The 57,223-nt window shown below is 70.5% G+C and carries 52 protein-coding genes (1 of these 52 cut by a window edge); 30 read left to right on the top strand and 22 right to left on the bottom strand.

The genetic code is table 11. The annotated features are described in order from the left end of the window. Positions 1-4,665: the 5' portion of a DUF7507 domain-containing protein gene (locus AUC47_RS16480; protein WP_096716276.1), read on the bottom strand. 882 nt of this gene lie to the left of the window's left edge; only the first 4,665 of its 5,547 coding nucleotides appear in the window; its start codon is at positions 4,663-4,665; the stop codon falls past the left edge of the window. A 202-nt stretch (positions 4,666-4,867) separates the two neighbouring features. Between AUC47_RS16480 and AUC47_RS16475 the strand changes: the two genes are divergently transcribed. From AUC47_RS16475 to AUC47_RS16465, 3 genes are read left to right on the top strand one after another with little or no spacing between them, the layout of a single operon-like run. After that, the gene (locus AUC47_RS16475; protein WP_096716275.1) at positions 4,868-6,154 is read left to right on the top strand and encodes a M18 family aminopeptidase; all 1,287 of its coding nucleotides are present in this window, start codon (positions 4,868-4,870) and stop codon (positions 6,152-6,154) included. Positions 6,155-6,201: 47 nt separating this feature from the next. After that, a complete protein-coding gene (locus AUC47_RS16470) occupies positions 6,202-7,662 on the top strand; it encodes a purine-cytosine permease family protein (protein WP_096716274.1) in 1,461 nt (486 codons plus the stop codon). After that, a complete protein-coding gene (locus tag AUC47_RS16465) occupies positions 7,659-8,228 on the top strand; it encodes a cysteine hydrolase family protein (protein WP_256999650.1) in 570 nt (189 codons plus the stop codon). Before AUC47_RS16470 ends, AUC47_RS16465 begins: the two co-directional genes overlap by 4 nt. 98 nt (positions 8,229-8,326) lie before the next feature. Here AUC47_RS16465 and AUC47_RS16460 read toward each other — a convergent pair whose 3' ends face one another. Beyond that, positions 8,327-9,037, bottom strand: coding sequence for an MBL fold metallo-hydrolase (locus tag AUC47_RS16460; protein ID WP_096716273.1), 711 nt, complete (start codon positions 9,035-9,037; stop codon positions 8,327-8,329). An 86-nt stretch (positions 9,038-9,123) separates the two neighbouring features. Here AUC47_RS16460 and AUC47_RS16455 point away from each other — a divergent pair, with 86 nt between their 5' ends. Beyond that, on the top strand, positions 9,124-9,657 hold the full coding sequence (locus AUC47_RS16455) for a TetR/AcrR family transcriptional regulator (protein WP_096716272.1): 534 nt from the start codon (positions 9,124-9,126) through the stop codon (positions 9,655-9,657). 65 nt (positions 9,658-9,722) lie between these two features. Next, on the top strand, positions 9,723-10,793 hold the full coding sequence (locus AUC47_RS16450) for an alpha/beta hydrolase (RefSeq protein WP_256999649.1): 1,071 nt from the start codon (positions 9,723-9,725) through the stop codon (positions 10,791-10,793). A gap of 113 nt (positions 10,794-10,906) precedes the next feature. Here AUC47_RS16450 and AUC47_RS16445 read toward each other — a convergent pair whose 3' ends face one another. Both AUC47_RS16445 and AUC47_RS16440 read right to left on the bottom strand, forming a co-directional pair. Then, positions 10,907-12,280, bottom strand: coding sequence for a pyridoxal phosphate-dependent decarboxylase family protein (locus AUC47_RS16445; protein ID WP_096716271.1), 1,374 nt, complete (start codon positions 12,278-12,280; stop codon positions 10,907-10,909). An 11-nt stretch (positions 12,281-12,291) separates the two neighbouring features. Further along, positions 12,292-12,939: a TetR/AcrR family transcriptional regulator gene (locus tag AUC47_RS16440; protein WP_096716270.1), complete on the bottom strand. Its 648-nt coding sequence runs from the start codon at positions 12,937-12,939 to the stop codon at positions 12,292-12,294. A gap of 77 nt (positions 12,940-13,016) precedes the next feature. Here AUC47_RS16440 and AUC47_RS16435 point away from each other — a divergent pair, with 77 nt between their 5' ends. Both AUC47_RS16435 and AUC47_RS16430 read left to right on the top strand, forming a co-directional pair. Then, on the top strand, positions 13,017-14,060 hold the full coding sequence (locus AUC47_RS16435; RefSeq protein ID WP_096716269.1) for an agmatine deiminase family protein: 1,044 nt from the start codon (positions 13,017-13,019) through the stop codon (positions 14,058-14,060). After that, positions 14,057-15,766 (top strand): amidase, encoded by a 1,710-nt coding sequence (locus AUC47_RS16430; protein WP_096716268.1) that lies wholly within the window; start codon positions 14,057-14,059, stop codon positions 15,764-15,766. The genes AUC47_RS16435 and AUC47_RS16430 overlap by 4 nt, the downstream gene beginning before the upstream one ends. 162 nt (positions 15,767-15,928) lie before the next feature. Here AUC47_RS16430 and AUC47_RS16425 read toward each other — a convergent pair whose 3' ends face one another. After that, on the bottom strand, positions 15,929-17,434 hold the full coding sequence (locus AUC47_RS16425; protein ID WP_096716267.1) for a glutamate-cysteine ligase family protein: 1,506 nt from the start codon (positions 17,432-17,434) through the stop codon (positions 15,929-15,931). Positions 17,435-17,575: 141 nt separating this feature from the next. On the opposite strand from AUC47_RS16425, the gene AUC47_RS16420 reads away from it, so the two are divergent. From AUC47_RS16420 to AUC47_RS16405, 4 genes are read left to right on the top strand one after another with little or no spacing between them, the layout of a single operon-like run. Further along, positions 17,576-18,427, top strand: a complete 852-nt coding sequence (locus tag AUC47_RS16420) for a tryptophan 2,3-dioxygenase (protein ID WP_096716266.1) — start codon at positions 17,576-17,578, stop codon at positions 18,425-18,427. Beyond that, positions 18,427-19,464 (top strand): amidohydrolase family protein, encoded by a 1,038-nt coding sequence (locus AUC47_RS16415; protein ID WP_096716265.1) that lies wholly within the window; start codon positions 18,427-18,429, stop codon positions 19,462-19,464. Before AUC47_RS16420 ends, AUC47_RS16415 begins: the two co-directional genes overlap by 1 nt. Position 19,465: 1 nt before the next feature. Further along, a complete protein-coding gene (locus AUC47_RS16410; RefSeq protein ID WP_096716264.1) occupies positions 19,466-20,713 on the top strand; it encodes a kynureninase in 1,248 nt (415 codons plus the stop codon). Next, positions 20,706-21,527, top strand: coding sequence for a PaaX family transcriptional regulator (locus AUC47_RS16405; protein WP_096716263.1), 822 nt, complete (start codon positions 20,706-20,708; stop codon positions 21,525-21,527). Before AUC47_RS16410 ends, AUC47_RS16405 begins: the two co-directional genes overlap by 8 nt. Before the next feature lies 1 nt (position 21,528). Here the strand turns inward: AUC47_RS16405 and AUC47_RS16400 are convergent, their stop codons facing one another. After that, on the bottom strand, positions 21,529-22,548 hold the full coding sequence (locus tag AUC47_RS16400) for a LacI family DNA-binding transcriptional regulator (protein ID WP_096716262.1): 1,020 nt from the start codon (positions 22,546-22,548) through the stop codon (positions 21,529-21,531). A gap of 161 nt (positions 22,549-22,709) precedes the next feature. On the opposite strand from AUC47_RS16400, the gene AUC47_RS16395 reads away from it, so the two are divergent. Genes AUC47_RS16395 through AUC47_RS16380 form a run of 4 tightly spaced genes read left to right on the top strand, consistent with a single transcriptional unit; the run spans position 22,710 to position 28,144 of the window. Beyond that, positions 22,710-23,999, top strand: coding sequence for an extracellular solute-binding protein (locus AUC47_RS16395; RefSeq protein WP_096716261.1), 1,290 nt, complete (start codon positions 22,710-22,712; stop codon positions 23,997-23,999). Continuing rightward, positions 23,980-24,912, top strand: a complete 933-nt coding sequence (locus AUC47_RS16390) for a carbohydrate ABC transporter permease (RefSeq protein WP_096716260.1) — start codon at positions 23,980-23,982, stop codon at positions 24,910-24,912. Before AUC47_RS16395 ends, AUC47_RS16390 begins: the two co-directional genes overlap by 20 nt. Continuing rightward, entirely contained in the window at positions 24,909-25,787 is an 879-nt protein-coding gene (locus AUC47_RS16385; protein WP_096716259.1) for a carbohydrate ABC transporter permease, read from the top strand. Before AUC47_RS16390 ends, AUC47_RS16385 begins: the two co-directional genes overlap by 4 nt. Before the next feature lie 41 nt (positions 25,788-25,828). After that, positions 25,829-28,144 carry a beta-glucosidase family protein gene (locus AUC47_RS16380; RefSeq protein ID WP_256999651.1) on the top strand — a complete coding sequence of 772 codons (2,316 nt, stop codon included), beginning with the start codon at positions 25,829-25,831 and terminating at the stop codon, positions 28,142-28,144. Here AUC47_RS16380 and AUC47_RS16375 read toward each other — a convergent pair. Beyond that, entirely contained in the window at positions 28,141-28,635 is a 495-nt protein-coding gene (locus tag AUC47_RS16375; RefSeq protein ID WP_096716258.1) for an FBP domain-containing protein, read from the bottom strand. The two genes, AUC47_RS16380 and AUC47_RS16375, sit on opposite strands and share 4 nt — an antisense overlap. Positions 28,636-28,953: 318 nt before the next feature. Between AUC47_RS16375 and AUC47_RS16370 the strand changes: the two genes are divergently transcribed. Further along, a complete protein-coding gene (locus AUC47_RS16370) occupies positions 28,954-29,301 on the top strand; it encodes a hypothetical protein (RefSeq protein WP_096716257.1) in 348 nt (115 codons plus the stop codon). A 6-nt stretch (positions 29,302-29,307) separates the two neighbouring features. Here the strand turns inward: AUC47_RS16370 and AUC47_RS16365 are convergent, their stop codons facing one another. Then, positions 29,308-29,685, bottom strand: a complete 378-nt coding sequence (locus tag AUC47_RS16365) for a hypothetical protein (protein ID WP_256999647.1) — start codon at positions 29,683-29,685, stop codon at positions 29,308-29,310. Positions 29,686-29,925: 240 nt separating this feature from the next. Between AUC47_RS16365 and AUC47_RS16360 the strand changes: the two genes are divergently transcribed. Beyond that, positions 29,926-30,123: a CsbD family protein gene (locus AUC47_RS16360; RefSeq protein ID WP_096716281.1), complete on the top strand. Its 198-nt coding sequence runs from the start codon at positions 29,926-29,928 to the stop codon at positions 30,121-30,123. A gap of 42 nt (positions 30,124-30,165) precedes the next feature. Here the strand turns inward: AUC47_RS16360 and AUC47_RS16835 are convergent, their stop codons facing one another. Next, the gene (locus AUC47_RS16835) at positions 30,166-30,330 is read right to left on the bottom strand and encodes a hypothetical protein (protein ID WP_179297663.1); all 165 of its coding nucleotides are present in this window, start codon (positions 30,328-30,330) and stop codon (positions 30,166-30,168) included. A gap of 123 nt (positions 30,331-30,453) precedes the next feature. Here AUC47_RS16835 and AUC47_RS16355 point away from each other — a divergent pair, with 123 nt between their 5' ends. The 8 genes from AUC47_RS16355 (at position 30,454) to AUC47_RS16320 (ending at position 37,385) form a co-directional block, all read left to right on the top strand. After that, positions 30,454-30,720, top strand: a complete 267-nt coding sequence (locus AUC47_RS16355) for a DUF7218 family protein (RefSeq protein WP_096716255.1) — start codon at positions 30,454-30,456, stop codon at positions 30,718-30,720. An 8-nt stretch (positions 30,721-30,728) separates the two neighbouring features. Then, positions 30,729-31,817, top strand: coding sequence for a carboxylate-amine ligase (locus tag AUC47_RS16350; RefSeq protein WP_143740764.1), 1,089 nt, complete (start codon positions 30,729-30,731; stop codon positions 31,815-31,817). A gap of 9 nt (positions 31,818-31,826) precedes the next feature. After that, a complete protein-coding gene (locus AUC47_RS16345) occupies positions 31,827-33,254 on the top strand; it encodes an MFS transporter (protein ID WP_256999646.1) in 1,428 nt (475 codons plus the stop codon). 166 nt (positions 33,255-33,420) lie between these two features. Beyond that, on the top strand, positions 33,421-34,284 hold the full coding sequence (locus tag AUC47_RS16340) for a CPBP family intramembrane glutamic endopeptidase (protein ID WP_096716253.1): 864 nt from the start codon (positions 33,421-33,423) through the stop codon (positions 34,282-34,284). Next, positions 34,281-35,117: an endo alpha-1,4 polygalactosaminidase gene (locus AUC47_RS16335; RefSeq protein ID WP_096716252.1), complete on the top strand. Its 837-nt coding sequence runs from the start codon at positions 34,281-34,283 to the stop codon at positions 35,115-35,117. Before AUC47_RS16340 ends, AUC47_RS16335 begins: the two co-directional genes overlap by 4 nt. A gap of 53 nt (positions 35,118-35,170) precedes the next feature. After that, positions 35,171-35,785 (top strand): Ig domain-containing protein, encoded by a 615-nt coding sequence (locus AUC47_RS16330; protein WP_096716251.1) that lies wholly within the window; start codon positions 35,171-35,173, stop codon positions 35,783-35,785. 146 nt (positions 35,786-35,931) lie between these two features. Further along, the gene (locus AUC47_RS16325) at positions 35,932-36,405 is read left to right on the top strand and encodes a hypothetical protein (RefSeq protein ID WP_179297662.1); all 474 of its coding nucleotides are present in this window, start codon (positions 35,932-35,934) and stop codon (positions 36,403-36,405) included. Next, positions 36,402-37,385, top strand: a complete 984-nt coding sequence (locus AUC47_RS16320) for a cation diffusion facilitator family transporter (protein ID WP_256999645.1) — start codon at positions 36,402-36,404, stop codon at positions 37,383-37,385. Before AUC47_RS16325 ends, AUC47_RS16320 begins: the two co-directional genes overlap by 4 nt. A gap of 18 nt (positions 37,386-37,403) precedes the next feature. On the opposite strand, the gene AUC47_RS16610 is transcribed toward AUC47_RS16320, so the two are convergent. Both AUC47_RS16610 and AUC47_RS16315 read right to left on the bottom strand, forming a co-directional pair. Further along, positions 37,404-37,604: a hypothetical protein gene (locus AUC47_RS16610; RefSeq protein ID WP_143740762.1), complete on the bottom strand. Its 201-nt coding sequence runs from the start codon at positions 37,602-37,604 to the stop codon at positions 37,404-37,406. A gap of 105 nt (positions 37,605-37,709) precedes the next feature. Continuing rightward, complete coding sequence (locus AUC47_RS16315) at positions 37,710-39,047, bottom strand: cytochrome P450 (protein ID WP_096716250.1); 1,338 nt, start codon at positions 39,045-39,047, stop codon at positions 37,710-37,712. A gap of 198 nt (positions 39,048-39,245) precedes the next feature. Here AUC47_RS16315 and AUC47_RS16310 point away from each other — a divergent pair, with 198 nt between their 5' ends. Beyond that, on the top strand, positions 39,246-39,692 hold the full coding sequence (locus AUC47_RS16310) for an SRPBCC family protein (protein ID WP_096716249.1): 447 nt from the start codon (positions 39,246-39,248) through the stop codon (positions 39,690-39,692). An 83-nt stretch (positions 39,693-39,775) separates the two neighbouring features. Here the strand turns inward: AUC47_RS16310 and AUC47_RS16305 are convergent, their stop codons facing one another. Continuing rightward, positions 39,776-40,960, bottom strand: a complete 1,185-nt coding sequence (locus AUC47_RS16305; protein ID WP_096716248.1) for a zinc-dependent alcohol dehydrogenase — start codon at positions 40,958-40,960, stop codon at positions 39,776-39,778. Between the two features lie 374 nt (positions 40,961-41,334). On the opposite strand from AUC47_RS16305, the gene AUC47_RS16300 reads away from it, so the two are divergent. Together AUC47_RS16300 and AUC47_RS16295 are read left to right on the top strand one after the other, a co-directional pair. Next, positions 41,335-42,909, top strand: coding sequence for an HNH endonuclease signature motif containing protein (locus tag AUC47_RS16300; protein WP_096716247.1), 1,575 nt, complete (start codon positions 41,335-41,337; stop codon positions 42,907-42,909). Positions 42,910-43,205: 296 nt separating this feature from the next. Then, positions 43,206-44,414 (top strand): calcium:proton antiporter, encoded by a 1,209-nt coding sequence (locus tag AUC47_RS16295; protein WP_096716246.1) that lies wholly within the window; start codon positions 43,206-43,208, stop codon positions 44,412-44,414. Positions 44,415-44,446: 32 nt separating this feature from the next. Here AUC47_RS16295 and AUC47_RS16290 read toward each other — a convergent pair whose 3' ends face one another. The 7 genes from AUC47_RS16290 to AUC47_RS16260 all read right to left on the bottom strand — a co-directional run bounded on the left by AUC47_RS16290 (position 44,447) and on the right by AUC47_RS16260 (position 50,952). Beyond that, a complete protein-coding gene (locus tag AUC47_RS16290) occupies positions 44,447-45,535 on the bottom strand; it encodes an alkene reductase (RefSeq protein WP_179297661.1) in 1,089 nt (362 codons plus the stop codon). 38 nt (positions 45,536-45,573) lie between these two features. Continuing rightward, on the bottom strand, positions 45,574-46,077 hold the full coding sequence (locus tag AUC47_RS16285; RefSeq protein ID WP_096716244.1) for a MarR family winged helix-turn-helix transcriptional regulator: 504 nt from the start codon (positions 46,075-46,077) through the stop codon (positions 45,574-45,576). A gap of 53 nt (positions 46,078-46,130) precedes the next feature. After that, positions 46,131-46,586 carry a MarR family winged helix-turn-helix transcriptional regulator gene (locus AUC47_RS16280; protein ID WP_096716243.1) on the bottom strand — a complete coding sequence of 152 codons (456 nt, stop codon included), beginning with the start codon at positions 46,584-46,586 and terminating at the stop codon, positions 46,131-46,133. A 1-nt stretch (position 46,587) separates the two neighbouring features. Next, positions 46,588-48,276, bottom strand: coding sequence for a DHA2 family efflux MFS transporter permease subunit (locus AUC47_RS16275; protein ID WP_096716242.1), 1,689 nt, complete (start codon positions 48,274-48,276; stop codon positions 46,588-46,590). A 153-nt stretch (positions 48,277-48,429) separates the two neighbouring features. Then, entirely contained in the window at positions 48,430-48,996 is a 567-nt protein-coding gene (locus AUC47_RS16270) for a TetR/AcrR family transcriptional regulator (protein WP_096716241.1), read from the bottom strand. After that, positions 48,986-49,585 carry a sugar O-acetyltransferase gene (locus AUC47_RS16265; RefSeq protein ID WP_096716240.1) on the bottom strand — a complete coding sequence of 200 codons (600 nt, stop codon included), beginning with the start codon at positions 49,583-49,585 and terminating at the stop codon, positions 48,986-48,988. The genes AUC47_RS16270 and AUC47_RS16265 overlap by 11 nt, the downstream gene beginning before the upstream one ends. 44 nt (positions 49,586-49,629) lie before the next feature. Next, positions 49,630-50,952 carry an MFS transporter gene (locus AUC47_RS16260; RefSeq protein WP_143740761.1) on the bottom strand — a complete coding sequence of 441 codons (1,323 nt, stop codon included), beginning with the start codon at positions 50,950-50,952 and terminating at the stop codon, positions 49,630-49,632. A 117-nt stretch (positions 50,953-51,069) separates the two neighbouring features. Between AUC47_RS16260 and AUC47_RS16255 the strand changes: the two genes are divergently transcribed. After that, positions 51,070-51,273, top strand: a complete 204-nt coding sequence (locus tag AUC47_RS16255) for a hypothetical protein (RefSeq protein ID WP_096716238.1) — start codon at positions 51,070-51,072, stop codon at positions 51,271-51,273. Here AUC47_RS16255 and AUC47_RS16250 read toward each other — a convergent pair. Next, on the bottom strand, positions 51,237-52,199 hold the full coding sequence (locus AUC47_RS16250; RefSeq protein ID WP_256999643.1) for a DMT family transporter: 963 nt from the start codon (positions 52,197-52,199) through the stop codon (positions 51,237-51,239). The two genes, AUC47_RS16255 and AUC47_RS16250, sit on opposite strands and share 37 nt — an antisense overlap. A gap of 33 nt (positions 52,200-52,232) precedes the next feature. Between AUC47_RS16250 and AUC47_RS16245 the strand changes: the two genes are divergently transcribed. Then, positions 52,233-52,820: a TetR/AcrR family transcriptional regulator gene (locus AUC47_RS16245; RefSeq protein ID WP_096716236.1), complete on the top strand. Its 588-nt coding sequence runs from the start codon at positions 52,233-52,235 to the stop codon at positions 52,818-52,820. A gap of 30 nt (positions 52,821-52,850) precedes the next feature. Here AUC47_RS16245 and AUC47_RS16240 read toward each other — a convergent pair whose 3' ends face one another. Both AUC47_RS16240 and AUC47_RS16235 read right to left on the bottom strand, forming a co-directional pair. Then, complete coding sequence (locus AUC47_RS16240; protein WP_096716235.1) at positions 52,851-54,464, bottom strand: DHA2 family efflux MFS transporter permease subunit; 1,614 nt, start codon at positions 54,462-54,464, stop codon at positions 52,851-52,853. 53 nt (positions 54,465-54,517) lie between these two features. Next, a partial coding sequence (locus AUC47_RS16235) for an alpha-L-rhamnosidase (RefSeq protein ID WP_096716234.1) occupies positions 54,518-57,223 on the bottom strand: 2,706 nt, incomplete at its 5' end.

The raw sequence follows: 57,223 nt of genomic DNA, 5'->3' as shown, positions 1-57,223 counted from the left end.
CGCGGTGTTGCGCACGGTGCCGGCGTCGACGTCGACCTGCGTCAGCACGTAGTCGACGGGACCGCAGTCGACCGACGCCTGCGGTGCGAGCGCGAGGCCGTCGAGCGCCGCGCAGTCGACGGCTCCCCCGAGCAGCGGATCGTCGAGCACGACGCCGGTGAGCACGGTGGTCCCGGTGTTCCGGATCGTGAACGAGTACGCGACGGTGTCGCCGGCGCCGATCATGCCGTCGCCGTTCGCGTCGGCGGGCTGCGTCGGGGTCTTCGTGAGCTCGACGGCCGGGGTGCCGGCGAACACGACCTCGGCGGCGGCGGTGTCGCGCACCGCACCGAGCGGGCTCGTTCCGGCGGTCGTCGCCGTGTTGGGGCGCCGGCCGTCCTCGATGTCCTGCTGCGTGAGCACGTACGTGAACGGACCGCAGTCCGTCGAGTCGCCGACCCCGAGCAGCGGGATGGTGCAGAGTGCTCCCGCGCCGAGCAGCGGGTCCGCCACCGTGATGCCGGTGAGCGTCGTCGTGCCCGTGTTCCGCACTGTGAACGTGTACGACACCGTGTCGCCCGCGCCGATCGCGCCGTCGGCATCCGCATCCTGCACCTGACCCGGCGTCTTGACGAGGTCGACACCGGCCGTGCGGTCGATGTCGGCCGAGGCGGATGCCGAGTCCGACACCGTCCCGTCCGGGGCGCCGGCGGTGACCGTCGCGGTGTTGCGAACGACGCCGGCATCGATGTCGTCCTGAGTCAGCGTGTAGTCCACCGGTGCGCAGACGACCGACTGGCGGGGTGCGAGGGCCGTCCCGTCGAGCGCTGCGCAGACGACCGTGCCGCCGAGCATCGGGTCGGCGATCGTCGCGTCGACGAGCGTCGTCGTGCCGGTGTTCGTGACGGTGAAGGTATAGGCGATGGTGTCACCGGCGGTGACCTCCCCCGCCCCGTCGAGGTCGACCACCGTGCTCGGAGTCTTCGTCAGGACGATGCTGTTCACCGCGGGCACGACGACATCGGCGGACGCGTCGTCCGTCGCCTGACCCCGCGCCGAGTCGGCGACGACGGTCGCGTCGTTGTGCACCTCACCGCCGTCGACGTCCGCCTGGGTCAGCGTGTAGAGGATCGGGCCGCAGGTCGCCGATGCACCGGGCGCGAGGGGCGCGGTGAGCGTCGGGCAGGTCACGCCGCCGCCGAGGAGCGGGTCGGAGATGGCGGCGCTCGTGATCGTCACGTCGCCGGTGTTGCGCACCGTGAAGGTGTACGCGACCGTGTCGCCCGCGCCGATCCGACCGTCGCCCGTCGCGTCGACGGGAGCGGCGACGTTCTTGACGAGCTCGACCCGAGGCGTCCCCGCGATCGGGACCTCGACGGTCGAGGTGTTGTCCGAGGGGTCGGGGTCGGGCGTGGTCGAGGTGACCGTCGCGGTGTTGGCCAGGGTCGCGCCGGGCGCTGCGGGGTCGACCGTGCCGCTCAGGGTGGCGGTGAACGTCGCACCGACGGCGAGCGTGCCGACCGCGCAGCTCAGCGTTCCCGACGCGATCGAGCACCTCGCGGTGGGCGTCGTGGCGTTCAGCAGCTCGGCGGGCAGCGGGTCGGAGATCGCGACGGCGGATGGCCGGCTCGGCCCGTTGTTCGACACGACGATCGTGTACGCGATCGTCCCGTTCGACGGCGCCGGGTTCGCGGAGCTCGTCTTCACGATCGACAGATCGGCCGACGGCGTCACCTCGACCGTCGACGTGCCCGTGTTGTCCGACGGATCGGGGTCGGGCGTCGGCGAGGTCGCCGTGGTGGCGTTCGTGCGGGTGCCGACCACCGTGGCGGTCGCCGTGACCGCGAGCGTCGCGGACTGCCCCGGAAGCAGCGTGCCGACCGTCCACCGGTGGTCGGTGGGAGCCCAGGTGCCCTGCGACGGCGTGGCCGCGGTCACGGCGAGTCCGGGCGGAGCGAGCTCGGACACGACGACACCCGCTGCCGCCGAGGGCCCGGCGTTGCTCACCGTGATGGTGAACGACACGGTCCCGCCGAGCGGCACACTCGGGGTGGCCGTCGTCTTCACGACGCTGACGTCGGCGCTCGGAGTGAGAGCGACGTCGACCGTCGAGGAATTGTCGCCCGAGTCGGGGTCGGGAGTCGACGAGGTCGTCGCCGCGGTGTTCCGGATCGTCCCGGTCGCGGTCGCGCTCCAGGTGCCGTTCACGGTGACGGTCGCGGATGCACCGGGAGCGAGGTCGCCGAGCTCGCACGACACGGTGCCTGCGGCGATCGTGCAACCGGCGTCCGCGACCGCCGCCCCGAGGAGTTCGGCGGGCAGCGTGTCGGAGAGCGTGGCGCCGCGGGCGACCGACGGGCCGCCGTTCGTGACGGTGAGCGTGTACGCGAACGCCCCGCCGGGAACGCCCGTCGCGGGCGCCGACTTCACGATCGACAGATCGGCGCTCTGCACGACCTCGACCTCGGCGGAGTCGGAGTTGTTCGCCGGGTTCGGGTCGTCGGCCGGGGAGGCGGTGGATGCCGTGTTGACCACCGATCCGGCGGGGGCGTCGGCGGCCACGACCGTGCTCACGACGACCGTGGTCGGTCCGCCGACGGGGAGCACCTCCCACACGCAGCGAACGTCCGTCGCCGTGAAGGTGCAGCTCGCCCCGGACGGGGCCTGCACGCCGGTGACCGTGAACCCGGTCGGCACGGTGTCGACCAGCGCGGCGTTCACTGCATCCGATGTGCCGAGGTTGCTCACCGCGAGCGAGAAGTCGACCGTGCCGCCGGCCGCGACCTGGTCGGTCGATGCCGTCTTCACGACCGCGAGGTCGGCGATGATGTCGGGCTGGAAGCTCGTGGTGTCGACGTTGTTGCCCGGATCGGGGTCGGGAGTGCTGCTCGCGACGGCGACGGAGTTCTGCACGACCGCGGTCGCTCCGGCCGCGATCTGCACGACGACGGTGGTGACGACCGTGGCTCCCGGCGCGAGCGTGCCGAGCTCGCAGTCGAGGACGCCGTCGGCGACCGCGCAGGTGCCCTGCCCCGACGCGGCGCTCACGAAGGTCGTGTCGGGGTCGAGCGGGTCGCTCAGACGCACATCGCGAGCCTCCGAAGGGCCGGCGTTCTGGGTCGTGAGCGTGTACGTGACGTTCTGTCCGGCCACCGGGGCGGCGGGCGCGTGCGTCTTCGTCACCGACAGGTCGGCCAGTGCGGTGCTGGTCCCCGACGCGGTCGCGGTGTTGTTCGCGCGGACGGGGTCGAAGCGCGACCCGGCCACGGTCGCCGTGTTGGTGAGCGCGGCACCGGGCGTGAACGACGGCGACACGGTGCCGGTCACGGTGATGGTCGCGCTGGCGCCGACCGCGAGGTCGGGCAGTGCGCACGAGACGGTGCCCGTGACGGTGCAGGTGCCGGAGCTCGGGGTCGCCTGCACAGCGGCGAGACCCGCCGGCACCTGGTCGGTCACGGTGACGCCGGTGCCCGTCTGCGGCCCGTTGTTCGTGACGCCGATCGTGAAGGTCGCCGGTCGCCCTGCCACGAGCGGTGCCGTGTCGAGGGTCTTGGTGATCGCGAGATCGGCTGCCGGATTCACCGGGGTGACGGCCTCCTGGGTCACCGAGGTGCGGGCGAGGTTCGTGACGGGTTCGCGGAAGGCGACCCGCGCTTCGTTGACGATCGTGGTCGCCGCAGCATCCGCCCTCACTGTCGCGTCGAACGTGTAGGAGGTGACGGTACCGGCGCTGATCGAGCCGCCTGCCGCGGCCGTCCCTCCCTCGCCGAGGCGTACCCGCAGGGTGCGTGATCCCGAGGCGTATTCGCCGCGGTCGTCGCCGGTCGCGCCGGTGAGCGCGCCGGCTCCGGCGCCGCTCACGATGCGGATCGAACCGGGCACCAGATCGATCCCGGCCGGGAGCACGTCGGTCGAGACCGACTGCAGCGCCGGGTTGCCGCCGTCGTTGCGGGTCGTGACGGTGTAGCGCAGGGTGTCGCCGACCTCGGCGGTGGTGCCGCCGCGGGTCAGATTGGCGACGGTCTTCGTCGAGACGAGACACGGACCGGTGCCGAAGGAGATGTCGTCGAGCAGGTTGCCGACCGACGGGCTGCCTGTCGAGGTGGTCAGGGCCTGGAAGCCGAATCGCGTGGTCGTCTGCCCGGCGGGCACCGTGTACGACCCGGTGTGGGTGCCCCAGGCCGCGGTGCCGTCGGCGAGCGAGCCGCTCACGTTCGTCAATGCGGTGCCAGGCACGCCGATCATCACGCTCATGGTGTCCGTGCCCTCGCGCCCACGGTGCTTCAGCGACCAGTAGAGCGTCTGTCCCGGCGTCGTCGCGAGATCCTGATACAGCATGCTCGCCTGGAAGGCGTTGAGCTCGGCGAACTGCGAGCCCTGGGCCGCGGGATACCCGCGCGGGTTGCCCGGCGAGCGCCAGATCTCGATCTGCCTGTCCGTCGCGGTGGTGGTCCACCCCGGAATCGAGCTCTCGTCGACGATCGTGACGCCGCCGGTGAACGCCGGCTGCTCGAAGCTGCCGTTCGCGAGCGACAACGATCCGGCGCACTGCGTCGGATCCTGCGCGGCCGACGCGGGCAGCGGCGCGACCGCCTGCGTGACGACCGTCAGTCCCGCCGCGAGCAGCAGCGCCGCCGTGGCCCCCGCAACGACACGACGGATGCGTGAGTGCGCGTGTGCAGACACAGCTGCCCCCTGATTCCCCCGGAGTCTCCCCACGCCGTCCGCACGACGCAACTCCTTGCCAAGGGACGATAGCTGAGAGCGCGCTGAACGTCCAACATCGGTAGGCCGGCGCCCGGAGGAACGCTCGTTCGAGGGCCGCTCCCGAGTGCTCGTCGCCCAGCCCTCCGATTACGATCGAAGGACGCCATCAGGAAGGTCGACCATGCCCGTCACCCCCGACGCCCTCACGCACGCCGAGGATCTCGCCGACTTCGTCGCCACCTCTCCCTCGAGCTACCACGCCGCCGCCGAGACGGCCCGTCGCCTCGAGGCGGCCGGGTTCGAGCGACTGCACGAGGAGCAGGCGTGGGAGGTGCGCCCCGGCGGACGATACGTCGTGGTGCGCGACGGCGCGACCATCGGATGGAGCGTGCCGACGGATGCTGCGGCGACCACCCCGACCCACGTCTTCGGAGCGCACACCGACTCGCCCGGATTCAAGCTCAAGCCCCAGCCGACCACCGGCGGACGCGGCTGGCTCCAGGCGGCCGTCGAGGTCTACGGCGGCCCGCTGCTGAACTCCTGGCTCGACCGCGAGCTCACCCTCGCCGGTCGCCTCGCGCTCGCCGACGGCCGCGTCGTGCTGGCCGACACCGGCGCGCTGCTGCGCCTCCCGCAGCTCGCGGTGCACCTCGACCGCGGCGTCAACAACAACGGTCTCGCTCTCGACAAGCAGGCCGAGACGCAGCCCGTGTGGGGCCTGGGCGACGTCGCCGAGGCCGACATCCTCGCCGAGCTCGCCGGGTCCGCCGACGTGTCGGCATCCGACATCCGCGGCTACGACGTCGTGATCGCCGACGCTGCGCGCGGTGCGGTGTTCGGCAAGGATGACGCGTTCTTCGCCTCCGGCCGCCTCGACGACCTCGCCTCCGTGCACGCCGGCGTCGCCGCGCTCGAGCGGGCCGGTGTCGCAGACTCCGGTCCGATCGCCGTGCTCGCCGCCTTCGACCACGAGGAGCTCGGGTCGAACTCGCGCTCCGGCGCGGCCGGCCCGTTCCTCGAAGACGTCCTCGGCCGCGTGTACGACGCGCTGGGTGCCGACGCATCGCAGCGCAGGCAGGCGTTCGCCTCCTCGTGGTGCCTGTCGAGCGACGTGGGTCACTCGGTGCACCCCAACTACGCGCAGAAGCACGACCCCGTGGTGCAGCCGGTGCTCGGCTCGGGTCCGATCCTCAAGCTCAACGCGAACCAGCGCTACGCGACGGATGCCGTCGGCTCCGCCGCCTGGCGCGACTGGTGCGACGCCGCCGACGTCGCGACCCAGGAGTTCGTGTCGAACAACAATGTGCCGTGCGGGTCGACGATCGGTCCGATCACGGCGACGCGCCTCGGCATCCGCACCGTCGACGTCGGCATCCCGATCCTGTCGATGCACTCCGCGCGCGAGCTCGCCGGGGTCTCCGACCTGCACGACCTGACGCGCGTCGCAGGAGCCTTCTTCGCCGGCTGATCGTCACGCTCTGCCTCATCGCCCCACGGCGGTGCCATCATGAGCAGATGACGCAGATCCAGCCCGTCGAGACCCGCGGCGCCCTCATCGAGCGCGCGGGCATCGAGATCATCCCCGAGTCCGAGCGCACCGCGAAGCCGCGCGACCTGTTCTGGCCGTGGTTCGCGGCCAACGTGTCGGTGTTCGGCATGTCGTACGGCTCGTTCGTGCTCGGCTTCGGCATCTCGTTCTGGCAGGCCACGCTCGTGTCGGTGATCGGCATCGTCGTGTCGTTCCTGCTGTGCGGACTCATCGCGATCGCGGGCAAGCGCGGATCGGCGCCGACCATGGTGCTGTCGCGCGCCGCCTTCGGCGTGCAGGGGCAGAAGATCCCGGGCATCGTCTCGTGGCTGACCTCGATCGGCTGGGAGACGTTCCTCGCGATCATGGCGGTGCTCGCCACGGCCACCGTCATCTCGCAGCTCGGCGGCGACGGCGACAGCGTCGCCCTGAAGATCATCGCGACCGTGATCGTCGCGGCGCTCATCGTCGCGGCATCCGTCCTGGGCTATCACACGATCATGCGGCTGCAGTCGGTGCTCACCTGGATCACCGGCGTCGTGACGGTGGTGTACGTGATCCTCGCCGCGCCCACGATCGATCTCGCGGCCGTGTTGGCGCGGCCAGACGGCGGAATCGGGCAGGTGATCGGCGCCCTCGTCATGGTGATGACCGGCTTCGGACTCGGCTGGATCAACATCGCCGCCGACTGGTCGCGGTATCAGAAGCGCACGGCCTCCGACGGCGCGATCGTCGCGTGGAACACGATCGGGGGCTCGATCGCCCCCGTCATCCTCGTCGTGTTCGGTCTGCTGCTCGGCGGTTCCGACGACGATCTGCTGAACGCGATCGCGGGCGACCCGATCGGCGCGCTCGCGACGATCCTTCCCGTGTGGGTGCTCGTGCCGTTCCTGCTGACGGCCGTCCTGGCCCTCGTCTCCGGAGCGGTACTCGGCATCTACTCGTCCGGCCTCACCCTGCTGAGCCTCGGCATCCGCATCCCGCGCCCCTCGGCGGCCGCGATCGACGGCGTCATCCTCACCCTCGGCACGATCTACGTCGTGTTCGTCGCGACCGACTTCCTCGGACCGTTCCAGAGCTTCCTCATCACGCTGGGCGTGCCGTTGGCGTCCTGGGCCGGCATCCTCATCGCCGACATCCTGCGTCGCCGCAAGGACTACGACGAGGAGGCGCTGTTCGACAGCCGCGGGCGCTACGGCGCGTGGGACTGGACGTCGATCGGCACCATGATCATCGCGAGCGTCATCGGCTGGGGCTTCGTCGTGAACTCGTTCGCGGATGCCGCACCGTGGAACAACTGGCAGGGCTACCTCCTGTTCCTCATCGGCGGTCGAGACGGCGACTGGGCCTACGCGAACCTCGGGGTGTTCTTCGCGCTCGTGCTGTCGTTCGTCGTCACCTGGTTCGCGCGGGCGGCGACGATCCGTCGACAGGAGCAGACCGCGTGAGCCCCTCGACCGACTCGGAGACCCAGCCCTGGCTCGTGGTGATCGATCCGCAGACGATCTTCGCCTCTCCGGACTCGGCGTGGGGATCGCCGTTCTTCGGCGACGCGATCGTGCGCATCCGCGAACTGGCCGCGGCGTTCGGCGACCGCGTGCTGGTGACGCGATGGATGCCGACGGCCGACCGCTCCACGGCGTGGGGCGACTACTTCGCGGAGTGGCCGTTCGCCGACCGCCCTGCCGACGACCCGCTGTTCGAGCTCGTCTCCGAGGCGCGCGACCTCTCGCCGCATCCGACTCTCGACCTGCCGACGTTCGGCAAGTGGGGCGCCGAGATCGAGGCGATCGTGGGGCGCGGCGCGCGCGTGGTGCTGGCCGGGGTGTCGACCGACTGCTGCGTGCTCTCGACGGCGCTCGCGGCGGCGGATGCGGGGGCGCACGTGACGATCGCCGCCGACGCGTGCGCTGGTTCGACGGCCGAGAACCACGCCGCGGCGCTGCACGTCATGGGGCTGTATCCGCCGCAGCTCACGGTCGGCGACACGGCGACGGTGCTCGCCGCGCGTTGAGCGGATCTCGGACGCATCGCCGTTTCTCCGACGATGTCGCACGGCTCATCCGAGAAACGGACGGCTCTCCGAATTCCCGAGCCTGGGCGCGCGAGCTTTCACGCGGCCGCGCGCACGGCCTTCGCGATGTCGGCGGGCGTGCCGTGCCAGGGCGCGCCGTGGCCGGGCAGGACCCAGGATGCCGAAACCGCGGCGAGTCGGTCGAGCGACGCCAGCGCGCGCTCCGGCTCATCGGTGAAGGGCGCCGGCTGCGCGCCCTCGCGTCCCGTCAGCACGTGGCGCGTCGTCAAGGCGTCGCCGACGAACACCGCATCGACCGCCGGCACGTGGATCGCCACGCTGCCGGGCGAGTGCCCCGGCATCCCGATGACCACGGGCGCTCCGGGCAGATCCAGCACGTCGCCGTCGGCGACCTCCACGACCTCGGCCACGTGCGGCGTGCGCAGTGCGCGCTGACGGATGCCGTAGGCGAGGAAGCCGAGCATCGGTCCGAGGCGCGACAGCCCCATCGCGGTCTTGGGCTTCTCTCCTGTGCGGACGCGGTGCGCGTCGGCGGCGTGGATGAAGACAGGTATCCCGGCCTCGCGGCGCAGCCGCTCGGCGAACCCGATGTGGTCGCTGTCGCCGTGCGTGAGCACGACGCCGCGGACGTCGGAGAGCGGTCGGCCGATCTCCGCGAGCTCGCGCAGCAGGTCACGCCAGTGCCCCGGCATCCCGGCGTCGATGAGCGTGATGCCCTCGGGCAGGTCGATCAGATACGAGGCGACGATGTCGTTGCCCAAGCGGTGCAGGTGCGGTGCGAGCTTCATGGCGGTCCCTTCGGTTGCGATGGCTACGTTACGTAGCTATCATAGCTATTGTCAATAGCCATGGCTCTGAAAGACAGGAGAACCGGATGCCGACCCCGGAACGCACCACCACCGGAGCCGTCGTGCAGGCGGGCTGCGCCCTGCTCGAGGAGAGCGGCCCCGCCGGAGTGACGATGCAGGCGGTCGCCGCCCGCGTCGGCGTGCGAGCCCCGTCGCTCTACAAACGAGTGCGCGACCGGGAAGCGCTGTTGCAGGCGGTCGCCGCGGAGGCGGCGGACGACCTCGCGGCCAGGCTCGCGTCGAGCCAGGACGACCTGACCGCGCTGGTGGGCGTGTATCGACGATTCGCGCACGACCGACCGGAGGCGTTCCGGCTGCTGTTCACGCCCGTCGCCCCGGAGGATGCCCTGCACCGTGCGTCGGCTCCGGTCCTGCGCGCCTGTGAATCCCTGGTCGGCGCCGAGCACACTCTCGACGCCGCGCGCCTCTTCACCGCCTGGGCGACGGGCTTCCTGCAGATGGAGCTCGCCGGGGCGTTCCGCCTCGGCGGCGACGTCGACCAGGCGTTCGCCTATGGACTGCAGACCATCGTGCGCGGGCTCGGCGGCCCCGCCACCTGACACGACCCGGCAGATGCGGCAGCAACCGGAATACTGCCACACTGATGCGCGGAGAGGGGATTCCCATGACGATGAGCGCGCCCGCCGACGAGAGTGCACCGATCGAAACCACGACAGAGAGTCGTGCACGCCGCCCGTGGCACCGCACGAAAATCGTGCTGCTGATCGTCATCGTCGTCGTTGCTATCGCCGCGATCGTCAGCGCCGTCTCTCCGTGGCCCTCTGCCATGCTCATCCGCTCGGTGTTCGAGAGGGGCGGCGCCGAGACAGCGGCCGAGATGGACAGGCACGTGCCGGACACCGAGCTCACCGAGAAGCTCGACGTGTCGTACGGCGACGCGGGCGCTGAGACCACGATGGACGTCTTCGCCCCGGCATCCGCCACCGACCCCCTTCCCACGATCGTCTGGATCCATGGCGGCGCCTGGATCTCGGGCGAGAAGGAGAACGTCGATCCGTACCTGCGCATCCTCGCGGGCGAGGGATACACGACGATCGGCGTCAACTACACGATCGGGCCTGAGGGCGTGTACCCCCTCGCGGTGCACCAGCTCAACGAGGCGCTCGCCTACATCGACGAGCATGCCGACGAGCTCGGCGTCGACGCCGACCGGATCGTGCTCGCGGGCGACTCCGCGGGCGGACAGCTGGCCAGCCAGATGGCCACGCTCATCACCAGCCGCGACTACGCCGAGATCATGGACATCGAGCCGGCGCTGCAGGCCTCGCAGGTCGTCGCGACCGTCTTGAACTGCGGCGTGTACGACCTGGCCGCGCTCGCGGAGCTCGACGGCGTCGCGGGGTGGGGTCTGAAGTCGGCGATGTGGGCGTACTCCGGCACGAAGACCTGGGCGGAGGACTCCACCGGCGCGACGATGTCGACCATCGACTGGGTCACGGCGGACTTCCCCGCCACCTACATCTCGGGCGGCAACGGCGACGGCCTCACCTGGACCCAGTCGATCCCGCTGGCGAAGAGGCTCGACTCCCTCGGCGTGGAGGTCACGACACTGTTCTGGCCCGCGCCGCACAAGCCGGCGCTGCCGCACGAGTACCAGTTCCACCTAGACCTGCCCGACGCGCAGACGGCGCTGCAGCAGACGATCGACTTCCTCGCCGCGCACACGACGCGCTGACGCCATCCCTCATCCCTCCCCTGTCGAGCCACCCCTCTTCGACCGAACCACCCCTCTTGCGAGTGATCGCAAGGGGGCCGCTCGAGCACGAGGGGGTGGCTCGGCATCGGGAGTCACTTCATCGTGTCGAGGATCCCGACGAGGTCGTCGAAGGTCGTCAGCGGGTTCAGGATCGCGAACCGGGTGTTCGGGCGCCCCTGGTGCGAGCTCGGCACGACGAACGCGCGCTGCGAGTCGAGCAGCGCGTCGGACCAGCGGTCGTAGTCGGCGCGGTCCCAGCCTTCGCGCTCGAACACGACGACCGAGAGCTGGGGGTCACGGACGAGTCGCAGCTCGGGGCGCGCGGCGATCTCGTCCGCGATGCGCGTCGTGAGGGCGATCGTCGCCCCCACCGCCTCGCGGTACGCCTCGACCCCGTAGGTCGCGAGCGAGAACCACAGCGGCAGTCCGCGCGGCCGCCGGGTCAGCTGGATCGAGTAGTCCGAGGGGCTGTAGTCGCCGGCATCCGTCAGGGCGTCGAGGTACTCGGCGTGCTGCGTGTGCGCGCGTCGGCCGGTTTCGGGGTCGCGGTAGATGAGCGCGCAGCAGTCGAACGGCGCGAACAGCCACTTGTGCGGGTCGACGATCACCGAGTCGGCACGCTCCACCCCGGCGAAGATCGGGCGGGCCTCCGGCGAGAGCATCGCGGTGAGGCCGTAGGCGCCGTCGATGTGCAGCCAGAAGTCGAACTCGTCCTTGAGCGCCGCGATCCCGGCGATGTCGTCGACGATCCCGAAGTTCGTCGACCCCGCCGTGGCGACCACGGCGCAGATCTCGTCGCCGTGCTCGCGGAGCGCTTCGCGCACGGCGTCCGCTCGCAGCACCCCGTCCGGCCCCGCGGGCACGAGCAGCACATCGGCGTCCATGACCTTCGCGGCTGACTTGTTCGAGGAGTGCGCCTCGACGCTGCACACGATCTTCCAGCGTGCGGGGGGCTCGACGCCGCGCTCCGTTAAACGGACCCGAGCGGCCTCCCGCGCCGCGACGAGCGCCGACAGGTTGCCGATCGTGCCGCCCTGCACGAACACTCCCCCGGCGCCGGCGGGCAGGCCGAACTCGGCCGCGAGGAACGAGAGCACCTCGTTCTCGGCGTGCACGGCGCCGGCGCCCTCGAGCCAGCTGCCTCCGTACAGGCCGGATGCCGAGACGACGAGGTCGAACGCGATCGCCGCCATGGTCGGAGCCGTCGGGATGAACGACAGGTACGAGGGGTGGCTCGTGGTGAGGCACGCCGGGGCGAGGATGTGCTCGAACACGCTCAGCGCCCGCTGCGCACCGAGACCGGCGTCGGTGATGGTCGTGCCGACGAGGCGGTTCAGCTCGGCCGGTGTCTGCGGCTTGTCGAGCGGCACGTCGGCCGCCAGCATCCGCCTCCGGGAGTAGTCGAGCACGGCGTCGACGATCGCCGTCGACTCCGCGGATGCCGCGTGCATGCGTTCTGCGCCCATGAGGGTTCTTCCTACCTGTCTGTCGAGATGTGCACGGCGGGCGCCACGGCATCCGCAGGGATGTCGAGGACGGCCGCGAGAGTGCGGCGAGCGAGCGCGGCCCGGTCACGCGGCGCCCACTTCACGAGAGAGTGCGCGCTCATGCCGTCGACCATGGCCAGCAGCATCCACGCCGCCGACGCCGGATCGACGGACGAATGCGGATCGGCGGCTATCGCGCGCGCGATGAGGTCTTCGAGCGAGCTCTGCCAGAGGTCCATCTCGGCGCGCACCCGGGCGGCGAGCGCCTCGTTGCGGGCGCCGAGCGCCCACGACTGCACCCAGACGACCGCGACGTCGTCGCGGTGCTCGTCGAGCAGCGTCTCGATGAGGTGCAGGAGGTTCGCCCGCAGCTCGCCGTCCGAATCGTGGGAGGCGATCACCTCCTCGCGCTCGGCCGCGACGATCGCGCCGAAGACCTCGGCCACGAAGGCGTCCATGACCGGACGGTAGTGCGCGACCAGCGCGGGCGTCACACCCGCTCTGGCAGCGACCGCTCGGATCGTGAGAGCCTCCAGACCGCTCTCGGCGGCGAGAGCGACGGCCGCGTCGACGATCGATCGCTCGCGCTCCTCGGGCGGGAGTCGGCGCGGCGTCGCGGCTCTTGACGTGCTGTTCATCAGGGGTTACCGTAGCACCTGTTGATCGCATGTTCAATAGCGCGAGGGCGCGGGCGATCGCGGTGAGGAGACGACCCATGGCCTGGCGCATGCCCGCCGAGACGGCGCCCCACGAGCGCACCTGGATGGCGTTCCCCGCCGAGGGTCCGACGCTCGGCGACACTGCCGCCGAGCGCGAAGAGGGCTACGACACATGGACCGCCGTCGCCCACGCGGTCGCCGAGTTCGAGCCGGTCACGATGCTCGTCGACCCCGCCGAGGTCGCCAGGGCCCGGCGCATGCTGAGCCGCGACATCGACATCGTCGAAGCTCCGGTCGACGAGTTCTGGATGCGCGACTCCGGCCCCACGTTCGTCGTCGACGACGAACGTCCCGGCGTGCTCGGCGCCGTGGACTGGATCTTCAACGGCTGGGGCGCCCCGGAGTGGGCGCAATGGCGCAAGGCCGCCCAGCACGCCCGCATCATGGCCGGAGCCGTCGGCGCCGAGCTCGTCAGCTCGACGCTGGTCAACGAGGGAGGCGGCATCCACGTCGACGGCGAGGGCACGGTGCTGCTCACCGACACCGTGCAGCTCGACCCCCGCCGCAACCCGTATGCTGACCGACAGCGGGTCGAGGCCGAGATGGCACGCACGATCGGCGCCGCGAAAGCCGTCTGGCTACCCCGCGGGCTCACCCGCGACTACGACGACTTCGGCACGAACGGACACGTCGACATCGTCGCGACCATCGTCTCCCCCGGCCGCCTGCTGCTGCACGACCAGCGCGACCCCGACCACCCCGACCACGAGGTGAGTCGCGAGCTGCGGTCGCACCTCGCCGGCCAGACGGATGCCGCCGGTCGCCGCTTCGAGATCATCGACCTGCCCGCGCCCGCCACGCTGCGCGACGACGAAGGCTTCGTCGACTGGAGCTACGTCAACCACCTCGTCACGAACGACGGCGTCGTCGCGTGCGGCTTCGGCGAGGAGAAGGCGGATGCCGCGGCGCGCGAGATCCTCGCCGACGCCTACCCCGGTCGGCGGGTCGTCACCGTCGACGCGCGCCCGCTGTTCGACCGCGGCGGCGGCATCCACTGCATCACACAGCAGCAGCCACGCGTCGAGGCGGTGCACCCGTGAACGTCCACGAAGCAACCATCGCCGAGCTCCGCCGCGCGCTCGAGAGCGGAGCTGCCACGGCGATCGACCTCGTCGACGCGTACCTCGCCCGCATCGACGCCTTCGACGCCCCCGGCACCGCGACGTCGCTGAACGCCGTGGTGGTCCGCAACCCCGAGGCCCGCGCCGAGGCCGCGGCATCCGACGCCCGCCGCGCCCGCGGTGAGACGCTCGGGCCGCTCGACGGCATCCCGTACACCGCGAAGGACAGCTATCTCGTGCGCGGCCTCACCGCGGCATCCGGCAGCCCGGCCTTCGCCGAGCTCGTCGCGCAGCGCGACGCCTTCACGATCGAGCGCCTGCGGGCCGGCGGCGCGATCTGCCTCGGCCTGACGAACATGCCGCCGATGGCGAACGGCGGCATGCAGCGCGGCGTCTACGGCCGCGCGGAGAGCCCGTACAATGCCGACTTCCTCACGGCGCCGTTCGCGTCCGGGTCGTCGAACGGATCCGGCACCGCCACCGCTGCGAGCTTCGCGGCCTTCGGACTCGGCGAGGAGACCTGGTCGAGCGGCCGGGGCCCCGCGACGAACAACGCCCTGTGCGCGTACACCCCCTCGCGCGGCGTGATCTCGACCCGCGGCAACTGGCCCCTCGTGCCCACGATGGACGTCGTCGTGCCGCACGCCCGCACGATGGCCGATCTGCTCGAGGTGCTCGACGTGATCGTCGCGGACGACGCCGAGATCCGCGGGGATTTCTGGCGCGCCCAGCCGTGGGTCGCGCTTCCCGCCGCATCGGACGTGCGGCCTGACTCGTACCCGGCGCTCGCGAACGGCGGAGAGGCTCTGCGCGGTGCCCGCATCGGCATCCCCCGCATGTACATCAACGCGGATCCGGATGCCGGCACAGCCGACGCTCCCGGCATCGGCGGTCCGACGGGGCAGCGCATCGACACGCGCGCGTCGGTGATCGCCCGGTGGGAGGCCGCCCGTCGCGACCTGGAAGCCGCCGGAGCCGCAGTCGTCGAGGTCGACTTCCCCGTCGTGTCGAACTACGAGGGCGACCGTCCGGGCGCTCCGACCATTGCGACCCGCGGGCTCGTGTCTCCCGAGTATCTGCGCCGGGAGATCGTCGACCTGTCGGCGTGGGGCTGGGAGGACTTCCTGCGGGCGAACGGCGATCCCCGCCTGTCGACCCTCGCCGATGTCGACGGGGCGACGATCTTCCCGCAGCCGGAGGGCGCGCTACCCGACCGCTACACCGGCTTCGACGACGATATCGCCGAGTACCCGGGCTGGGTGCGCGAGAACCCCGGCGTCGGGATCGCCGACATGCCGGAGCTCCCCGATGGGCTGCGCGGACTGGAGGAGACCCGCCGCGTCGACCTCGAGCAGTGGATGGACGGCCTGGGCCTCGACGCCGTCGTGTTCCCCGCTGTCGCCGATGTCGGGCCCGCCGACATGGACGTGAACGAGGCGTCGGCCGACCTCGGCTGGCGCAACGGCACGTGGATCGCGAACGGCAACCTCGTCGTGCGGCACCTCGGCATCCCGACGGTCACCGTGCCGATGGGCCTCATGGACGACATCGGGATGCCGATCGGGCTGACCTTCGCCGGTCGCGCCTACGACGACACGGCGCTGCTGCGCCTCGCGGCGGCGTTCGAGGCGATCGGCGGTCCGGGCGAGCGCCGCACTCCCCCGCCTCGCACCCCGGCTCTGTAGTCCTGCCGCGTTTCGACCCACAGCGAAGCTCCTCGCTCAACGATCAGCGGGGAAGCCACCCCGGGTCGTCGCGCGAGCGCCGTCCCCTCCGGTCGTGGAGCGAGCGCAGTCCCCCCGGTCGTTGAGCGAGCGAAGCGAGACGAAACGCGGTGCCCCGCCCGCTCAGTGTGTCCAGGTGTGCACGGGCTCGCCGGCCTGCATCCGCTCGATGTAGTCCGAGAGCATGCCGTGCAGGGCGTCCGACCGCGTGGCGCCGGACCGCTCGCGAGCCGCCACGTTCTCCCGCTGCCAGACGGCTCCGTTGCGGCCGGTGAGGCACCGCTGTTCGATGATCCCGAGATACCGATCGCGAACCTCCGGGTCGACGCCGAAGGCGTCCAAGCCCTCGGCCGCTGCCGGAAGCAGTCGTCGCAGAACGAGCTCGCGCGGGCTGATCCAGCCGACCTCCGGCCAGTACAACCGCGAGTCGATGCCCCCGCGAGCGGCAGCCTGCAGGTTCTCCGCGGCGGCGTCGAAGGTCATCTGCGTCCAGATGGGGCGATCGGCTTCAGCGGTCCTGCGCACGAGGCCGTAGTAGAAGGCGGCATCCGCCATGACGTCGACGATGGTCGGGCCGCCGGGCAGCACCCGGTTCTCGAGGCGCAGGTGCGCTGTGCCGTCGGCGACATCGTAGATCGGACGGTTCCAGCGGTAGACCGTGCCGTTGTGCATGCGCAGCTCGGAGAGCTCGGGGGCACGGCCCTCGTCGAGCACCTCGAAGGGATCCTCGTCCGAGCACACGGGCAGCAGGGCGGGGAAGTACCGCGAGTTCTCCTCGAAGAGGTCGAAGATCGAGGTCACCCAGCGCTCGCCGAACCACACGCGAGGACGCACGCCCTGGTTCTTCAGCTCCTGCGGGCGGGTGTCGGTCGCCTGCTCGAACATCGGGATCCGCGTCTCGTGCCACAGCGCCTTGCCCGCGAAGAACGGCGAGTTCGCCGCGAGGGCCACCTGCACGCCGGCGATCGCCTGCGCCGCGTTCCAGTACGACGCGAACGACTCGGGAGCGACCTGGAGGTGCAGCTGCACGGAGGTGCACGCGGCCTCCGGCAGGATCGTGTCGCAGACCATCGCGAGCTGCTCGCCGGGTCGGTCGTCGCTCAACGCGACCCCGTCGATCTGCAGCTCGATGTCCTCGCCCCGCGCCGCGAGGATCTGCTGTCCGAGCAGGCTGTAGCGGGGATCCGCCGAGAACCAGCGCTCCGTGAAATGCGTCTCGTCGAGCGTCGGCAGCATCCCGATCATCGCCAGGCTGCTGCCGGCCGACCGCGCCCGCTCGTCGGCGACGTCGAGCGCGCCGCGCAGGACGTCCTCGAGCTCACGGAGATGACCGGCGCCGATCGGTCGCGGCGCGACGTTGACCTCCACGTTGAATCGCGCGAGCTCGGTCTGGAAAGCCGGAGAGGCGATCGCGTCGAGCACCGCCGCATTGCTGCGGGACGGCGCCCCCTGCTCATCGACGAGGTTCAGCTCGATCTCCATGCCGAGCTGCGAGTCGGGAGCGTCCACGGGGGCGAACCGTCCGTGCGCCAGCATCGACGCCAGCGCGTCGAGGCACCGCTCCGCCTTCGCGCGGAACTGAGTACGGTCCTGGCGCGTGAAAGTCCGCGCCTCGATGCTGTCGCCCATGTGTTCGACGGTATCCACCCGGGCGGCCCGACGTCGAGCACGGGCTCCCCTCTCGCGCGCGACGGCGAGACCCCGCTATGCTGTCGAGCCAGGAACATATCACCTCTGTGACGCTCGCCATGAAAGTGATATGTTCGAGGAATGAGCACCGAGAACGAGCGCGCGCTGGAATCCGGCATCGTCACGGATCTGAGCGGAAAGATGACCTACGGGTCGTATCTCGCACTCGACCAGCTGCTCACGGCGCAGCATCCCGTCAGCGTTCCCGAGCACCACGACGAGATGCTGTTCATCATCCAGCACCAGACCACCGAGCTCTGGCTCAAGCAGCTGCTGCACGAGCTCTCGTCAGCACGCGAGCTGCTCGCCCGTGACGACCTGCGCGAAGCGCTCAAGCGCATCGCGCGCATCAAGCGGATCCAGGACGTGATCACGCAGCAGTGGTCGGTGCTCGCGACGCTCACCCCGACCGAGTACGCGCAGTTCCGCGGGGCGCTCGGCAACTCGTCCGGCTTCCAGTCGGTGCAGTACCGCGCGGTGGAGTTCGCGCTCGGCAACAAGAACGAGAAGATGCTCGGCGTCTTCTCCGACCACCCCGCGAACCGCGCACTGCTCGAGGCCGAGTGGGAGAAGCCGACGCTCTACGACGAGTTCCTGCGCTTCGCCGCCCGCCGCGGCCTGCCCGTGCCCGCGGAGATCCTCGACCGAGACGTCCGCCTCCCCTACCGGGAGACGCCCGAGCTCGTGCCGGCGATCCGCGCGATCTACCAGGACCCCGCAACGCACTGGGACCTCTACGAGGCGTGCGAGGACCTCGTCGATCTGGAGGACAACTTCCAGTTCTGGCGCTTCCGACACCTGAAGACCGTCGCCCGTACGATCGGCATGAAGGTCGGCACCGGCGGATCCAGCGGCGTCGGGTTCCTGCAGCGCGCGCTCGACCTCACCTTCTTCCCCGAGCTGTACACGGTGCGCACCGAGATCGGCGGCTGATGAGGGCCGCGACGTTCTTCGACGGAACGCGATGGCGCGAGGGCGTCGTCGGCGCGGACGACGATGGGCGGATGCTGCTGCGCGACGAGAACGCGGCATCCGATCTCCCCCGGCTCGACGGCGTCGTCGTCGGCGGATTCACGGATCACCACGTGCACCTGCAGCTCGTCGAGCACGAGCGGCTCGCCGGCTCGCGGCTGGGGCGGGTCGTCGACCTCGGTGGGGATCCCGCGGTCGTGGCGCCGTACGCGGGCGCAGCGCGTGTCGTCCCGGCCACCGGCGCTCGCTCGCGGGGCGACCGGGATGACCGCCCCCGGTCGTTGAGCGAGCGCAGCGAGACGAGACGCGCCACTCGCATCGATTTCGCCGGGGCGTTCCTCACACCGGTCGGCGGATATCCGTCGGACCGCTCCTGGGCGCCGGCCGACTCGTTCCGCGAGATCGCGACCGCGCAGGGCGCCGTCGCGGCGGTGGCGGAGATGGCGGATGCCGGAGCGTCCTGCATCAAGGTCGCGAGCAACAGCTCAGCGGGACCCGTGTTCGACGACATCGTGTTCCGGGTGCTCGTCGAGGCGGCGGACGACCGCGGCCTGCCGGTCGTCGCCCACGCCGAGGGGCGCGGCGAGGCGCAGCGCGTCGCCCGACTCGGAGCCGCGACGCTCGCACACGCGCCCTTCACCGAGAGGCTCACCGACGACGAGATCGCCGAGCAGGCGGCATCCGTCTCGTGGATCTCGACGCTCGCGATCCACGGGGGCGCCGAACTGCGCGTCGCCCTCGACAACGTTCGCCGATTCCACGCCGCGGGCGGCGCCGTCCGCTACGGCACCGACATGGGCAACGGCCCGACCCCGGTCGACCTCAACCCACTCGAGATCGCGGCCCTTCGAGACGCGGGGCTCGACGACATCGCGCTGCTGCGCGCGCTCGCGCCCGCGGACCCCTGCGGCCCGGCATCCGTCCTTCTGCTCCTGCCGCACCCAGAGGCCGACCCGACGCTCGCCCGCCCACTCACCCCCGCCGACCTGGAGGCCTGACATGACCGCTCACGAACCGCGGCCCGCCGCCGACGCGCTGCTCGACCTCGCCGCGGCGCTCGACGCCGCCGACCCGCTCGGCGCGCACCTCGACGCGTTCGTCGACGCACCGGGAGTGCACGCGTACCTCGACGGCAACTCGCTCGGGCGCCCGCTGCGCGTCGTGCCGGAGCGTCTCGCGTCCTTCGCACGGGAGGACTGGGGCACGCGCCTCATCCGCTCCTGGGACGAGCAGTGGATGGCGCTGCCGATGGAGCTCGGCGACCGCATCGGCGCGATCGCTCTCGGCGCTGCACCGGGTCAGACCGTGGTCGCCGATTCGACGAGCGTGCTCATCTACAAGCTGCTGCGCGCGGCCATCCCGCGCGACCCGGCGCGCACCGAGATCGTGATGGAGCGGGGCAACTTCCCCACCGACCGCTTCCTCGTCGAGGGCGTGGCCGCCGAGACGGGGACGACGATCCGGTGGATCGACCCCGATCCGGTGCACGGCGTGCAGGTCGCCGATGTCGTCGCGGTGCTCTCGGAGCGCACGGCAGTCGTCTCGCTGAGCCACGTCGACTACCGCTCCGGCGCGCTGGCCGACATGCGGGCGATCACCGCCGCCGTGCACGACGCCGGCGCCCTGATGATGTGGGACCTCTGCCACTCGGCGGGCGTCGTGCCGATGCAGCTCGACGAGTGGGGCGTCGACCTGGCGGTCGGCTGCACCTACAAGTACCTGAACGGCGGACCGGGATCCCCCGCGTTCGCCTACCTCCGCCGCTCGCTGCAGGGCGTGCTGCGCCAGCCGATCCAGGGGTGGTGGAGCGCGGCCGACATCTTCGCCATGGGTCCGGAGTACGTGCCGGCCTCCGACATCCGCCAGCTGCTGAGCGGCACCCCGCCGGTGACCTCGATGCTCGCGATGCAGGGGATGCTCGACCTCATCGAGCAGGCGACGATCGCCGCCGTGCGCGAGAAGTCGCAGGCGCTCACCGATCTCGCGATCCGCGCCTACGACGAGGTGCTCGTCCCGCTCGGGGTGCGCCTGCTCAGCCCGAGGGATGCCGCGGCGCGCGGCGGCCACGTCACGATCGGCCACCCGGACTTCCGCGCCGTGACGCAGCGGCTCTGGGCCGACGGGATCATCCCCGACTTCCGGTTCCCCGACGGCATCCGCCTCGGGCTGTCGCCGCTGAGCACGTCGTACTCCGAGACGGTCCGCGGGGTGCTCGCGGTGCGCGACGCCCTGCAGCAGCATGGCTGACGCGGTCGGGCAGCCGCTCGACGACATCGACGCGCGGCCCGGCAGCACGGCATCGCTGCTGCGCACCCTGATCGGTCTGTACCTGCGTCCGCTGGGCGGCTGGATCTCGACCGCCGGCCTTGTGGCGCTCGCCTCTGACCTGGGCATCGACGCGGCCCCCGCGCGCACGGGCATCACGCGCCTCAAGCAGAAGGGTCTGCTGCAGAGCGAGCGACGGCAGGCACCGGGCTACCGACTCAACCCCGACGCGGTGCCGATGCTCGAACGCGGCGACCGGCGCATCTTCGCGATGCACGAGATGTCGGATGCCGACGGCTGGTGTCTCGTGTCCTTCTCGATCCCCGAGAGCGCCCGGAGTGTGCGCCATCAGCTGCGGCGCCGCCTGCAGTGGATCGGCGCCGGGCTCGTGTCATCCGCGCTCTGGATCTGCCCGGGGCATCTGCGCGCGGAGGTGGAGCAGATCCTCGACGACCTCGACGCGCGCCGATGGGCGACGCTGTTCCAGGCCGACGCGCCCTCACCGCCGGGGTCGCTCGTCGAGGCGGCGGCGAGCTGGTGGGACCTCGAGGCGCTGCGCGCCGAGCACCTGACCTTCCAGCGGTCGCTCGCGACCCTTCCCGCCGAGCCCTTCGCCGCCTACGTCCACCTGATCGACCGCTGGCGGGTGCTGCCCTACACCGATCCCGGACTGCCGCCGGCGATGCTGCCCGCCGACTGGCCCGGACGACGCAGTGTCGAGGAGTTCACGAGACGGTCGCGCCCTCTCGCGGGCCCGGCGCTCGCACACGTGCGCAGTGTGGTCGCGGCCGCCTGACTCACAGCGCGCGGTCGCGCCGTTCGTTCGGCGGGGCGGTCGTGGCGCGTACGACCAGGCGGGTCGGCAGGGTCACGTGCATCTGATCGATCTCCCGTCCGTCGAGGAGCGCGAACACCATCTCCGCCGCGACCGCGCCGAGTCGGCGCATCGGCTGCTGGATCGTGGTGAGCGGGAGTGCTCGTCGGGACGCCTCCGGGACGTCGTCGAAGCCGATCACGGACAGGTCCTCCGGAACGCGGAGCCCGAGATCCTGCGCGACCTCGATCACGGCGATCGCGGAGAGGTCGTTCGCGGCGAACACGGCCGTCGGGCGATCCTCGCCCGCGAGCAGACGCCGAGCCGACTCGCGCGTGGTCGCGAGGTCGTAGCGTCCGATCGCGACGAGCGCGGGATCGGCGGGGATGCCGGCATCCGACAGAGCGCGTCGGTACCCGGCGTCGCGCAGTCCGGCGGAGCGCAGGTCGGGCCGCCCGGCAAGGAATCCGATGCGCCGGTGTCCGAGCTCGATGAGGTGGCGGGTCGCGGTCAGCGCGCCGCCGAAGCTGTCGGACTCGACGGTCGGCAGATCGGCGCGTCCGGTGTGCGGGTCGATCGCGACGACGGGGATCTCGGTCGCTGCACTCACCACGGTGGGGGTCACCATGATCGCCGCATCGATGAGGGTTCCAGACAGCCGGCTGAGCGAGCGCCGCTCCCACCCGTCTCCGGCCCCCAGGTGCGATCCGCTGTAAGCCAGCAGGTCGACCGCCGTCCCGTGCACCGCGGCGCCGACCCCCTTCAGGATCTCCGCGCTGAACGGCTCGAAGTCGGCGAGCAGCACGCCGACGACGCCCGTGCGGCGCGCCCGCATGCTGCTGGCGACCAAGCTCGATTCGTACCCGAGCTCGCGCACCGCGTCGAGCACGCGCTGCACCGTGGAGTCGGCGATGCCGTACCGGCCGTTGACCGCCTTGGACACGGTCGACACTGACACGCCCGCCGCCTTCGCGACGTCGTGGATCGTCGTCCGCCCGCCCATGTCGAGTCAGCGTAGACCGCCGCGAGCTGACATGGAAACTGTTTTCGAAAACGTTTGACGATCCTCCGGGACGTGAGAAGACTGCATCCACCGCGATCTCACCCGAGCCCCGCGGGGCGCCCGCAACGCAGCGAGGCGCAACTCGATGAGGAGAACATCACATGACCAGCAGAAGGCTCCCCCTCGCCTCCGCAGCGGTCGTCGTCGCCGGAGCGCTCGCGCTCTCCGGCTGCACCGGCGACTCGTCCGGCGGCGACGGCGACGGCACGCGCATGACCCTCTGGCACAACTCCACCACCGGCCCGGGAGTGGAGTTCTGGGAGACGACGGTCGCGGACTTCGAAGAGGCCAACCCCGGCGTCACGATCGAGATCCAGTCCATCCAGAACGAAGACCTCGACGGCAAGCTGCAGACCGCGCTGAACTCCGGCGACGCCCCCGACATCTTCCTGCAGCGCGGCGGCGGCAAGATGGCCGCGATGGTCAAGGCCGGGCAGCTGAAGGACCTCACCGACGAGATCAGCGGCGCGGCCGCCGACGAGATCCCGGATGCCGCGTACTCGGCGAACAGCCTCGATGACAAGATCTACGCGATGCCGGTGGCCGTGCTCCCCGGCGGACTCTTCTACAGCCAGGACCTGTTCGACCAGGCCGGCATCACCGAGACCCCGACCACGATCGACGAGCTCGAGACGGCGACCGAGGCGCTCAAGGCCGCGGGTATTGACCCCGTCGCGCTCGGCGCCAAGGACGCCTGGCCGGCCGCCCACTGGTACTACTGGTTCGCGCTGCGCGAGTGCAGCTCCGACACGCTCGCGAAGGCCGCGGACGAGATGAACTTCGACGACGAGTGCTGGGTGCGCGCGGGCGAGGATCTGCAGGACTTCGCGGCCACCGAGCCGTTCAACAGCGGCTTCCTCACGACCACCGCGCAGCAGGGTGCGGCGAGCTCCGCCGGACTCATCGCCAACCACCAGGCGGGCATGGAGCTGATGGGCGCGTGGAACCCCGGCGTCATCGGATCGCTCACCCCCGATCAGAAGCCGCTGCCCGATCTCTCCTGGTTCCCGTTCCCCGAGGTCGAGGGCGGCGAGGGCGAGCCCGGCTCGATGATGGGCGGGGTCGACGGCTACTCCTGCTCCGTCGACGCGCCGGACGCCTGCGTCGACTTCCTCAACTACCTCGGCACGAGCGACGTGCAGACCGCGTACTACAAGGCGTTCAACGCTCCGCCGGTCAACACCGTCGCCCAGGAGGCCGTGACCGAGCCGTACCTGCAGAAGATCCTCGAGGCCTACAACGCCGCGCCGTACGCGTCGCAGTGGCTCGACACCGTCTACGGCCAGAACGTCGGCAACGCGCTGAACGTGGCCGTCGTCAACATGCTGGCCGGTCAGGGCGGTCCGGAGGACATCGTCGCCGCCGTGAAGGATGCGGCAGCGAAGGCGTGAGGTGCGCGCCCGGCTGGAAGTGATCCTTCTGGCCGGGCCCGCCCTCGTCGTCTTCCTCGCCTTCGTCATCTTCCCCGTGCTGATGGCCGCGTACTACGGCTTCTTCAGCTGGCAGGGATACGGAGTCCCGACCGACTTCGTCGGCCTCAAGAACTACCTCACGATCCTGCAGGACCCGCTGTTCATCGACGCGCTCGCCCACAACGGCGTCATCCTCGTCATGTCTCTCGTGCTGCAGGGGCCGGTGGCGATCCTTCTCGCGCTGCTGCTGAACCGCCGCATGCGCGGACAGTCGCTCATCCGCGTCCTGATCTTCGTCCCGTACGTGATCTCGGAGGTCGTGGTCGGCACCGGCTGGAGTCTGATGCTCCAGACCAGCGGCGCCCTGAACGCACTCCTGACGAACATGGGACTCGGGGCGCTCGCGACCGACTGGCTCTCCGACCCCGCGATCGCGATCTGGACGCTGATGGCGATCATCACCTGGAAGTACGTCGGGTTCGCGGTCATCCTCTTCCTCGCGGGCCTGCAGGGTATCCCGCAGGAGCTGCACGAGGCGGCGGCCATCGACGGCGCCTCGTACTGGCAGACCCAATGGCGGATCACGCTGCCGCTGCTCGCCCCGACCCTGCGGATCTGGGCGTTCCTGTCGATCATCGGCTCACTGCAGCTGTTCGACCTCGTCTACATCATCTGGGGGCAGTACATCGCCTCCACCGCCGGCACGTCGACCATGGCCACCTACATGGTGTCGGAGGGTCGCAACGCCGGGAACTTCGGATACGGCAACGCCGTGGCCGTGGTGCTGTTCGTGATCTCGCTGATCGTCGCCCTGATCTACCAGCGCGCCGTGCTGCGGCGCGACACCGAGGGCGCGCTGACCGGCGCCGGAAGGAAGGAGAGGAAGCGATGACCGCCACCTCGGTACTCGTGACGCAGCGCCCCGGAGCGCGTCGGGCGCCACGGCCCCGACTGCCGTGGGCGAACCCCGGCGTCTACTTCATCGCTCTCGTCGCAGTCGGGCTCATGCTCGCGCCGATCGCGTACATCATCGTCGGCGGATTCCGCACGAACTCCCAGATCACCACCGACCCGTCCGGCCTGCCGCAGCCGTGGGTGCTGACGAACTACCTCGACGTCATCACCGGGGGCATCTTCTGGCGGCAGGTGCTGAACTCGCTGATCGTCGCCCTCGCCACCACCCTGGGCGTCGTCGCACTCGGCCTCATGGCGGCCTACGTGCTGGCCCGCTACCGGTTCGCCGGTCGCGGCGTGCTGTACGCGTTCTTCGCCGCGGGGCTGATGTTCCCGCTGACCGTCGCGATCACCCCGCTGTACATCGTCGTGCGGAGCCTCGGACTGATGAACTCGCTCGGCGGCGTCATCCTGCCGCAGATCGCGTTCGCGCTCCCCACCACGATCATCATCCTCGTCCCGTTCCTCAGGGCGATCCCCGATGAGATCCAGGAGGCCGCGTTCATCGACGGATGCAGTCGCCTCGGGTTCTTCTGGCGGATGGTGCTCCCGCTTTCGCTGCCCGGCGTCATCACGACCGGCATCCTCGCCTTCATCGGCAGCTGGAACGGGTACCTGCTGCCGCTGTTCATCCTCAACGACTCGGCCGCTTTCACGCTGCCGCTCGGCGTGCAGTCCTTCGCGTCGCAGTACTCCGTCGACACCGCGAAGGTCCTCGCCTTCACCTCGCTGTCGATGATCCCGGCGCTGATCTTCTTCAGCGTCTTCGAGCGCCGCATCGTCGGCGGACTCACCGGCGCGGTCAAGGGATGAGCGCGCACATGACGACGAGAACGACCGAGAGAGACACCAGCATGCTGCAGCACACCGCCCGCCCCCACCGCTCCCCGCGGGTCGAGGCCCTCCTCGCCGAGATGACGCTGGAGGAGAAGCAGGCACAGCTCGTCGGCTTCTGGGTCGACCAGGGCGACGAGGTCGTGGCGCCACTGTCGGGCGAGAAGAAGAGCTCCAGCCGCTACGACGAGGCGAGTGCGCACGGCATCGGTCACCTCACGCGCGTGTACGGCACCCGACCCGTCGACCCCGTCGAGCGGGCGCGCTGGCTCTGGACGGAGCAGGCACGGCTGCAGCGGGAGACCCGCCTCGGCATCCCGGCGATCGTGCACGAGGAGTGCCTGACCGGCCTCGCCGCATGGCAGGCGGCGACGTACCCGACGCCGCTCGCCTGGGGCGCCTCGTTCGACCCGGACCTCGTGGCGGAGGTCGGAGCGGCGATCGGCGAGTCGATGCGCTCCCTCGGCATCCACCAGGGTCTCGCCCCCGTGCTCGACGTGATCCGCGATCCCCGCTGGGGCCGGGTCGACGAGTGCATCGCCGAGGACCCGCTGGTGGTGGGAACGATCGGCACCGCCTACGTCCGCGGTCTGCAATCGGCCGGTGTGCACGCGACGCTCAAGCACTTCATCGGCTACTCCGCGTCGCAGGCCGGGCGCAACCACGCGCCCGTGCACGCCGGGCGCCGCGAGATCGAGGACGTCCTCATGCCGCCCTTCGAGATGGCCCTGCGGGAGGGCGGGGCGCGCAGCGTCATGAACTCGTACGTCGACATCGACGGCACTCCGGTGACCGCCGACGCGCACTACCTCACCGAGGTCCTGCGCGACCGCTGGGGCTTCGACGGCGTCGTCGTGTCGGACTACTTCGCCGTCGACTTCCTGCGCAGCATGCACCGGATGGCCGCCGACGGAGCGGATGCCGCACGGCTCGCGATCAGCGCGGGGATCGACGTCGAGCTCCCATCGCCCGACGCGTTCCTCACCCTCGCGGACCAGGTGCGCGACGGTCGGCTGCCCGAGAGCGTGCTCGACCGCGCGGTGGGCCGGGTGCTCGCGCAGAAGGAGGAGCTCGGGCTGCTGGATGCCGACTTCGGCACGCCTCCCGAGGAGATCGACCTCGACTCCGCGGCGCAGAGAGCGCTCGCCGGCCGGCTGGCCGAGGAGTCGATCGTGCTGCTGAGCAACGACGGCATCCTGCCGCTCGCCGCCTCGACGACGGCGCGGATCGCCGTGATCGGCCCCAACGCCGACAGCTCGGAGGCGCTCATGGGCTGCTACTCGTTCGTGAACCACGTGCTCGCGCATCACCCGGAGGTGCCGTCGGGCATCGAGCTGCCCACGGTGCTCGATGCGGTGCGTGCGGAGTTCGGCCGGGCCGAGGTCACCCACTCGCTCGGATGCGACGTCGAGGGCACCGACCGCTCGCGCATCGACGGGGCTGTGGCGGATGCCGCAGCGGCCGACCTCGCGATCGTCGTCGTCGGCGATCGCGCCGGCCTCTTCGGGCGCGGCACCGTGGGTGAGGGCAACGACGTCGAGTCGCTCGAGCTGCCCGGCGTGCAGCGCGAGCTCGTCGAGGCGGTCGTGGCGACCGGCACTCCGGTGATCCTCGTCGCGATGACCGGCCGGCCCTACGCGTGGGACTGGGCGCTGCCGCCGCGTGACGGCGCCGCCGGGGTGGCGGTCGGCCTGGGAGCGATCAACTCCGCGACGACCGCGCGCTCCGCATCTGCGGACACCGCGGAGACTCCGCGTCCCGCCGCCATGCTGCAGGCGTTCTTCCCCGGCGAGGAGGGCGCTCCCGCGCTCGCCCGCCTGCTCAGCGGTCGGACGGCGCCGTCGGGACGTCTCCCCGTCTCCCTGCCTCGCGCGGCGGGGGCGCAGCCCTACTCGTATCTGCACCCGCTGCTCGGCGGCCTGGCCGACGTGACGAGCGCCGATCCGACGCCCGTGCGCCCGTTCGGGTTCGGCCTGACCTACACGACCTTCGCGCACGACGAGCTCGCGGTCGCCCCCACCACGTCGACGGACGACGTCCTGCGGATCTCGGTGCGCGTGCGCAACATCGGCGAGGTCGACGGGGTCGACGTCGTGCAGCTGTACGTCCACGACGAGGTCGCGAGCGCGACCCGACCGGTCGCCCAGCTCGTGGGCTTCCGGCGGGTCGCACTCGCGGCCGGCGCCGAGGAGACCGTGGACTTCGAGGTGCCCGTGGAACGCCTCGCGTTCACCGCCGCCGACGGCGTGCGCCGCGTCGAACCGGGCCGCTTCCGCCTGTGGGTCGGCGGCGCGTGCGATGACGAGGAGACGGTCGCCGTCGTCGAGATCGGTTAGACCGTCTCGCCGGCGACGTCGCGGACGAAGCCGGTCACGTGCTCCTGCAGCTTGAGGATGCGCATCTCGCGCGCGAGCTCCCGGTCGTACCCCTGGTAGGCGAGCGGGGGCAGCACGCGCACGTTCTTCGAGCAGCCGAACTCCGCGCAGGTGAGGTTCCCGATCGTGTCGCCCTTGCGACCGGCGGGGCCGGCCTTGCGCGCGGTGTAGAGCTGCACGTCGTTGCGGAGCGTGACGTCTTCGCACCACGAGCACTGGGCACGGGCGAGCACACGCTGCTCGGCCCGCTGCAGGACGACACCGGTCACGACGTCGTCGATCCACACCACGACGTACGACCGGCGCGGCAGCTTGGGGTCGGTCCAGCCGAGGTAGTCGAGCCTGTCGAAGTCGATCTCGTCGAATCCGGGCGGCAGGGAGATGTCGGAGATCTCCTTGCGGGTGGCGTTGATGAAGGAGGCGCGCAGGGCGCGCTCGTCGATGGGACGCATGAGTGTGTGAGCTTTCGATGGGGCCGCCAGAGGACGGCGGAAGTCAGAGGTGGATGCCGGCGGGATGCCGGGTACGACGCGACGCCGGTGACGGGATGTTCCGCCTCCGGCTGATCGTCAGCCTCTGCCCGCGGCGCGAGATGCGCCTGCGGCTCCGTTCCGCGCCCGCTCCGGGTGTCCGGGGGCGCTCATCGACAACAGCACCCGGCGAGTATACGCCTGTTTGTTTCGCCTCATGTCGGTACCGGTTCGCGCGGGTGGATGCCGCGCCTACGCTGGCCGGAACGTCATCACCGACCCGTCTCGAAGGAGCCAGCCGTGTCCACGCCGAAGAACCACCTCTCACCCTCGACGGTGCGTGAGCGTTCGGCGTGCATGTGCCACCGCGGCGACGCCTGCTCCTCGCACGCCCCCGGCCACGCGCTGCACCTGATCCAAGCGCGCCTGGCATCGGCGACCCCGTCGGAGTGGGTCGACGCGGTCGTCGAACACGCCGACGCGGTCTCCGGCGACGTCGTGGTGCGCACGCTCGACGGTGCTGCGCATGCGCTCTGGAACGGCGGGGGCGCCGCCCTCGAGGCTGCCGTCGGCACACCGGTGGCGCTGCACGTGCGCTACGGCGTGCTGGCGATCGGCCGAGCGCAGTTCAACGTCGCACTCGGCTGACGCGCGTCAGGCCGGGACCAGCATGTCGCGGACGGCCATGCACGCGTCCATGCACGCCTGGCACGCCTGAGCGCACATGCGGCAGACGTCGCTGTGCGCGGCATGCTCCATGCACTCGTCCATGCAGGTCTGGCACATCGCGATGCACGCGTCGAGCATCGCCATCATCGACGCGGGGGTCATCCCCTGCATCCGCAGCATCGACCGCATCATGGTGTGACACATGTCCGCGCAGTTCATGCATGCCGGCGAACAGTCCATCATCTGGGTCGAGCACACGGTGCAGGCCTGCTCGCAGGCGGAGCACGCGTCCATCGCCGCCTGCAGGACCGACATGTCCATCGCCGCCAGGTCCATGGTCGTCATCTCGGGCGCCGCGGTCATGTTCGCCCGCCAGGCATCCATCATCATCGAGTCCATCGCGCACCTCTTCCATCGTCGGCCTCGGCCGGGTGAGAGAGCGGGCAGGACCACCCGCCTCCGGCCAGGGTAGCCCCGGGCGGCGTCTGCGTCGACGGTCCGATCGGGTTGTCACGCGAGTCGCCGCTTGTCAATCCCGTGGCTCGTTCCGCGGGTGCGTGCGAGGGTGTGATTCCCGTTGATCGGACGATGAAAGGACGCATCATGAGTGCAGACAACGACATCAAGAACAACGCCGAGAAGCTCGGAGGCAAGGTCAAGGAGGGCGTCGGCAAGGTCACCGACAACGAGCGGCTCGAAGCCGAGGGCCAGGCCGATCAGACGAAGGCCTCGGTCAAGCAGGCCGGCGAGAACGTCAAGGACGCCGCGAAGAAGGCCGGCGACAGCCTGCGCGACTCTTAACGAGAATGAGGCCCGCCGAGGCGGGCCTCATTCCGTGACGGGTCAGCGCGTGCGGTTCCCCGAGATGGATCGGATCAACCAGGCGATCACAGCGATTGCCAGGAGTACGAGTCCGACCCACAGCAAGAACTGCAGGGACTGGACGAGTCCTCCGGTGATCGCCAGGATGACGGCGATCACGATGACGATGATCAGAAGGATATTCATCGGTCTTCCCTTCTCTGGGGCGCCGGGCGCGCCCGTCTTCGGAGCCCCCAACGTAGACCTGAAGACCCCCCTCGGCGCAGGGGCTTGACGTAGACCATCCGATCGTGAGTAAGGAGCAGTGACATGCCGGGACGCAGGAACAACTCGCTCAAGGACCCTGAGCTCTACGAGGAGCTCCGGGACGACGGAGCGTCGAAGGAGAAGGCCGCCCGCATCTCGAACGCCGCGGCGAAAGAGGGCCGCAGCACCGTGGGCCGCCGCGGCGGCACGCATGGCGACTACGAGGACTGGACCGTCGACGAGCTGCGCAAGCGCGCGAAGGAGATCGGGCTCACCGGCTACAGCGGCAAGCGCAAGGCCGAGCTGATCTCTGCGCTGCGGAACCACTAGGCGCGGCGGTGGCCCGTTTCGGCATCGAGGAGGAGTTCTTCCTCCTCGACGAGGATTCGCTCGTTCCCCTGGCCATGGACCAGGGACTCCGCGACCGCCTGCTCGGTCCGCGCGCGGGCGGCACGGTGACCCGCGAGTTCCTCACCTCCCAGCTCGAGACCACCTCGGCTCCGCTCGACACCACCGCGGATGCCGTGTCGCAGCTGTTCGGCATGCGCACCGCGATGGCCTCGGAGGCCGCATCGGACCGCGCGATCGTCGCCGCGACCGGAACCCCGTTCGTCTGGTCCGAGGAGACGGTGATCTCGCCCTCGCCGCACTACGACGAGGTCGCGAGCATCCTCGGCGGGCTGACCCGCACGCACGAGGTCAACGGCCTGCACGTGCACGTCGAGGTGCACGGCGAGGAGGAACGCGTGCGCGCGCTCAACCGCATCCGCGCATGGATGCCGGCGCTGCTCGCGATCACGGGCAACTCCCCGTTCGCGCACGGCCGCCCGTCCGGCTTCGCGAGCTGGCGGTCGATCCTCACCCGTCGCCTCCCGACGGGCTGGACGCCGCCGCACTCCCGCGACTACACCGACTACCGCGCGCGCGTTGACGGGCTGCTGGCGCTGCGCGGCATCACCGAGGCGTCGTCGATCGGCTGGACCGCGCGGCTGTCGGAGCGGTATCCCACCGTGGAGGTGCGGGTGTGCGACACGCAGCTAGAGGTCGACGACGCGATGCTGGCAGTGGCCCTGAGCCGCGCGCTCGTCACGACCGACGACTTCGACGACGGCCCCGAGATCGGGCTCGACGCGATCGACGCGTCACTGTGGACCGCCTCCCGTTTCGGCCCCGAGGCGAGAGTGGTCGACCCGACGACCGGTGACGCGGCCCCCGCGTGGGACGTCATCGAGCGGATGCTGTCGCGTGCCGCCACGGCGCTCGCCGCGCAGGGCGACGACGCCTTCGCGAGAGCGCAGCTCGCCCGCGTCCGCGAGCACGGCACGGGCGCGCAGCGTCAGCTGCGTGCTCTCGAGCAGCACGGACTGGCCGGGCTCCGCGATCTCTACCGCGCGACGACCGTCCCCGGGGGTGCCGAGCGGCAGTAGTGTCGCCCTGTGGCATCCTCTCGATTCGCGCCGCTGCAGCGGCTGGTGATCTCCGTCGCCGTGCTGGCGTCGTTCGTGACGTTCCTCGACGGGACCGTCGTGACCGTCGCCCTTCCCGCGATCAGCCGTGAGCTGGGGGGCGGCATCACCACCCAGCAGTGGGTGGTCGACGCGTACCTCATCACGCTCAGCGCCCTGATCCTGCTGGCCGGCTCGCTGTCCGACGCGTATGGACGCGTGCTCGTGATGCGCGTGGGCCTCATCGCCTTCGGCATCGCCTCGGTCGCCGTCGCCGCAGCCCCGGATCCGCTCGTGCTGATCATCGCCCGTGCGGCACAGGGCGCCGCCGGGGCCCTACTCGTGCCGAGCTCGCTCGCTCTCATCACCGCGACCATGCGCTCCGACGTCCAGTCCCGCGCGATCGGCGTGTGGACGGCGTTCACGACCGCCGCACAGCTGGTCGGTCCGCTGCTGGGCGGGCTGTTCGTGGACTTCCTCTCGTGGCGGTTCGTCTTCCTCATCAACGTGCTGCCGATCGGCGTCACGCTGCTCCTGCTCGCGCGCCTGAAGCTGAACGAGAAGCCGAGCGGCGTCCGGGTCGACTGGGTCAGCGGCATCCTCTGCGCGGTCGGTCTCGGCGCCGTGGTCTTCGCCCTGATCGAGCAGCCGAACCTGGGGTGGGGCTCTCCCGCGATCTGGCTGCCCGGCGTGATCGGCGCGGTGCTCTTCGCGCTGTTCCTCATCCGTCAGCAGCGCTCCGCTGCGCCGCTCATGCCGCTGTCGCTGTTCCGCGTCCGCGACTTCGCCTGGGGCAACCTCGCGACGCTCTTCGTCTACGCCGCGCTCTCGCTCAACGGCTTCGTGATCGGCGTCTACCTGCAGCAGGGTGCAGGGCTCAGCGCCACCGCCGCCGGACTCGCCAGCCTGCCGATGACGATCCTCATGATCCTGGTCAGCTCGCGTGCGGGCTCCTGGGCCGGCCGGTTCGGCCCCCGCATCTTCATGACGGTCGGTCCGCTCGTCATGGCGGTCGGCGCGGTGATGCTGCTGCTGGTCGCGGAGAAGTTCGACTACTGGTGGCAGGTGCTCCCCGCCATGATCGTGATGGGCCTCGGCCTGTCGCTCACCGTCGCGCCGCTGACCTCGGCGATCCTCGGGGCGATCGACGAGTCCCGATCTGGCATCGCCTCCGCCGTCAACAACGCGGTCTCGCGGGTCGCCGGCCTGCTCGTCGTCGCGATGCTCACGACGATCATCGGCGGCACTCTCGACCTCGGCGGGTTCCACAACGCCGCCTGGGTGACCGCCGCGCTGCTCGTGCTCGGCGGGGTGGTCTCGTGGATCGGCATCCGCCGCAACCCGGCCGAGGAGGAGCCCGCCGCCGACCCCGCTCCTGCCGCTGACCCCGCTCCCGCCGCTGACCCCACGCAGCGCTGACCCCGATCCAGGCTCGCCGACCCACCCCTTTCTGCGCGACCCACCCCTGAGCGAACCGTCCGCAGCGGGGTGGCTCGGTCATAACGGGGTGGGTCGCGGCCGCAGCATCCGACGTATTCACAGGGGATAGGGTCGAAGGAGATCGCCGCGCTGTACGGTGTGAGTCGTGACTGACGCGAACACCGCTCTTCGTTCCTCGTCCTCCTCGCCGTGGCTCCGGTTCTGGAATCGCGGCGGATGGTGGAAGGCGCTGCTCGTGGCGGCCGTGTACATCGGCCTCTATCTCGGCGCCTCGCAGCTCATCGGCATCCTGTTCGCGGGGCAGTTCGACCTGACCGACCAGTTCGGCTCGGCGTCGACCCTCTCGATCACCCTCCTTCTGCCGGTCGTCGTCGGATCGCTCATCCTGCTGGCGTTCGCCGCCTCCGTGAACTGGCTCCCCGAGCTGTTCGGCCGCCAGCCGGGGCGCGGGCGCGGCTGGATGTGGATCGCCCCGGTCATCGTCGTCCTGGCGGCGGTGCTTCGCGCCGCGGGGACCGACTGGAGCGCCTACTCGATCGGCGTGGTGCTCGTGACCTTCGCCGCCGGCCTCTTCATCGGACTGTCCGAGGAACTGCTCACGCGCGGCCTCGCGGTGAACCTGCTGCGCAAGGGCGGCTACTCCGAGCGCTGGGTCATGGTGCTCTCGTCGCTCATCTTCGCGCTGCTGCACTCCACGAACCTCATCAGCGGCCAGGCGCTGATGACCGTGCTGCTCACGATGGCCTTCACATTCTTCTTCGGCGTCGCGATGTACCTGACGCTCCGGGTGACCGGCAGCCTCATCTGGCCGATCCTGCTGCACGCCATCACCGACCCGACGACGTTCCTCGCGACGGGCGGCATCGACACGGCCGCCGGTGCACCGAATCCGCTGCTCTCGATCGCCGGTATCTCGGTGTACCTGTACGCGATCCTGACGATCGCGGCGCTGTTCCTCGTCAGGGGACACCTCGACCGCCGGGCCGACGACTCCGCTCTGCTGCGGTGAGGCGCCCGGTATCCGCTCTCGTCGCCGCGGCGACCCTCGGCGTCGCGCTCGTCGGATGCGCCGGCGGGCAGGTCGCCGACGGCGAGCCGGCCGCGCCGGCATCCGGCGAGATCGCCCTCCTCCCCGTCGGCGCCGTGCCCGACTATCAGCTCGGCGGCGCCTACGATCCGGCCGGCGGCGTGGGGATCGTGGGGCGCGACCGCACCGCCGAGCCAGCCCACGGCGTGTACTCGATCTGCTACGTGAACGGCTTCCAGACCCAGCCCGGCGAGCTCGCCGACTGGCCCGACGACCTGCTCGTGCTGCGGGACGGAGAGCCCGTCTTCGATCCGGACTGGCCGGACGAGGCGCTCCTCGACACGTCGACCGCCGAGCGCCGCGCGCGGATCGTCGACGAGGTCGGCCCGTGGATCGACGGGTGCGCGGAGTCGGGCTTCGATGCCGTCGAGTTCGACAACCTCGACTCGTACACCCGGTCGGATGACGTCCTGATCCTCGACGACAACCTCGCCCTCGCGACACTGCTGGTCGAGCGGGCCCACGAGGCGGGACTCGCCGCGGGGCAGAAGAACGCGGCGGAGGATGCCGAGGCGCTGCGCGACCGCGCCGGGTTCGACTTCGCGGTGGTCGAGGAATGCGCCGCCTACGAGGAATGCGCCGCCTACACCGCGGTATACGGCGATCAGGTGATCGACATCGAGTACCCCGACGAGCTCCCCCGCCCGTTCGCCGAGATGTGCGCCGACCCCGAATCGCCCGCGTCGATGGTGCTGCGCGACCGCGACCTTCTCCCGGCCGGCACCGACGGGCACGTCTTCGAGACCTGTCGCTGACGCTGGCGTATGCCATCATCAAGCGTTCTGAATTTGTTGGAAGGCTGGCTCTCATGCTCAGACGGAGCGCATCTGTACTCATCGCGATCGGCGTTGCGATCACATTCCTTCTTGTACCAGGAGCTATCGCACAAGCCCAGACGATTCCGCGAGTGGATGTGTCCTCGGGCTGGAGCACTCACGTTCAGAACATCGGAAGCACGTCCTCGACGAAAAGCACAGATCTAGTGAGCGGGTCCCCCGTTCTGAACTTCACCCTGGGTACCACAGGTCGCGGTCTTCGCCTCGAGCGCGTAGAGGCGACCTCGGTGAGAATCACGAGCGACATCCCGAAGATCCTCAGCAGCAAATCCTGCCCCATCTCCCTTCAGGGCCACGTTCAGGGCATCGGATGGCAGAACGTGTCGGCGTCAGCGGGAACAACTGGGAGAAGTCTTCGCCTGGAGGCCGTTCGCATGTGGTCCTCGTGCCCAGAGGTGAAGATCAAGTACTCTGCCCACGTTCAGAGCATCGGCTGGATGGAAACCAAGAGCAGCGGACAGACGGCGGGCACAACCGGCCGAGGACTCGGTATAGAGGCACTGCGGATCTCCGTCGAGCTTCCCGATCTGCGCTACGTGTACGACGCCGTCGTTCGCGGCGATTGCAAGCTCGCGGGGACCTGCTGACCGACACTGCGCCGATTCCCGGGAGGGGAGGCGTCCGAACGTCCGACGGGCACGTCTTCGAGACCTGTCGCATCCGCGGCTAGCCTCGGGGCCGCCGCTCGTCAACAGCGTTGCGACGCCCGGACGGACGTCGGCAGGATGCCAGCATGAGAACGACTCGAATCAGCGCGGCCGCGGCGGCGCTGCTGCTCGCCGCCGGTCTCTCCGGATGCGGGCTCACGATCCCCACCGACCCCGACGGCACCCTCGAGAGCGTGCGCGATGCGGAGCTGCGAGTGGGCTTCTCCCCCGACCCCGGACTGATCACCGACGACAGCGGCGGCCCCGACGGCAGCCTGTCCGAGCTGGTGAGCGGCTTCGCCGAGACGGTCGACGCCGACGTCGACTGGACGGAGGGCTCGGAGGAGACACTGGTCGGGATGCTGGAGCGCGGCGACCTCGACCTCGTCGTCGGCGGCATGACCGACCAGTCGCCGTGGATCGACAGGGCGGGGATGACGCGCGGATATCCCGGCATCGACGGCGCGGACGGCCGATCGATCGTGATGCTCGTGCCGCTCGGCGAGAACGGGTTCCTCAGCGCCCTCGAGACCTACCTCGACGCGGAGGTCGGATCGTGAAGGCGGTCGACCGCATCGGACGCACCGAGCTGCCGGAGGAGCAGCAGAAGGCGCTGCGCAGCGCGATCCGGTGGGAGTGGTTCACGATCGGCTACACCTCGGTGACGATCGCCGTGATCGCGCTGGTCGTCGGCGGATCGCAGGCCATGCGCACGGCCTGGATCGAGGACATGCTCTCGCTCATCCCCCAGTTCGCGTTCCTCATCGCCCTGATCTTCGTACGGCGGCGTCCGACGCTGAAGCACCCCTACGGACTGCATCGCGCGATGGGCGTCGGCCACCTCGTCGCCGGCGTCGCTCTGCTGGCGGTGGGCGTGAACCTCGCGATCGAAGCCGTCACCGGGCTGATCGCCGCGGAGCATCCCACGATCGGCACCGTGGACCTCTGGGGTCACACCGTCTGGCTCGGCTGGTTCATGGTCGCCGTCATGGCCGTGATCATCGTCGGCCCGGTGTTCTTCTACGGTCCGGCGAAGGCGCGGCTCGCGCCGGTGCTGCACAACAAGCTGCTCTACGCGGACGCCGATATGGCCAAGGCGGACTGGCAGACGACCGTCGCCTCGATCGTCGGCGTGCTCGGCGTCGGTGCCGGCCTGTGGTGGCTCGACGGCGCTGCCGCCCTCTTCATCTCGCTCGGCATCGTGTGGGACGGCGTGAAGAACACCAAGACCGCCATCATCGACCTCATGGACCAGCGTGCTCGCACGTTCGACAGCGCCCACCCGCATCCGCTCGCCGGCGACATCCTCTCGACCATGCGGTCGCAGCCGTGGGTCAAGGAGGCGTCCGTGCGGATGCGGGACCAGGGCCAGGTCTTCCACATCGAGGCGTTCGTCGTGCCACGGCGCGCGCGGGTCACGGTCGAGCAGACGACCGACCTCGCGGCTCGCATCTCGGACCTCGACTGGAAGGTGCAGGATGTCGTGATCGCGCCGGTGGCCGAGCTTCCCGACGGGACGGACGTGTCGGGACGCGACTAGATCGACCAGGGATGCCGCTCAGACGCTGGTCTCCTCGGCGTTCCCGTCGGAGTCGTCAGCGGCTGCGTCGGCGGCGTCGGTCGCGGCGGCGTCGGTCGCGGCGGGGTCTCCGACGACCGGGTCGTCGGAGCGCTGCTCGGGGGTCAGCTCATGCGGGACCATGGGCGTCTCGTCGTTCGACGAGCTCTCGGCATCCGGTGTGGGGTTCGTGTCGGACATGGTTTCTCCGTTCGTCGAGTTTCTCACCCGTCTCGTGACGGGTGGCGTTCAGCATCCGCGCTCCGCGCTGATCGCGCTCGCCCCTTGACACCGGGGCGGTGCGGGTCAGTGGAAGGGGCAGCGGCTGCCGGATGCCGTCGCCGACCGCACCAGCGCGCCGGAGCGGGGCTTGGTGGGGAGGCGCCGACGGTTCACGTCGAGGCCCGCACCGAGGACGAGCAGGCGCGGGTCGCTGAGCGTCGCGATCGCGGCGGCGAGGCCGGAGATCGCGAGCTTCTCGCCGGGGCAGCGGTGTCCTGTGGAGACGTCTGCTCCGCCGTGCGGCACGAATGCGGCGAGCGCCTCGTAGTCGTCGCCCACGTCGCGGAAGCGCTCAGGGTCGAAGCGGTCGGAGCGCGTCCAGAACCGGTCGTCGGTGTTCGTGCCGAGCAGGTCGAGCACGACCCGTCCGCCGGCGTCGACGTGCTGGCCGTCGATGTCGATGTCGGCGATCGCCCAGCCGGGCAGCATCGGCACGAAGGGAGCCGTGCGGCGGATCTCCTGCGCGAACATGATCGACAGCGGACCGCCGACCAGCGCGCCGCGCTCGGCCGTCTCGGCCGCGATGCGGTCTCGCCACTCTGGCCGGTCGTGGAGCTCCTTGGCGGCGAAAGCCACGAAGCGCGCGACCGCGATCATGGGTCGCATGCTGTTCTGCAACTCGACACCGGCGATGCGAGCGGGAAGAAGTTCGCCGTCGCGGTCCCGATGATGCGCCCACTCGAAGAGAGCGGTGCCCGGATCGGCGCGCAGGGCGCCCCTGCGCACCGCCTCGATCAACCGGGCCGAGTGCCGGTCGGACCACCAGCGGTTCGCGATCGCCGCGAGGTAGGCCGGCGAGTAGGGCGATCCGAAACCATCGACGATCTGCGCCAGGCGCGCGGCCCAGCGCGTCTTCGCGGCGCCCGAACCGGGGAGCCCAGCCCAGCGCATGATGGCCCGCCCGAAGGCGCCGACCGCCGCGTCGTAGGCGCTGCGGGTGCCGCCGTCGAGCCACGCCTGGCGCTCGGCATCCCATTCCCGTTCTAGTAGAGGCGCCAGCCGCGCCACCTGCTCGTCTTCATACGCGACGTCGACGAACGTGGCCTTGCGGTGACGGTGGTCGTCGCCGTCGAGGCTGTGCACGGAGCCGTGGCCGAACAGCGACTCCTGCACGATGGCCGGCATCGCGCCGTGGCGGGCGATGCGATCGGCGTCGTAGAACAGCTCCACGCCCTCGACGCCGCGCACGAACACCGCGTCGTCGCCGAGCAGGCGCAGGGGCGCCGATCGCGCGCCCGGTCGAACGCGTCGCCAGATGCGGGATCCGAAGCCGTAGCCGTGGGTGAGCAGGGCGGGAGCGTCGTCACGGGCGAGTTCGCCGACGCGGCGGACGGCCCGCACGGGGAGATCGATGAGTGCCATGACTCGAGGCTCGCAGAGGGGTCGGGAGGGTTCCAGGGGGAGGCGCGCGCGACGGCGTTGTGCTAGTCGTGCTGGCGAGCGGTAGGACCCGCGGCCCTGACGCTTCTCCGCGCGCACGTCAAGCCCCTTGGGAGGCGGGGTGGGGCTCGCACACGATGCAGGCACCGCAACCGACCGAGACCGACGAGAGGTGAGGACATGGCGAAGAACGTGCGCACCCTGCGCTGCCGTCCGGAGGACGTGTTCGACGTGCTGAGCGACGGCTGGCTGTACCCCGCATGGGTGGTGGGCGCCTCGCGCATGCGCGACGTCGATGAGACCTGGCCGCAGCCGGGCGCCGAACTGCACCACTCCGTGGGCGTGTGGCCCGCCCTGCTCGACGACTCGACCGTGGTCGAGGAGTGGGATCCGCCCCGCCGCATGGTCATGCGCGCCAAGGGCTGGCCGATCGGCGAGGCCAGGGTGACCCTGCGGGTGCGCTCGTACGACGGTGGATGCATGGTGCGCATCGACGAGGAGCCGGTGAACGGCCCGGCGACTCTGCTGCCGGGTCTCGTGACCGCTCCCCTGCTGCGGTGGCGGAACTCGGAGACGCTGCACCGGCTGGCGTATCTGGCGGAGGGCGGTGCGGGACGAGCGCACTGAGCCGCGCTCGTCCCGCCGGTCCCTCGGTCAGGTCGCGTGGACACTGGGGCCGCCGCGCGGAGCGGCGGCCCCGGATGCTGTCGTCAGGCAGCGTCGGGACGGAGCACGACCTTGATGCAGCCGTCCTCCTTGCGCTGGAAGGTCTCGTACAGGCCAGGCGCATCCTCGAGGGGCGCGCTGTGGGTCGTGAGGTCCATGACGCCGAGAGGGTCGCTCAGGTCCTCGACCAGCGGCATCAGATCGTCGATCCAGCGCTTCACGTTGCACTGCCCCATGCGCAGGCTGAGCTGCTTGTCGAACATCGTCTTCATCGGCATGATGTCGGCGTCTCCGGCGTAGACGCCGCTGAGTGACACCGTGCCGCCGCGGCGCACCGCGTCGATCGACGCGTGCAGGGCGGCGAGGCGATCGATGCCCGCCTTGTCCATCATTTGCTGCGCGAGAGCGTCCGGAAGCAGTCCGACCGCCTTCTGCGCGATGCCCACGCCGGGGTTGCCGTGCGCCTCCATGCCGACGGCGTCGACGACGGCATCCGCTCCTCGACCTTCTGTGAGGTCGCGCAGCTCCGAGACCACGTCGTCGGAGAGATCGAAGGTCTCCACGCCGTGGCGGGCGGCCATCTCACGACGCTCGGCCACGGGGTCGACCGCGAGCACGCGGTAGCCGCGGTGCACGCCGATGCGCGACACGAACTGTCCGACGGGGCCGAGGCCCATGACCGCGAGGGTGCCGCCGTCGGGCACGTTCGCGTACTCGACGCCCTGCCACGCCGTCGGCAGGATGTCGCTGAGGAACAGGTAGCGGTCATCGGGCAGGTCGGAGGCGACCTTGATGTGGTTGTAGTCCGCGAGCGGCACACGGAGGTATTCGGCCTGACCGCCGGGGATCTGACCGTAGAGCTTCGTGTATCCGAACAGCGTCGCGCCGCTGCCGTACTCGCGCACCTGGGTCGTCTCGCACTGCGACTGCAGGCCCTGGACGCAGAAGAAGCACTGCCCGCACGAGATCGTGAAGGGGATCACGACGCGGTCGCCGACCGACAGCGTGGTGACATCGCTGCCGACCTCGACGACGACGCCCATCGGCTCGTGCCCGAGGATGTCGCCGCGGTCGAGGAAGGGTCCGAGGAGTTCGTACAGATGCAGGTCGGACCCGCAGATCGCCGACGAGGTGATGCGCACGATCGCATCGGTCGAGTAGTCGATCGTGGGGTCGGGTACCTCCTCGACCCTCACCTTCCGGGTGCCCTGCCAGGTGAGTGCCTTCATGATGCGTCCTCCTCGTTCACGGTTGCGTGTCGTGTCTGCGGTGCGGTGGACAGCCACTCTCTCGGCGGAGGGTGCGCCACGACAGAGGGTTGACAGCGTTCCTCACCCCATCTCCACGGCACTGCCCCCATCTCGCGCCCCTCGCCCCAGATTCCCCACGTGCCGTCACCCTTTCTCGGCGGGCCCTCATCGAGATCCCTCGCGCGCTCCACCCCTTCTCCACGGCCCTCACCCAGACCCCTCCGCGGCCGCTTCACCCCTCGTCCGCGATATGCCGAGATGCACATCGGGAGTATCGGAATACACGCCTGAACTGGCCGAAATCCGCTGCTTCCAGCGATCTGAATGTCGGTGGTCCCGGGTTGACTGAGGGCATGTCATCCCGGCCACGCACCCTCCTCGACCAGGTCGTCTCCGACCTCGATCGAGTGCTCGCCGATGACTCCCTCGCCGGTCTCACAGAGTCGGAGCGGGTCGAAGTCCTCGCCACTGCGGGCGCCGCGTTCCGCCGCGTCGAGGCGGTGATCGTCGAGACCGTCGCGGCGGGCGACGTCGATCTCCCGCACTCCGCTGGGTGCCGCAACGAGAACGAGCTGCTACGCCGAGCGCTGCTGGTCGACACGGGCGGGGCGTCACGGCTGGTCAAGGTCGTCGATCTCGTGCGTCGGCAGTCGAGTCTGACCTCCGGCGAACGCCTGCCCGCCCGTTGGCCGGCGCTTCGCGAAGCCCTGCTCGACGGCGTTGTCGGCACGGCCGGTTTTCTCGCCGCAACCGCGCCGATCGAGAAGGTCGTCGACCGTATCGGGCTCGACGGGCGCCTCGGCGCTGACGAGTGCCTCGCCGACGCCGCGAGGGGCGCACACGATGCTCCTGAGTCGATACCTGCAGGGGGCGATGCCTGCGATGCGGATCGAGCCTCCGGTCGTGGCCCCGCCCCCATGCCTGAAGATCTGCGGCTGCTCGCCGAGGCTCTGGTCGGGCTGCTCGATCCCGACGGGGAAGAACCCGCCGACGAAGCCGCCAGACGACGCGGAATCACCGTCGGACGGCTGCGCAACGGGCTGCGGCCGATCTCGGGCGCTCTGACGCCCGAGGTCGCGGCGCAGCTGGAACTCATCTTCGACGCCCAGAACAATCCGAAGGGCGACGGGCCACCCCGACTCGGCGTGCGGTTCATCCCGACGGACACCGACGGCTCAGGTGCCGGAGGCTCAGGTGCCGGAGGCTCAGGTGTCGATGGCTCGGTCATCGACGACTCTCGTGTCGGCGAGCCCGATCCGTTCAACTCCGATCCCCGCGCGGTGATCGATGATCGCACCGCGACGCAGAAGCGTCACGACGCTCTCGCCGCGGCGCTGGGGATCGCCGCTCGTCATCGGGACATGCCGAGCCTCGGCGGCGCGGCTCCCACCCTCGTCGTCACCGTCGACGCGAAGGATCTCGCCGCGGGACGCGGCCGAGCGAGCGTGCCTGGCGCCTTTAGTCAGACTCATGCGGACGTCGCAGCGCACGTCGGCTGCTCGGGCACGATCCAGCGCGTCACCATGGACGAGGGTCGGATCGTCGGCATCCACAGCACGGACCGAGTGTTCACGGTGCACCAGCGGCGGGCGATCGTCGCGCGAGACAAGGAGTGTCTCATCCCCGGATGCCACGTGCCGGCGTCCTGGTGCGAGATCCATCACGTCACCGAGCATGCGCGCGGCGGGCCGACTCACACCGACAACGGGGTGCCGCTGTGCTGGTGGCATCACCGGAGCCTCGGATCATCGGGGTGGGAGATACGGATGAACGACGGCGTACCTCAGATTCGGGGGCCGGGGTGGTGGGATCCGGCGCGGCAGTGGCGTGCGCCCCGACTCAGCCTTCCGACCCCCGGAGCGACGCGATCCGACCGCAGCTCGACACGATCGGACAGTCGCACCGTAGCGCTCGCCCGCACGGGATGAAGAGAGGCGAGGCGCGCGGGCCGAGGAGAGCGCGACAATGCGTGCTCGACGAGGGATTCTCGGGCCGAGGCACCTCGCGTCGGGCGCGCGGGCCGAGGCACCTCGCGTCGGGCGCGCGGGCCGGGGAGCGCGCAGCACCGCGATCATCGTGACCCGCGTGCACAGCAGTCGTTCCGGTACAGGGCCTATCCTGGACACCGTGATGTGAGCGTCGGTGCATCGGCACCGCGCGGCGATCGGGACGACCCGACCGTCGATCCTCAGGCGGGGACGGCCCCACTCGAAGGAGCGCGACCATGTCGCCGAACGCACGCAAGACACCCTCGACAGACGCGGCGGTCCCGCTCACCTCGCTGCGCACCCTCGTCGGCCGCTCCGACGTCGCGCGCATCGTGCTCGGCTGGGGAGCCTTCGCCGCCGTGCTCATCGCGCATCCGCTGCTCGCGGCACCCGCACCGGTCGCCGTGCTCGTCGTCGGGCTGGTCGCGATCGTCGCCGTCATCCTCGTGTGCGCCTTCGGTGTCGTGAAACAGGCCGAAGCGCTCGCCCACCGCCTCGGCGACCCCTACGGGTCGCTCGTGCTGACGCTGTCGATCGTGCTGATCGAGGTCATCCTCATCTCGGCCGTCATGCTGGGGCCGGGCGAGCACCAGACCATCGCTCGCGACTCCGTCATGGCCGTCGCGATGATCATCATGAACCTCGTCATCGGCCTCGCTCTGCTGCTGGGCGGACTCCGCCACCGGACTCTGCAGCACAATCGCACCGGAACCTCCGCATACCTGACGATGCTCATACTTCTCGTCACACTCGCCTTCGGGCTGCCGGCACTCATCGGGACCGACGGCTCGTACACGGTCGCGCAGGAGATCCCCATCGTGGTGCTGACGCTCGGCGTCTATGCGTTCTTCCTCGTCCGCCAGATGGGCGCTCAGGCCGCGGACTTCACCGAGGTCGGGACTGCAGAGGGCGGCACGAACCCCGCGAGCACCCGGGCTCAGGCCGCCGCGGAACGAAACTCGACCGGCATCCTCGCGACGCTGCGCGCCCATCGCCTCGAGGTGCTCGTCCGCCTCGCCCTGCTCGTCGTCACCGTGCTGCCGATCGTGCTCCTGTCGCACGACATGGCGGCCCTGCTCGACGACGGCCTCGGCCGGCTCGGCGCTCCGCCCGCCCTCGCCGGCGTGCTCATCGCCGCGATCGTGTTCCTGCCCGAGTCGATCACCGCGATCCGAGCGGCGCTCGGCGGCCAGGCTCAGCGCGTCAACAACCTCTGCCACGGCGCACTCGTGTCGACGGTCGGACTCACGATCCCGGCGGTTCTGATCATCGGGATGCTGACGGGCCAGACCGTGGTGCTCGCAGAGTCCTCCGCGAACCTCCTCATGCTGGGGGTGACGCTGCTGCTGTCGGTCACGACCTTCTCCGCCAAACGCGTCACCGCGACCCACGGCGCTGTGCACCTCGTGCTCTTCGCGGCGTACGCGATCGTGCTGTTCAGCTGAGATCAGTGCCGGCGTCGGCCTCGACGCGCCGATCAGGCCTCGGCGCGCACGATCTCCAGCGATGGGTAGTCCGTGTACCCCTCCGCGGTGCGTCCGTAGAAGAGCGCCGGTCGCGGATCGTTGAGCTCGGCATCCTGCTTCCAGCGCTCGACGAGGTCGGGGTTGGCGATCGCCGGACGTCCGGCGGCGACGGCATCCGCCCATCCACCCGCGATCAGGCCCTCGGCCTCGTCACGCGTCGTCACGACGCCGAAGCCGGAGTTGATGATCAGCGGAGCGCCGAACGTCCGGCGGATGCGCTGCACGAGCTCGCTCGTCGGCGCCGCGCTGAGCACGTCGACGAACGCGATGCCGAGCGGGGCGAGGCCCTCGGCGACCGCGAGGTACGTCGCGAGGGCGTCGTCGTCGTCCTCCTCGAGCACGCCCTGGATGTTGTGCTGCGGCGACAGACGGATGCCGGTGCGGTCAGCCCCGACCGCCTCGGCCACGGCACGCGTGACCTCGATCGCGAAGCGCGCCCGATTCGCGGGCGACCCGCCGTACCGATCCTCGCGCACGTTCGACACCGGCGAGAGGAACTCGTGCACGAGGTAGCCGTTCGCTCCGTGCACCTCGACGCCGTCGAGACCGGCCTCGATCGCGTTGCGCGCCGCCTGCGCGAACTGCTCGATCACCTCGGGGATCTCGTCGACCGTGAGCGCGTGCGCGACGGGCATCGCGGCCTTGCCGACGGGCGTGTGCGTCTCACCGGGCGCCGCGATCGCGCTGGGGCCGACGACCCGCGGCTCGCCCGAGATCTCGGGATGCCCGACACGTCCGCCGTGCATGAGCTGCATCACGATCGTGCCGCCCTCGGCGTGCACGGCCTCGGCGATGCGGCGCCATCCGTCGATCTGCTCGGCCGTGACGATGCCCGGCTGCCCCTGGTACGACTTGCCCTCCGCGACCGGCCAGGTGCCCTCGGTGATGATGAGGCCCTGCCCGGCGCGCTGACGGTAGTACTCCGCCATGATGTCGGTCGGCACCCCGTGGTCGTCGGCGCGCGTGCGGGTGAGGGGCGCCATGACGACGCGGTTGGACAGCGGGAGGGCGCCGAAGGCGGCGGGCTCGAAAAGACTCACGGTGAGGGACAAGAACCGGGCGGCCGGACGTATTCCCGTCAGGAGCTCTCGTTCGAGCCGCCGAGGTCGCCGAGCAGGGCGACGAAGCGGTCCAGATCCTCCGACGACCATCCGCGCAGCCGCTCGCTGAGGCGGGCCTCGTAGCGCGACCGCGCGAGGGCGACGCGCTCCTGCGCGAGCGGCGTCGCGACGAGCACACGAGCTCGCCGGTCGTCGGGGTCAGCAACGCTCTCGACGAGCCCGAGCTGCTCGAGCTGGCGCACGTGCCGGCTGACGGCGGACTTGTCGGTCTGCAGCCGCTCGATGATCGCGCCGGCCGACGTCGCCTTGCCCGAGGCGATCGACGTCAGCACCTGGTAGCCGAGGGGCTGCAGGTCGGGATGCACCGTGATCGCCGCTTCGCGCCAGCTCACCCTGATGCGCGCGAACAGCCGGCCCAGCTCGTGCTCGACGCGGTGCACGGCATCCTCGAGGGCGGCTGCCTCGCCGGTCTCGCCGCCGGAGGCGGGTCTCTCGTCGGCGTGATCGTCGGCGGCGCTCATGCCCGCCAGCTTACGGCGAACCACGCGCCGCCCTCGCGGCGGCCCGTCACGGATCAGACCTCGGACAGCAGCCGGAAGACCTTGGATGCCGCGCGGATCTCCTCCGCCGTCAGCTCGGCCATGACCGCGTCGAGGCGACGGCTGTGGTCGCGACGCAGCTCCGCGAGCGCGGCGCTGGCGGTCGGCGTAGCGGTGAGCACACGCAGGCGTCCGTCCCGCTCGTCGGGGCGGGACTCGATGAGGCCGAGCTCCTCCAGCATCCGCACCTGGCGGCTGATGACCGACTTGTCCATCTCGAACCGCTCGGCGAGCTCGTGCGCGCTGGCCGACCCTGCTCGATCGATAAACGTGAGCAGCTTGTACCCGCCGACCTGCAGGTCGGGGGCGATGCGCGCCGCCGACTCCCTCCACAGCGTCCGAGTCCTCGCGAAGATGAGGTTCAGATGTGCCTGGAGGTCGCCGACGGCGCTCTCGACGTCCGGAGCGGTCGCCGCATCGGTGGGGGTCATCTCAGCGCCCGCGGTCCTCGCGCTCGCCCTCGCGTTCGAGAACGGTGACCGAGCCGGTCTTCGGCGTTCCCGCCTCGACGTCCGCGATGCGGATCGTGCCGGTCGACGCCGACGACCCGACCTCGGCCTGCGAGACCTCGATCGCGGACTCCTCGGCCTGCTCGCGCAGCTGCTCGGCGGCGTTCTTCGTCGACAGCGGCTTGTTCTTGATGAACGCGATCGCGATCACGGCGATCACGGCGAGCGGGATGGCGATGATGAACGCATCCGCGATGCCGTGTCCGTACGCGGACTCGACGATCGAGCGCACCGACTCGGGCAGCTGGCCGACCTTCGGCACGTCACCCGAGCCGAGGTGCTGCAGCGCGTCGACCTCCTCCTGCGAGGCGGGCACGAAGCCCTCGAGACCGTCCTTGACGTAGTCGGCCACGCTCGATGACAGCAGCGAGCCCATGATGGTCACGCCGATCGTGCCGGCGATCGTGCGGAAGAAGTTCACGTTCGACGAGGCCGCGCCCAGCTGCTGCGGGGCCGTGTCGTTCTGCACGATGAGGGTGAGGTTCTGCATCACCATGCCGAGGCCTGCTCCGAGCACGACCATGTAGGTCGCGACGAGACCGAACGGGGTGTCGTAGCGCAGAGTCGCCATGAGGCTGACTCCGATCGTGACCAGCACGGAGCCGAGCAGCATCCACCCCTTCCACTTGCCGAAGCGGCTGACGAGCTGACCGATGATGATCGACGCACCCATCTGGCCGACGATCATCGGGATGGTCATCAGGCCGGACTCGGTGGGGGTGGCGCCGCGCGCGAGCTGGAAGTACTGGGCGAGGAACACCGAGGTCGCGAACATCGAGACGCCGATCGCGATCGACGCGATGACCGACAGCGTGAAGGTGCGATTGCGGAACAGCGACATCGGCACGATCGGCTCCTTGACGAAGAACTCGACCGTGATGAAGGCGGCGATGGCCACGCCGGCGGTGACGGCGAGCATGATGCTCGTCGAGGAGTCCCAGTCGAACTGGCTGCCGCCCATCGACACCCAGATGAGCAGCGTCGAGACGCCGACGGCGAGCAGCACGATGCCGAAGTAGTCGATCGACACCTTCGTGTCGCGCTGCGGCTTCGGCAGGTGCAGCGTGAACTGCAGCAGCACGAGGGCGAGCAGGGCGAAGGGCACACCGACGAAGAAGTTGGAGCGCCAGCCCCACACGTCGGTGAGGAGACCGCCGAGCAGCGGGCCGCCGATGGTGCCGAGGGCCATGATGCCGCCGACGACGCCCATGTACTTGCCGCGCTCGCGCGGAGAGATGATCAGGGCGACGGCGATCATGACGAGCGACATCAGTCCGCCGACGCCGATGCCCTGCACGACGCGGACGGCGATGAGCATGTTCGTGTCGGTCGAGAATCCGGCGACGACCGTGCCGACGGTGAAGATGATGAGCGCGAGCTGCACGAGCACCTTGCGGTCGACGAGGTCGGCCAGCTTGCCCCAGATCGGGGTGCTGACGGCGGTCGCGAGGAGGCTCGCGGTGATGACCCAGGTGTACTGGGACTGGGTGCCACCGAGGTCGGCGATGATGACGGGCATCGAGGTCGAGACGACGGTGCCGGACAGCACGGCGACGAACATGCCGACGACGAGTCCGGAGATCGCGGTGAAGACCTCGCGTGCCGAGCGCATGGTCTCGGATGAGGAAGGGGTGGGGGTTGTCACAGTGAAGAGCTCCTGCGTAGAAAGTTGATAAGAATCAACCATACGCCGTTAGTTGCGAAACTGCAACTATGGACTCAGATCAACCATCTCCCGGAACCATCCGACTCCCGACGGCTGCACTCACACCGCGGTGATGCGCGCGACGGCGATCACGACCTCCTCCGGGTCCCGTTCCGCCTCGTCGAGCGCACGATGGATCGACAGCCCCTCGATGAGCGCGTCGAGCAGCCGTGCGGTGTCTGGGTCGAAGTGACGCTCGAGGGCGGCGCGGCTACGCAGCATCCATGCCGTCGTGAGCGCGCGATAGGCGGGTTTGCGTGCCGCGAGCGTGTACAGCTCGTGCGACAGCACGAGCTCCCGCCCGTTCCCGAACACGTCCTCCCTGATGATGTCGACAACCGCGGCGCGGGCGGATTCGGCATCGGATGCCGCGGCCATCCGCTCCTCGAAGCGAGCGCTGATCGTGTGCGAGAACCGTGTGAACGCCTCGTGCAGCAGTTCGTCGATCCCGTCGAAGTGGTACGTCATCGAGCCGAGCGGAACCCCTGCGGCCTCGGCGATGCGGCGATGCGACGCGCCGGCCACCCCCGACTCCGCGATCACATCGAGGCAGGCGTCGATGATGCGGTCCCGGCGGTCGGGATCGTTCTTGCGGCCGCTGCGGCTTCCGGTCGCGTCAGGCGCCATCGGACGCCCCCTCGATCGTCCGCATGACGCGCGCCGGGTTGCCGACGGCGACTACGTTCGCCGGGATGTCGCGCGCCACGACCGCCCCCGCGCCGATGACACTGTTCTCGCCGATCGTCACACCGGGGCACACGATCACTCCCCCGCCGAGCCAGACGTTGTCGCCGATCGTGATCGGCTCCGCAGCCTCGAGCTTGTCCCGCCGCATCTGCGGGTCGATCGGATGCGTCGGCGTCAGCAGCTGCACATTGGGGCCGATCTGGCAGTCGGCGCCGATCGTGATGGGCGCCACGTCGAGCGCCGTGAGGTTGAAGTTGACGAACGTGCGCGCACCGATGGAGATGTTGTCGCCGTAGTCGACGTGCAGCGACGGACGGATGGCGACGTCTTCGCCGAGATGCCCGATGAGCGCGCGCAGCCAGTCGCGCGCACCCGGGTCTCCCGCGAGCGTCTGGCGCTGATAGAGATCGGCGAGCCGTGCGGCCCGGTCCGCGCGCGCGATCAGCTCCGGGTCGTCGCCGATGTACAGGTCGCCGGCCAGCATCCGCTCCCGGTGGGTGCGAGGGTCACCCGCGAAGTAGTCCGTCATGCACCGATCGTATCAGTGTGCGTACGTTCGTACTCAAACGCGAACTATCGGCGAGGCGACCCCAGCGGAACGATCGAGCCCAGCACGATCAGCGCGATGGCGCCGAGCGCGGCGATCCCCGCCGGGATCCAGAAGAGGTGCGGCATCCCCAGCCAGGCCGCGCCGACGCTGCCGACGAACCCGCCGAGCGCTGCGTTGATCGCGTACGCGCTGAGGAAGACGCTGGATGCCGTGCCGACCCGATCCGGCAGCAGCCGCTGCGCGACGGTGATGCCCAGCACCCCGAACGTCGCGATCACGCCCGCCATGAGCAGCTGGCCGACGATCAGGGGCGCGATGTGCGGCTCGATCCCGGCGGCCGACGCGTACGACACGTGTGCACCCACCGCCATCGCAGCGCCGACCATGAGCACCCTGGTCACGCCGAAGCGGTCGGCGAGCCGGGCGGCGAGCAGCATGAGGGGCAGCTCGATGAGGGGCTGCAGTCCGATGATCGCCCCGCGTACGGCAGCGTCGACGTGCAGACCCCGGTCCATGTAGAGCGGCAGGTAGGCGAGCTTCACGGTCTCGCCGCACATGATCAGCACGTAGATCGCCGTGAAGAAGAGCAGCGGAACCATCGAACGGCGGCGGGCTGTGCGCACTCCGGAGGCCGGCACGGGCGCGTCGCCCCCCGCCTCGAACGCATCCTCACCGAGAGCCTCGTCGGTCTGCGGCATGCGGATCTCCGACTCGCGACCGCGCCGCGGAGGCACGGCCCGCGCGCCGATGAGCGGGACGAGAGAGAGCAGGATGCTGAGGCCGGTGAGGAACAGCAGCGGCCTCAGCCCGAGCATCGCGCCGAGCACGGCACCGAGCACCGGCCCGACGACCCATCCGAACGCCATCGCGGTGCGCATGACGGCGACGACCCCGTTGTCGGCCGGGGTGGGCGCGCGGTTCAGCTCATCGCGCACAGCCGCCTGGAGCTGCGCGGCGCCCGCACCCGCACCGCTCAGCAGCAGCATGTTGATCGCGAACGGCATCCACGCCTGCATCGCCACGGCCATCAGCGCCCAGCCGACGAAGCCTGCCACGGCCGAGATGCGGAAGACGAGCAGCCGCGACCCCATGCGGTCGGACAGCGAGCCGACGATGTAGCCGGTGATCGGCGCGATGAGGTTCGTGAGGAAGTACAGCCCGGCCTGGGAGTCGGTCAGGTGGAGCTCCTCGACGAGGAACAGCGTGATCTGCGGCGCTGTGATCGACATGCCGATGCCCGAGATCACCAGGCTGAGGAAGGCACCCCGCAGCAGACGCGAGCGCAGGATGTAGCGGGTCGCGGAAGCGGGCGCGCCTGCGCCGCCGCCGGGAGCGTGATCAGTCACGCGCACCGTCTCTCGATAAGGAAGGGGGAGTTACAAATGGTACCTACCACTCATCCACACCGAGCGCAGGGACACAACCCCCTGGTGGGATGACGCCGGGTCGCCGACCGTGAGGGCATGAGCCATCCAGACGACATCAAGCAGCCGCTCGACCACCTGCCCCCGCTCGAGGAGCGCGACAAGGCCATCGAGATCGAGGAGCCGAGCTACCCCACGTCCGAGGCCCCGGAGGGGCACTCGCACGCGTCACCCGACACCGCGGCGGAGCCGGACAAGCCGAACCGTCACGGCGTCGACAAGCTGCCGCCCACCTCGCGCTGACCCGCAGCACCCTCCGACCGCGGCTCCTGCTGCGTCCGCGCCTCGACGACGAGCACCGCCGCCACGCCCAGCGCGCAGAGCACGAAGCCGCAGACGGTCACGAGCGTGAGAGTCTCGCCGAGCAGCACTGCGCCGCCCGCGGCGGTCGCCGGAGCCATGAGGAACAGCAGCGCCTGCAGGGCCGTGATGCCGACGCGGCGCAGCAGCCACCAGTACAGCCCGTAGGCGGCGAGCGTCGGGAAGAGCGCGGTCAGAACGACGGCGAGCCAGAACGAGAGGGATGCCGGGGGCGCGAGCTGCCCGGCGGCGGCGGCGACCACGAGGAAGAGCACCGCCGTCGCCGTCACGTGGATCGTGAGCGTCACGAGCACGCCCGTCTGCACCGTCGAGCGCCGCTGCAGGAACGTGCCGACGATCAGGCACACCATCGCCGCGACGGGCAGCAGATACGCGACCAGCGGGGCGTCGGACGAGCCGAACTGCGACTGCACGACGAGCAGCACGCCCACGGCGCCGACGCCGAGTCCGGCCCACTGCGCGCCGCGGACGCGCATGCCGAGCAGCGGCCCGACGAGCACGGCCACGATGAGCGGCTGCACGGCGTCGATGAGCGCGACGGTGCCCGTGGCGATGCCCACCGCGACGGCGGCATAGACCGCCGCGCAGTATCCGAACTGGGCGAAGAGGCCGATGAGCGCCTGCACGCGGAGCTCGCGCGCCGTCACTCCCCTCCCCGCGCCGGACACGGCGACGACCGCGAGCAGCACGACCGCGAGCGGCACGAACCTCCAGACGAGCAGGGTCAGGGGCGCGACCTCGACCGTGGCGAAGGCCGGGATGAGGAAGCCCGAGCTCCATGTCACCACGAACGCCACGGACGCCCCGATCGTCACCGCTCCTCGTAGTAAACCGATCTGTATACCCATAGCCCCGAGTATACAGATCCGTATACTTCTGTCATGGCCTCGCACGTTCCCGACCTCGCTCCCCTGACCCCCGGCGCGCGCCGCGTGCTCGATGCGGCGTCGCGGCTGTTCTACGAGCGCGGCATCCACGCCGTCGGGGTCGACACGATCGCCGAGGCCGCCGGCGTGACCAAGAAGACCCTCTACGACCGGTTCGGGTCGAAGGAGGCGCTCGTCGTCTCCTACCTCCAGCACCGCGACGCCCGCTGGCGGGACGACTTGGCGGCGCACCTCGCGGCGGTGCCCGGAGTCGGCATCCCCCGCATCCTCGCGGTCTTCGACCACGCGCTCGCCTGGTCGACCGCGAACAGCCCGAAGGGCTGCAGTGCCGTCAACGCGCGCGCGGAGGTCGGCGGCGACGAGGGGGCTCCGGTGCTCGCCGAAGCCTCGCGCGAGAAGGTCTGGCTGCTCGATCTGTTCACCGAACTCTGCAGCGACGCAGGGATCGCCGACCCGCGCGGCACTGCCGAGACGCTGATGCTGCTCTACGAGGGCGCGATCGTCACGCTCGGCATGGGCACGTTCCCCGAGCCGTTCGCCGTCGCCCGGCGCTGTGCGGAAGGAGTCCTGGCGGGCAGCTGACGCGGCGTTCCGACGGCCTCGCGACCGGTCTCAACCCTCCTCGCCGCGTTCTGCGACCTCTTCGTCGTCACGCCTCGCCGATCCGCCCTTCCCCAGCGCGATCGTCGAGAGCAGGCCGACCGCGAGGAACCCGGCCGCTGTCCACGCCGCGAAGCGGGTGCCGTCCGAGAAGGCGGCCTTCGCGTCATCCGCGATGTCGGCGGTGTCGGGTCTGGCCTCGAGTCCGCTGATGGCGGCCCCGGCGCTGTCGACCACCGTCGAGACGATCTGGTCGCGCTGCGCGGCGGGGAGACCACGGTCGTCGAGTGACGCTCCCAGGATGCCGGCGGTGCTGGTGAACAGCACCGTGCCGAGGATCGCGACGCCGAGGGCCGCGCCGAGCTGACGCGACGTCGACTGAGTGCCGGAGGCAGCGCCGCTGTCGGCGACGGGCACGTCGGCCAGCACGACTCCGGTGAGCTGCGCGGTCGCGAGACCGACGCCGAGCCCGTACACGAACAGGAACGGGATGAGCGGCACCCACGAGGCGTCGGGGGCGATCATGAGGCCGACGCCGGCCACGCCCGCGATCTCGGCGAGGAGGCCAGCGCGCACGATCCAGACCGGGGCGATCCGTCCGCCCGTGGCGCCGGCGACGCCACTTGCGAGGAACGAGCCGAGCGCGAGCGAGAGCAGGAGGAGTCCGGTCTGCAGCGCGTCGAAACCGAGCACGAACTGCAGCCACAGCGGCAGGGCGAGAATGATGCCGAACTCGCCGAGAGCGACGACCGCGGCGGCGATGTTGCCGTTCCGGAACGACGAGATCGAGAAAAGCCGCAGCGCCAGCAGCGTCGACCGACCGGCGCGCTCTCGGTGCACACCCCAGCGGATGAACGCGACGAGTCCGAGCACTGCGAGCGCGAACGCGAAGGGGATCGGGGAGAGATCCAGCGGCCACGACCAGTCGCCGATCCGCGGGCGCTCGTCGACGAGCCACCACCCGTACGTTCGACCCTCGATGAGCCCGAAGACGAGCGACCCCATCGTGACGACCGAGAGCACGGCGCCGACCACGTCGATGCGGTCGGCGCGGGCGCTGCGGGTCTCGGCGACCGTGAGCAGCACGCCGATCACGATGAGCACCCCGAGCGGGATGTTGATGCCGAACGCCCAGCGCCAGGAGAACGCGGTGGTCAGCCAGCCGCCGAGCAGCGGGCCGACGGCCGCCATGCCGCCGATGGTCGATCCCCACACCGCGAAGGCGATGCCGCGCTCGCGTCCGCGGAACGTCGCGTTGATGATCGACAGCGTCGTCGGCAGGATCATCGCTCCGCCGACGCCCTGCGCGAGGCGGGCGAGGATGAGGATGCCGCCGTCCGGCGCGCTCGCGGCGAGAACCGAGGATGCGGCGAACACGACCACGCCGATCACCATCACCCTCCGCCGGCCGAAACGGTCGGCGAGGCTGCCGAAGACCAGCAGCAGGGCGGCGAACACGAGCGTGTACGACTCCTGCACCCACTGCACCTCGGTCGAGGTGATGCCGAGGTCGTCGACGATGGCCGGGATCGCGACGTTCACGATTGTGGAGTCCACGATGATCAGCGAGACGGCGATGCTGATGAAGACGAGCCCGATCCAGCGGAGGCGTTCGTATCGATTCACGACTACTAGCCTAGCTAGATAAGTTATGAGCTAGAGGAATTCTCCGGAAATGCTCAGCCGACTGCGACGCGAAGCGCGGCATCGAGCTGCTCGATCACCTCCGGAGGCGCCGACACGGCGATGAGCTCGGGGCGCAGCGTGCGGCCGGGCACCCAGCGGATGTACGCGTCGAACTCCGCCGCGATCTCGGGTGAGTACTCGGCGAGGATGCGCGACACGAGAGCACACGCACCCGGCGCGTCGGCGATCGTGGCCAGGTCGGCGTCCACTCCCTCCGAGAGCTGCGGCGGCGGCGGCGCGGCCGCCTGCACCCGCCAGTCGTGCCGACCGGCGCTCACCTCGAACGGCGGACGGTCGGGCAGCAGGACATCGGCGTGCGCGCCCGGAGGCACCTCCGCCGACACCCGGATGCCGTCGCCGACCCGCTCCCAGCGCACGAGCGCCCGACCGAGGGGTGTCTCCTGCACCACCCCCGCGTGATCGAGCGCCGACGGGAACCACGGGTCGATGCGCATTCTGCGGTATCCCGGTGCCGAAGGCGCGAGCCCGCCGATCCGGCGATGCAGCACGTCGGCCACCGCCCCGAACGCGCAGTGGTTGAGCGACACCATGCCCGAGGGGTGCAGCGTGCCGTCGGGGCGCACCGCATCCGGCCGTTCCCAGACCGTGGTCGCGCCCATCGTCACGGGGTACAGCCACGACGGGCACACGGTCTGGAACAGCAGCCTCTCTGCTGCGACCTCCTGGCCGCTGTCGAGCAGGGCGTCGATCACCAGCGGCGTGCCGAGGAACCCCGTCGCAAGCCGGTAGCCGCCCGCACGGAGGAGGAACGCGAGACGGATGCCGAGCGCGGGCCGCATCTCTGATGGCGCGAGGTCGAACGCGAGCGCGAGCGCATACGCGGTCGGCGCGTCCGACATGAGACGGCCGGCCGGGGTGAGGTAGGCCGCCTGGAACGCAGCCGTCGCGTGCGCGGCGATGCGGGCGGCCTCCGCCGCCCCGACGTCGTCGCCGGCGCCGCGCAGCGCCTCGGCGGCGAGCCGCGCCGACCGCACCCGGTACGCGCCGGCGACGAGTCCGGCATCCGTCTTCGCCTTGTCCGGCCGCGTCGCGGTCGGGTCGAGCCAGTCCCCGTACTGGAACCCGCTCTCCCACAGCCCGTCGTCCGACGCGAGCCGCTCGCACGCGTCGACCCAGTCGCGCATCGCAGGGGCGAGCCGTCGCCGAACGTTCGCATCGCCGTACCGCTCGGCGAGGAGCGCGGGCACGGTGGTCACGGCATCCCCCCAGCCGGCCGCCGCGACGGCGCTGAACGCACCGAGCGGGTCGGGCACGACGGTCGGCACGATCCCGTGGTTGCGCTGCTGTTCGAGGGCGAGGTCGTCGAGCCAGCCGCCGAAGAACGCGTCGACGTCGAAGAGCGACGCCGCGGCGGGTGCGAACACCTGGGCGTCGCCCGTCCACCCCAGCCGCTCATCACGCTGAGGGCAATCGGTCGGCACCGAGAGCAGGTTGCCGCGCAGGCTCCAGACGACGTTCTCGTGCAGACGGTTCAGCAGCGGGTCCGACGAGGTGAACCACCCCGTGCGACGGACGTCGCTGCCGACGACGACCGCCCGGACGTCGCCCGCCGCGAGCGGCCCGGAGAGACCGGAGATCTCGGCGTACCGGAACCCGTGCACCGCGAACGCGGGCTCGATCTCCCGCATCCCCGACCCGTCGCCGACGAATCGGTCGGTGGCCGCCGCCGCGCGCAGCGGCCTCGTCGCGAGCTCTCCGTCCTGGAGTATCTCGGCATGCCGCAGCGTGACCACCGCGCCGTCGGCCGCATCGATCCGCAGCCGCAGCCGCCCGACGAGGTTCTGGCCGAAGTCCACGATCGCCGTGCCGCTGTGCGGCTCCTGCTGCACCGACACCGGGGTCAGATGGGCCGTCCGCCGCACGGGCTCCACGTCGAGCACCTCGACCGCCACGTCCGTCGGGAAGGCGTCGACGCGGGCGGGCAGCCATCCGGAGTCGTCGAAGCCATTCCGCATCCACCCCTGCTTCTCGCGCCGCGCGTCCCACGAGTCGCCGGCGTACAGTCCGCTCGACACGAGCGGCGGGTCGGGATCGACCCGCCAAGCGCCCGCGTCGACCTCGGACGACCGGCCGTCGGCATGGCGCAGGAGAAGCCGCACCGACACCCCGGGCTGATCGCCGTAGAACCGCGCGGCGTTCGGGCCGAACCCGTAGCGCTCGGTGAACCAGCCGCCGGCGGCCTCGACCGCGAGCACGGCCGCAGCGTCCCCCTGCAGGAGGGCCGTGACGTCGGTGACGGTCGCGGCCAGGCGGTCGCGGTACGAGGTCCATCCGGGCTTCAGCACGTGGTCGTCGACCTCGACGCCGTTCACGAAGACCCGATGCACACCCTGGGCGGTCGTGAGGAGCGTCGCGGCCACGACGTCCGCGGGCACCCTCAGCTCGCGACGCAGGAAGAGCGGCGCCGCCGGCCCGCCGGGACGCGGATGCCGAAGCAGCGGCGCCGACCAGGGCTCCGTGAGGAAGGCCTCGGTGAACCGCAGCCGATCGCTCCACTCCGACCACGCGCCGTCATGGCCCTGCACCCTGACCTCGAGACGGTGCTCCACACCGTGCCCCGCGGTCAGCGGCGCGAAGGGCCAGGCACGGAGCACCGGGTCGGGCCCGATCCGGTGCTCCGCGCCGCCGTCGATGCGCACCGCAGCCGCCCTCGCCCGCCAGTCCGTCGGCGCCTCGAC

Source organism: Microbacterium sp. SZ1 (assembly GCF_002362255.1).
GTDB lineage: Bacteria > Actinomycetota > Actinomycetes > Actinomycetales > Microbacteriaceae > Microbacterium.
This window is presented reverse-complemented; position numbering and strand designations above follow the sequence as displayed.

Coding starts and splice junctions, on each gene's coding strand:
- AUC47_RS16245 (WP_096716236.1), top strand. CDS start 52,233: ATGGCCTCGCACGTTCCCGACCTCGCTCCCCTGACCCCCGGCGCGCGC.
- AUC47_RS16455 (WP_096716272.1), top strand. CDS start 9,124: ATGCCGACCCCGGAACGCACCACCACCGGAGCCGTCGTGCAGGCGGGC.
- AUC47_RS16390 (WP_096716260.1), top strand. CDS start 23,980: ATGCGGCAGCGAAGGCGTGAGGTGCGCGCCCGGCTGGAAGTGATCCTT.
- AUC47_RS16305 (WP_096716248.1), bottom strand. CDS start 40,960: ATGAAGGCACTCACCTGGCAGGGCACCCGGAAGGTGAGGGTCGAGGAG.
- AUC47_RS16415 (WP_096716265.1), top strand. CDS start 18,427: ATGAGGGCCGCGACGTTCTTCGACGGAACGCGATGGCGCGAGGGCGTC.
- AUC47_RS16385 (WP_096716259.1), top strand. CDS start 24,909: ATGACCGCCACCTCGGTACTCGTGACGCAGCGCCCCGGAGCGCGTCGG.
- AUC47_RS16275 (WP_096716242.1), bottom strand. CDS start 48,276: ATGCGCTCGGCACGCGAGGTCTTCACCGCGATCTCCGGACTCGTCGTC.
- AUC47_RS16310 (WP_096716249.1), top strand. CDS start 39,246: ATGGCGAAGAACGTGCGCACCCTGCGCTGCCGTCCGGAGGACGTGTTC.
- AUC47_RS16395 (WP_096716261.1), top strand. CDS start 22,710: ATGACCAGCAGAAGGCTCCCCCTCGCCTCCGCAGCGGTCGTCGTCGCC.
- AUC47_RS16450 (WP_256999649.1), top strand. CDS start 9,723: ATGACGATGAGCGCGCCCGCCGACGAGAGTGCACCGATCGAAACCACG.
- AUC47_RS16295 (WP_096716246.1), top strand. CDS start 43,206: ATGTCGCCGAACGCACGCAAGACACCCTCGACAGACGCGGCGGTCCCG.
- AUC47_RS16300 (WP_096716247.1), top strand. CDS start 41,335: ATGTCATCCCGGCCACGCACCCTCCTCGACCAGGTCGTCTCCGACCTC.
- AUC47_RS16270 (WP_096716241.1), bottom strand. CDS start 48,996: ATGGCGCCTGACGCGACCGGAAGCCGCAGCGGCCGCAAGAACGATCCC.
- AUC47_RS16610 (WP_143740762.1), bottom strand. CDS start 37,604: ATGTCCGACACGAACCCCACACCGGATGCCGAGAGCTCGTCGAACGAC.
- AUC47_RS16405 (WP_096716263.1), top strand. CDS start 20,706: ATGGCTGACGCGGTCGGGCAGCCGCTCGACGACATCGACGCGCGGCCC.
- AUC47_RS16380 (WP_256999651.1), top strand. CDS start 25,829: ATGCTGCAGCACACCGCCCGCCCCCACCGCTCCCCGCGGGTCGAGGCC.
- AUC47_RS16250 (WP_256999643.1), bottom strand. CDS start 52,199: ATGGGTATACAGATCGGTTTACTACGAGGAGCGGTGACGATCGGGGCG.
- AUC47_RS16410 (WP_096716264.1), top strand. CDS start 19,466: ATGACCGCTCACGAACCGCGGCCCGCCGCCGACGCGCTGCTCGACCTC.
- AUC47_RS16460 (WP_096716273.1), bottom strand. CDS start 9,037: ATGAAGCTCGCACCGCACCTGCACCGCTTGGGCAACGACATCGTCGCC.
- AUC47_RS16425 (WP_096716267.1), bottom strand. CDS start 17,434: ATGGGCGACAGCATCGAGGCGCGGACTTTCACGCGCCAGGACCGTACT.
- AUC47_RS16280 (WP_096716243.1), bottom strand. CDS start 46,586: ATGACCCCCACCGATGCGGCGACCGCTCCGGACGTCGAGAGCGCCGTC.
- AUC47_RS16330 (WP_096716251.1), top strand. CDS start 35,171: ATGCTCAGACGGAGCGCATCTGTACTCATCGCGATCGGCGTTGCGATC.
- AUC47_RS16375 (WP_096716258.1), bottom strand. CDS start 28,635: ATGCGTCCCATCGACGAGCGCGCCCTGCGCGCCTCCTTCATCAACGCC.
- AUC47_RS16440 (WP_096716270.1), bottom strand. CDS start 12,939: ATGAACAGCACGTCAAGAGCCGCGACGCCGCGCCGACTCCCGCCCGAG.
- AUC47_RS16285 (WP_096716244.1), bottom strand. CDS start 46,077: ATGAGCGCCGCCGACGATCACGCCGACGAGAGACCCGCCTCCGGCGGC.
- AUC47_RS16325 (WP_179297662.1), top strand. CDS start 35,932: ATGAGAACGACTCGAATCAGCGCGGCCGCGGCGGCGCTGCTGCTCGCC.
- AUC47_RS16435 (WP_096716269.1), top strand. CDS start 13,017: ATGGCCTGGCGCATGCCCGCCGAGACGGCGCCCCACGAGCGCACCTGG.
- AUC47_RS16420 (WP_096716266.1), top strand. CDS start 17,576: ATGAGCACCGAGAACGAGCGCGCGCTGGAATCCGGCATCGTCACGGAT.
- AUC47_RS16400 (WP_096716262.1), bottom strand. CDS start 22,548: ATGGGCGGGCGGACGACGATCCACGACGTCGCGAAGGCGGCGGGCGTG.
- AUC47_RS16360 (WP_096716281.1), top strand. CDS start 29,926: ATGAGTGCAGACAACGACATCAAGAACAACGCCGAGAAGCTCGGAGGC.
- AUC47_RS16265 (WP_096716240.1), bottom strand. CDS start 49,585: ATGACGGACTACTTCGCGGGTGACCCTCGCACCCACCGGGAGCGGATG.
- AUC47_RS16255 (WP_096716238.1), top strand. CDS start 51,070: ATGAGCCATCCAGACGACATCAAGCAGCCGCTCGACCACCTGCCCCCG.
- AUC47_RS16315 (WP_096716250.1), bottom strand. CDS start 39,047: ATGGCACTCATCGATCTCCCCGTGCGGGCCGTCCGCCGCGTCGGCGAA.
- AUC47_RS16355 (WP_096716255.1), top strand. CDS start 30,454: ATGCCGGGACGCAGGAACAACTCGCTCAAGGACCCTGAGCTCTACGAG.
- AUC47_RS16445 (WP_096716271.1), bottom strand. CDS start 12,280: ATGGGCGCAGAACGCATGCACGCGGCATCCGCGGAGTCGACGGCGATC.
- AUC47_RS16475 (WP_096716275.1), top strand. CDS start 4,868: ATGCCCGTCACCCCCGACGCCCTCACGCACGCCGAGGATCTCGCCGAC.
- AUC47_RS16835 (WP_179297663.1), bottom strand. CDS start 30,330: ATGAATATCCTTCTGATCATCGTCATCGTGATCGCCGTCATCCTGGCG.
- AUC47_RS16365 (WP_256999647.1), bottom strand. CDS start 29,685: ATGACCGCGGCGCCCGAGATGACGACCATGGACCTGGCGGCGATGGAC.
- AUC47_RS16470 (WP_096716274.1), top strand. CDS start 6,202: ATGACGCAGATCCAGCCCGTCGAGACCCGCGGCGCCCTCATCGAGCGC.